General features: G+C 59.7%; 54 protein-coding genes (2 of these 54 only partly in view). 31 read left to right on the forward strand and 23 right to left on the reverse strand.

Annotated features, from left to right (window positions below):
* The 6 genes from B0G69_RS36340 to B0G69_RS36365 all read right to left on the reverse strand — a co-directional run.
* Positions 1–519, reverse strand: the beginning of a protein-coding gene (locus tag B0G69_RS36340; RefSeq protein WP_121324883.1) for a YCF48-related protein. It extends 582 nt beyond the left edge of the window; only the first 519 of its 1,101 coding nucleotides appear in the window; its start codon is at positions 517–519; the stop codon falls past the left edge of the window.
* A gap of 118 nt (positions 520–637) precedes the next feature.
* Positions 638–1,999, reverse strand: coding sequence for a DUF1329 domain-containing protein (locus B0G69_RS36345; RefSeq protein ID WP_121324884.1), 1,362 nt, complete (start codon positions 1,997–1,999; stop codon positions 638–640).
* Positions 2,000–2,016: 17 nt separating this feature from the next.
* On the reverse strand, positions 2,017–3,726 hold the full coding sequence (locus B0G69_RS36350; RefSeq protein WP_121324885.1) for a DUF1302 family protein: 1,710 nt from the start codon (positions 3,724–3,726) through the stop codon (positions 2,017–2,019).
* A 269-nt stretch (positions 3,727–3,995) separates the two neighbouring features.
* A complete protein-coding gene (locus tag B0G69_RS36355) occupies positions 3,996–4,799 on the reverse strand; it encodes a glucose 1-dehydrogenase (protein WP_158609041.1) in 804 nt (267 codons plus the stop codon).
* 76 nt (positions 4,800–4,875) lie between these two features.
* Positions 4,876–5,733: a glucose 1-dehydrogenase gene (locus tag B0G69_RS36360; protein ID WP_241991655.1), complete on the reverse strand. Its 858-nt coding sequence runs from the start codon at positions 5,731–5,733 to the stop codon at positions 4,876–4,878.
* A 140-nt stretch (positions 5,734–5,873) separates the two neighbouring features.
* On the reverse strand, positions 5,874–6,884 hold the full coding sequence (locus B0G69_RS36365; RefSeq protein ID WP_121324888.1) for an NAD(P)-dependent alcohol dehydrogenase: 1,011 nt from the start codon (positions 6,882–6,884) through the stop codon (positions 5,874–5,876).
* Between the two features lie 125 nt (positions 6,885–7,009).
* Here B0G69_RS36365 and B0G69_RS36370 point away from each other — a divergent pair, with 125 nt between their 5' ends.
* The 15 genes from B0G69_RS36370 (at position 7,010) to B0G69_RS36440 (ending at position 22,283) form a co-directional block, all read left to right on the forward strand.
* Complete coding sequence (locus tag B0G69_RS36370) at positions 7,010–7,759, forward strand: electron transfer flavoprotein subunit beta/FixA family protein (protein WP_121324889.1); 750 nt, start codon at positions 7,010–7,012, stop codon at positions 7,757–7,759.
* Positions 7,760–7,761: 2 nt separating this feature from the next.
* Positions 7,762–8,691, forward strand: coding sequence for an FAD-binding protein (locus B0G69_RS36375; RefSeq protein WP_121324890.1), 930 nt, complete (start codon positions 7,762–7,764; stop codon positions 8,689–8,691).
* Between the two features lie 43 nt (positions 8,692–8,734).
* Positions 8,735–10,210 (forward strand): aromatic ring-hydroxylating dioxygenase subunit alpha, encoded by a 1,476-nt coding sequence (locus B0G69_RS36380; RefSeq protein WP_241991656.1) that lies wholly within the window; start codon positions 8,735–8,737, stop codon positions 10,208–10,210.
* Between the two features lie 2 nt (positions 10,211–10,212).
* On the forward strand, positions 10,213–11,919 hold the full coding sequence (locus tag B0G69_RS36385) for an FAD-binding protein (protein ID WP_121324892.1): 1,707 nt from the start codon (positions 10,213–10,215) through the stop codon (positions 11,917–11,919).
* Positions 11,920–11,936: 17 nt separating this feature from the next.
* A complete protein-coding gene (locus B0G69_RS36390; protein WP_121324893.1) occupies positions 11,937–12,923 on the forward strand; it encodes a thiamine pyrophosphate-dependent dehydrogenase E1 component subunit alpha in 987 nt (328 codons plus the stop codon).
* Positions 12,920–13,951 carry an alpha-ketoacid dehydrogenase subunit beta gene (locus tag B0G69_RS36395; RefSeq protein ID WP_121324894.1) on the forward strand — a complete coding sequence of 344 codons (1,032 nt, stop codon included), beginning with the start codon at positions 12,920–12,922 and terminating at the stop codon, positions 13,949–13,951. Before B0G69_RS36390 ends, B0G69_RS36395 begins: the two co-directional genes overlap by 4 nt.
* 11 nt (positions 13,952–13,962) lie before the next feature.
* The gene (locus tag B0G69_RS36400; RefSeq protein WP_106285290.1) at positions 13,963–14,193 is read left to right on the forward strand and encodes a lipoyl domain-containing protein; all 231 of its coding nucleotides are present in this window, start codon (positions 13,963–13,965) and stop codon (positions 14,191–14,193) included.
* Positions 14,194–14,244: 51 nt separating this feature from the next.
* On the forward strand, positions 14,245–15,060 hold the full coding sequence (locus tag B0G69_RS36405; RefSeq protein WP_121324895.1) for a 2-oxo acid dehydrogenase subunit E2: 816 nt from the start codon (positions 14,245–14,247) through the stop codon (positions 15,058–15,060).
* A gap of 35 nt (positions 15,061–15,095) precedes the next feature.
* Positions 15,096–16,628: a long-chain fatty acid--CoA ligase gene (locus tag B0G69_RS36410; RefSeq protein ID WP_121324896.1), complete on the forward strand. Its 1,533-nt coding sequence runs from the start codon at positions 15,096–15,098 to the stop codon at positions 16,626–16,628.
* Between the two features lie 41 nt (positions 16,629–16,669).
* Positions 16,670–17,563, forward strand: coding sequence for a crotonase/enoyl-CoA hydratase family protein (locus B0G69_RS36415; protein ID WP_121324897.1), 894 nt, complete (start codon positions 16,670–16,672; stop codon positions 17,561–17,563).
* 65 nt (positions 17,564–17,628) lie between these two features.
* Positions 17,629–18,408, forward strand: coding sequence for an enoyl-CoA hydratase/isomerase family protein (locus B0G69_RS36420; protein WP_121324898.1), 780 nt, complete (start codon positions 17,629–17,631; stop codon positions 18,406–18,408).
* Between the two features lie 93 nt (positions 18,409–18,501).
* Complete coding sequence (locus B0G69_RS36425) at positions 18,502–19,707, forward strand: acyl-CoA dehydrogenase family protein (protein WP_121324899.1); 1,206 nt, start codon at positions 18,502–18,504, stop codon at positions 19,705–19,707.
* A gap of 5 nt (positions 19,708–19,712) precedes the next feature.
* Positions 19,713–20,837 carry an acyl-CoA dehydrogenase family protein gene (locus B0G69_RS36430; RefSeq protein ID WP_121324900.1) on the forward strand — a complete coding sequence of 375 codons (1,125 nt, stop codon included), beginning with the start codon at positions 19,713–19,715 and terminating at the stop codon, positions 20,835–20,837.
* 34 nt (positions 20,838–20,871) lie between these two features.
* Positions 20,872–21,708, forward strand: coding sequence for an SDR family oxidoreductase (locus B0G69_RS36435; protein WP_121324901.1), 837 nt, complete (start codon positions 20,872–20,874; stop codon positions 21,706–21,708).
* Positions 21,708–22,283, forward strand: a complete 576-nt coding sequence (locus B0G69_RS36440) for a nuclear transport factor 2 family protein (RefSeq protein ID WP_241991657.1) — start codon at positions 21,708–21,710, stop codon at positions 22,281–22,283. Before B0G69_RS36435 ends, B0G69_RS36440 begins: the two co-directional genes overlap by 1 nt.
* A gap of 60 nt (positions 22,284–22,343) precedes the next feature.
* Here B0G69_RS36440 and B0G69_RS36445 read toward each other — a convergent pair whose 3' ends face one another.
* The 3 genes from B0G69_RS36445 to B0G69_RS36455 form a co-directional block, all read right to left on the reverse strand.
* Entirely contained in the window at positions 22,344–22,661 is a 318-nt protein-coding gene (locus B0G69_RS36445; RefSeq protein ID WP_121324903.1) for a 2Fe-2S iron-sulfur cluster-binding protein, read from the reverse strand.
* A gap of 26 nt (positions 22,662–22,687) precedes the next feature.
* Positions 22,688–23,947: an FAD-dependent oxidoreductase gene (locus tag B0G69_RS36450; protein ID WP_121325131.1), complete on the reverse strand. Its 1,260-nt coding sequence runs from the start codon at positions 23,945–23,947 to the stop codon at positions 22,688–22,690.
* 117 nt (positions 23,948–24,064) lie between these two features.
* Positions 24,065–24,925 (reverse strand): TetR/AcrR family transcriptional regulator, encoded by an 861-nt coding sequence (locus B0G69_RS36455; protein WP_121324904.1) that lies wholly within the window; start codon positions 24,923–24,925, stop codon positions 24,065–24,067.
* 82 nt (positions 24,926–25,007) lie between these two features.
* On the opposite strand from B0G69_RS36455, the gene B0G69_RS36460 reads away from it, so the two are divergent.
* From B0G69_RS36460 to B0G69_RS36485, 6 genes are all read left to right on the forward strand, one after another.
* Positions 25,008–26,252, forward strand: a complete 1,245-nt coding sequence (locus B0G69_RS36460) for a cytochrome P450 (protein ID WP_121324905.1) — start codon at positions 25,008–25,010, stop codon at positions 26,250–26,252.
* Positions 26,253–26,385: 133 nt separating this feature from the next.
* A complete protein-coding gene (locus B0G69_RS36465) occupies positions 26,386–27,987 on the forward strand; it encodes a GMC family oxidoreductase N-terminal domain-containing protein (RefSeq protein ID WP_121324906.1) in 1,602 nt (533 codons plus the stop codon).
* Positions 27,984–28,745 carry an enoyl-CoA hydratase/isomerase family protein gene (locus B0G69_RS36470; protein ID WP_121324907.1) on the forward strand — a complete coding sequence of 254 codons (762 nt, stop codon included), beginning with the start codon at positions 27,984–27,986 and terminating at the stop codon, positions 28,743–28,745. Before B0G69_RS36465 ends, B0G69_RS36470 begins: the two co-directional genes overlap by 4 nt.
* A 57-nt stretch (positions 28,746–28,802) precedes the next feature.
* Entirely contained in the window at positions 28,803–29,954 is a 1,152-nt protein-coding gene (locus B0G69_RS36475; RefSeq protein WP_241991703.1) for a serine hydrolase domain-containing protein, read from the forward strand.
* Positions 29,955–29,963: 9 nt separating this feature from the next.
* Positions 29,964–30,821: a MaoC family dehydratase N-terminal domain-containing protein gene (locus tag B0G69_RS36480; protein ID WP_121324909.1), complete on the forward strand. Its 858-nt coding sequence runs from the start codon at positions 29,964–29,966 to the stop codon at positions 30,819–30,821.
* Positions 30,822–30,887: 66 nt separating this feature from the next.
* Positions 30,888–31,703 carry a CoA ester lyase gene (locus B0G69_RS36485; protein ID WP_121324910.1) on the forward strand — a complete coding sequence of 272 codons (816 nt, stop codon included), beginning with the start codon at positions 30,888–30,890 and terminating at the stop codon, positions 31,701–31,703.
* Positions 31,704–31,719: 16 nt separating this feature from the next.
* On the opposite strand, the gene B0G69_RS36490 is transcribed toward B0G69_RS36485, so the two are convergent.
* Both B0G69_RS36490 and B0G69_RS36495 read right to left on the reverse strand, forming a co-directional pair.
* The gene (locus B0G69_RS36490; RefSeq protein ID WP_121324911.1) at positions 31,720–33,075 is read right to left on the reverse strand and encodes an MFS transporter; all 1,356 of its coding nucleotides are present in this window, start codon (positions 33,073–33,075) and stop codon (positions 31,720–31,722) included.
* Positions 33,076–33,208: 133 nt separating this feature from the next.
* A complete protein-coding gene (locus B0G69_RS36495) occupies positions 33,209–34,114 on the reverse strand; it encodes an SDR family NAD(P)-dependent oxidoreductase (RefSeq protein WP_121325132.1) in 906 nt (301 codons plus the stop codon).
* 122 nt (positions 34,115–34,236) lie between these two features.
* On the opposite strand from B0G69_RS36495, the gene B0G69_RS36500 reads away from it, so the two are divergent.
* Genes B0G69_RS36500 through B0G69_RS36510 form a run of 3 tightly spaced genes read left to right on the forward strand, consistent with a single transcriptional unit; the run spans position 34,237 to position 36,527 of the window.
* Positions 34,237–35,439, forward strand: a complete 1,203-nt coding sequence (locus tag B0G69_RS36500; protein ID WP_121324912.1) for a cytochrome P450 — start codon at positions 34,237–34,239, stop codon at positions 35,437–35,439.
* Between the two features lie 30 nt (positions 35,440–35,469).
* Positions 35,470–35,634 carry a rubredoxin gene (locus B0G69_RS36505; protein ID WP_121324913.1) on the forward strand — a complete coding sequence of 55 codons (165 nt, stop codon included), beginning with the start codon at positions 35,470–35,472 and terminating at the stop codon, positions 35,632–35,634.
* Positions 35,635–35,669: 35 nt separating this feature from the next.
* A complete protein-coding gene (locus B0G69_RS36510) occupies positions 35,670–36,527 on the forward strand; it encodes an enoyl-CoA hydratase/isomerase family protein (RefSeq protein ID WP_121324914.1) in 858 nt (285 codons plus the stop codon).
* A gap of 138 nt (positions 36,528–36,665) precedes the next feature.
* Here the strand turns inward: B0G69_RS36510 and B0G69_RS36515 are convergent, their stop codons facing one another.
* The 5 genes from B0G69_RS36515 to B0G69_RS36535 form a co-directional block, all read right to left on the reverse strand.
* Positions 36,666–37,862, reverse strand: a complete 1,197-nt coding sequence (locus B0G69_RS36515) for an acetyl-CoA C-acetyltransferase (RefSeq protein WP_121324915.1) — start codon at positions 37,860–37,862, stop codon at positions 36,666–36,668.
* A 77-nt stretch (positions 37,863–37,939) separates the two neighbouring features.
* Positions 37,940–39,199 (reverse strand): acetyl-CoA hydrolase/transferase C-terminal domain-containing protein, encoded by a 1,260-nt coding sequence (locus B0G69_RS36520; protein ID WP_121324916.1) that lies wholly within the window; start codon positions 39,197–39,199, stop codon positions 37,940–37,942.
* A gap of 4 nt (positions 39,200–39,203) precedes the next feature.
* On the reverse strand, positions 39,204–40,373 hold the full coding sequence (locus tag B0G69_RS36525) for a CaiB/BaiF CoA-transferase family protein (RefSeq protein WP_121324917.1): 1,170 nt from the start codon (positions 40,371–40,373) through the stop codon (positions 39,204–39,206).
* Positions 40,370–41,356 (reverse strand): nitronate monooxygenase, encoded by a 987-nt coding sequence (locus B0G69_RS36530; RefSeq protein ID WP_121324918.1) that lies wholly within the window; start codon positions 41,354–41,356, stop codon positions 40,370–40,372. Before B0G69_RS36530 ends, B0G69_RS36525 begins: the two co-directional genes overlap by 4 nt.
* A 102-nt stretch (positions 41,357–41,458) precedes the next feature.
* Positions 41,459–42,235, reverse strand: coding sequence for an enoyl-CoA hydratase (locus tag B0G69_RS36535; RefSeq protein ID WP_121324919.1), 777 nt, complete (start codon positions 42,233–42,235; stop codon positions 41,459–41,461).
* 237 nt (positions 42,236–42,472) lie between these two features.
* Here B0G69_RS36535 and B0G69_RS36540 point away from each other — a divergent pair, with 237 nt between their 5' ends.
* Together B0G69_RS36540 and B0G69_RS36545 are read left to right on the forward strand one after the other, a co-directional pair.
* Entirely contained in the window at positions 42,473–43,267 is a 795-nt protein-coding gene (locus tag B0G69_RS36540) for a crotonase/enoyl-CoA hydratase family protein (protein WP_121324920.1), read from the forward strand.
* Positions 43,268–43,383: 116 nt separating this feature from the next.
* Positions 43,384–44,625 (forward strand): CaiB/BaiF CoA-transferase family protein, encoded by a 1,242-nt coding sequence (locus B0G69_RS36545; protein ID WP_121325133.1) that lies wholly within the window; start codon positions 43,384–43,386, stop codon positions 44,623–44,625.
* A 305-nt stretch (positions 44,626–44,930) separates the two neighbouring features.
* Here the strand turns inward: B0G69_RS36545 and B0G69_RS36550 are convergent, their stop codons facing one another.
* On the reverse strand, positions 44,931–45,689 hold the full coding sequence (locus B0G69_RS36550; RefSeq protein ID WP_121324921.1) for an SDR family NAD(P)-dependent oxidoreductase: 759 nt from the start codon (positions 45,687–45,689) through the stop codon (positions 44,931–44,933).
* A 245-nt stretch (positions 45,690–45,934) separates the two neighbouring features.
* Here B0G69_RS36550 and B0G69_RS36555 point away from each other — a divergent pair, with 245 nt between their 5' ends.
* Positions 45,935–46,732 (forward strand): IclR family transcriptional regulator, encoded by a 798-nt coding sequence (locus tag B0G69_RS36555; protein WP_121324922.1) that lies wholly within the window; start codon positions 45,935–45,937, stop codon positions 46,730–46,732.
* A 62-nt stretch (positions 46,733–46,794) separates the two neighbouring features.
* On the opposite strand, the gene B0G69_RS36560 is transcribed toward B0G69_RS36555, so the two are convergent.
* On the reverse strand, positions 46,795–48,276 hold the full coding sequence (locus B0G69_RS36560; RefSeq protein WP_241991659.1) for an MFS transporter: 1,482 nt from the start codon (positions 48,274–48,276) through the stop codon (positions 46,795–46,797).
* Positions 48,277–48,517: 241 nt separating this feature from the next.
* Between B0G69_RS36560 and B0G69_RS36565 the strand changes: the two genes are divergently transcribed.
* From B0G69_RS36565 to B0G69_RS36575, 3 genes are all read left to right on the forward strand, one after another.
* Positions 48,518–49,714, forward strand: a complete 1,197-nt coding sequence (locus tag B0G69_RS36565; RefSeq protein WP_121324923.1) for an amidohydrolase family protein — start codon at positions 48,518–48,520, stop codon at positions 49,712–49,714.
* A gap of 139 nt (positions 49,715–49,853) precedes the next feature.
* Positions 49,854–50,648 (forward strand): enoyl-CoA hydratase-related protein, encoded by a 795-nt coding sequence (locus B0G69_RS36570; protein ID WP_121324924.1) that lies wholly within the window; start codon positions 49,854–49,856, stop codon positions 50,646–50,648.
* A gap of 51 nt (positions 50,649–50,699) precedes the next feature.
* A complete protein-coding gene (locus tag B0G69_RS36575) occupies positions 50,700–51,386 on the forward strand; it encodes an SDR family NAD(P)-dependent oxidoreductase (RefSeq protein ID WP_121324925.1) in 687 nt (228 codons plus the stop codon).
* A 194-nt stretch (positions 51,387–51,580) separates the two neighbouring features.
* Here B0G69_RS36575 and B0G69_RS36580 read toward each other — a convergent pair whose 3' ends face one another.
* Entirely contained in the window at positions 51,581–52,732 is a 1,152-nt protein-coding gene (locus B0G69_RS36580) for an NADH:flavin oxidoreductase (protein WP_121324926.1), read from the reverse strand.
* A 123-nt stretch (positions 52,733–52,855) separates the two neighbouring features.
* Here B0G69_RS36580 and B0G69_RS36585 point away from each other — a divergent pair, with 123 nt between their 5' ends.
* Positions 52,856–53,317 carry a PaaI family thioesterase gene (locus B0G69_RS36585; protein WP_121324927.1) on the forward strand — a complete coding sequence of 154 codons (462 nt, stop codon included), beginning with the start codon at positions 52,856–52,858 and terminating at the stop codon, positions 53,315–53,317.
* 14 nt (positions 53,318–53,331) lie between these two features.
* On the opposite strand, the gene B0G69_RS36590 is transcribed toward B0G69_RS36585, so the two are convergent.
* From B0G69_RS36590 to B0G69_RS36605, 4 genes are all read right to left on the reverse strand, one after another.
* Entirely contained in the window at positions 53,332–53,931 is a 600-nt protein-coding gene (locus B0G69_RS36590; RefSeq protein WP_277873618.1) for a TetR/AcrR family transcriptional regulator, read from the reverse strand.
* 186 nt (positions 53,932–54,117) lie between these two features.
* On the reverse strand, positions 54,118–55,641 hold the full coding sequence (locus B0G69_RS36595) for an MDR family MFS transporter (RefSeq protein ID WP_277873609.1): 1,524 nt from the start codon (positions 55,639–55,641) through the stop codon (positions 54,118–54,120).
* A gap of 95 nt (positions 55,642–55,736) precedes the next feature.
* A complete protein-coding gene (locus B0G69_RS36600) occupies positions 55,737–57,101 on the reverse strand; it encodes a hypothetical protein (RefSeq protein ID WP_121324929.1) in 1,365 nt (454 codons plus the stop codon).
* 23 nt (positions 57,102–57,124) lie between these two features.
* Positions 57,125–57,671 carry the 3' portion of an oxidoreductase gene (locus B0G69_RS36605; protein WP_121324930.1) on the reverse strand. Its footprint extends 308 nt past the window's final position, so only the last 547 of its 855 coding nucleotides appear in the window; its start codon lies beyond the right edge, outside the window; the stop codon is at positions 57,125–57,127.

Raw genomic sequence — 57,671 nt, forward strand, 5'->3', positions numbered from 1 at the left:
TACGTCGAGGAATGGTCGGCCTCCCATGTCAGCCAGAAAGCGTGCGGCTTCGTCCTGTGCTGTCTTTAAATCCGGTGAATTGCCCGTCTGGTGGGAGTAGAAGCTCTGCATCAGCTTGGCCGCCTGGATGCCGTCGAGCTGCTTGTGCCACGTGGCTCCGCCGTCTGCACTGTGCAAGACCTGGCCATCGTGTCCCACTGCCCAACCTTGCTGCGGCGTTGCAAACATGACTGAGACCAAATCCGAACTCACCGGGCTTGGCGCCTGCCGCCAATGTGCGGCGTCGTCGTCAGACAGAAGAATCACGCCACGCGGTCCGACGGCAACCAGCCGCTTGCCTGCCAGCGCGACCGACATCATGGGTTCGTGGGCAGCGTTTGGAGCTGCCGCGGCGGGGGTATTGATCGGGTCGTGAAAGGCTGCGTTGGCGTTGCCGGTTACGAGACACGCAGCGGCCACTAGCGCGAGCGTGACGACCGGGATAACCGAGACAAACGCGCGAGCTGTTCTAGGGCTCATTTAATCTCCTTGCACCGTCACGGCAAACAAGGTGCCATGACGGTCTGTCTCATCTTATTTGTTCTGGTGGTGCGCGGTGATGGCGGCCCAATCATCGCGCGCCGTCCATTGCCCTGCCTTAACGGACACCAGTCGACTGCATCCGATCCGGCGTGAAGTAATCCCTGGGGAAGGTCACGTTGAAGAAGATGCCCGGCGACTCCGCAGGATGGCTGCCGAAGATATAGATGCCACTGCCGAAGTCATAGAACCAGTTGCCCAGCGAGTATGGCACTTTGTAATCGTAGGCGGGGACCGTGGTTTCGAATCCGCCGCGGTAGAGCTTGCCGGATTGGTCGTAGGCATCCATCGCACCGCCACCGCCATCTTCATCCATGTACATCATTTTCTTGCTGTACACGTGACGGACATTGGGCTTCAGCTTCAATTCCACGACCCACACCCGGTGCAACTCCCAACGCGTCGTATCGGGATTGACGAACTTTGGCGTGAGAATCTTGCTGGCGGGTGTTTCATACTGCTGCTTGTAGTCGTTGTACGGAATGTACATCTCCTTCTTGCCAACAAGCGTCATATTCCAACGGTCCAGCTTGCCGTAGAACAACTGGATGTCATCCATGGTGATGGCGCCGGAATACCCCGGGTTCGGCGTGTCATAGGCGAGATCCGGTGCGACACGCACGCGACGCTGGCCAGGACTGTACATCCACGACTGCTGGTCATGGTCCGCGGTATCCATGAAGTACCAGAAGAGCGTCGTTTCGCCGATCAGTCGTGCAGGGGCGGCATAGTCGTTGAACACCTGGTACCAGATTGCTTCGCCGCCTTTCTTCTTAAATTCGTCTTCGTTCTTGATGTCGAAGTACGGGTAGCTCAATGAACTCTTGAATTGAGCCGCAAGCGTCGAGTTCCCGGCGGTGTCGACCAGGTAGGTCTTGACCGTATTCCTCTGAAAGGTGCCTACGTAGCGCAGTTCCCAGTCCCAGATTGCTTCCTGACCGGTCTTGGGCACAGGGAACGGTTTGCCGCCGAAAGCTCCGGTGAGAAACAGGCCGTTTTTCTCCAGCTTCGCGGTCGACGCGTTCTTCTCCGAATTTGCCAGATACCAGTCCGGATAAGACGCGCTGCGATGCGTCGGGTAAATGTCCATCCGGTAGGTTGGATAGCGTTTGAAAAGCTCCTGCGCGCTAGCGCTCAGTTTGTCCGCGTACTGCTGATAATTTTGCGCCGTGATTTGCAGTACCGGCTTCTCATCGGGGTAGGGATCGGCCCACTTGCCGCTGTTGGCCTTGAAGCCCGCCGGCATCGTCGTGAGGCCACCGGAATAGGCGGGGATGGTGCCGTCCTTGTTACCCGCAATCTCGGCTCCGAATGGCGTCATACCTGATTCTGCCGCGAGTGCTGTAACGCCAGCGAAGGGAACCGCGCAAAGCGGTACGGCAACTGCGAGTGCCTTGACGAGTCTTGATATACGTTTCACAACTGTCTCCATCTGTTTTAGAACGTAGTCTGGTAGGTAATCCCAAGCCAGGATTTGTCGCTATACGGTGCGCCGACGGCCGTCGCCGCACCGCTGCTCGAGAATCCCTTCTTGTTCGTATAGTACGTGTACGTGATATCTATCTCGTGCTTGTTGTGGATGTTGAAGTCCAGCCCAATCAGGAACGTATTGAAACCCTGCGATTCCCCGGCGTTGTTGATCACCGGTGAGTAGCCCTTCAGGTTCAAGTTGATGAAGAGGGGCATGGTGAGGTCGACACCTGGAAACACCTGGTACCACTGCGGGCTTGCACCGATACCCATACCCATCCAGAATCGCGACGCGCAGTTGTTGTACGGATTGTTGCCACTGCCCGAGCATTGTGCTGACGTATCGTAGCCAGACAATGCGAGATTGCCCGGATTGCTCTGTACAGACATCAATCGATTGAACGCGAACTCACCCTGTATAAACATGTTGTCCCAGAAGGGCGTCTTGCCGACAGACTCCGTCAGGTTGAACAGCCCGTGCAACGTGCGACCCGTCGGGGCATTGTTGATCGTCGTCGTGCTCGTGGGGCTCAGCGGCATATTCCAGCGATAGGAAATTTCAGCCGCATACGCGGCATTGCCAAGAGGACCGTTGATACCGGCGCCGACCAGGTTGACGTTGTTACCGTATTGCGCCTGGATACCGGGCAGCGTGACCGGACCTAGATTCACGCCACGGCCGGGCGCCACCAGCGCGGCCCACGGGAATTTCATGGCGAAATGCCGGAAGGCAACTTCCGCCGTGCTGCCGATCGCGTCGATGCGCCACTTTCCGTCGACGCCTATGTCACCCTGCTGGCCCTTGATCGGGGCAACCCGGTTCAGCGGCACGGGCCCGAGTCCAGGGATCTCTGTATAAGCGGCCACCGGCGGTCCGTACAAAACAGCGTCCGCGCCACCGAAATATGTGCCGCCTTCGGGAATGCGGTCGTAGTCCCACTCGAACGTGTACTGAGCCGCCAAGGTAATGGTGTCGGTCAGCTTGGTCGACACGACAGTTTGAGTGGTTGGCAAAACCACTTCTTTCAGCGACGCGCTGGGGCTAATCGTTGTTTTGTAGAGATCGATCGGTTGCTGGGCGAATGCAATTGAGTTTGTGCCACCGATCGTCGCGAAAGAAGCCTGGCCCCAGGTAATGGCGGTGCGGCCTAGCTTGACGTCGACGGGGTGGTCGCCGAGATTGAACGAGCCAAAGGCAAATGCGTCGCGCAACTCGCCGCTGGGACCCCCGTAGTATTTGTCGATATAGCTCGTGTAGGTATTACCCGGGTAGTTCGGCAGATTGTTGGGCGAAGGCAAGGACGTGTTGTTGCTGACGTGGCTCCTGTAGCTTGGGTCGTACCACGCGGCCGCACTCACGCGGAAACCCCAGTTGTCCTTGTACTTGAAGTCGAACTCGCTGTATAGGTTCAATCGAGCTTGAATCGTGCCGAATTTTGAGGTCGAGAGGTCGCTTTCGTCGTAGGTCGGGCTGTTCGTGTAGAAGCCGTCGCGGCCTTGCAGACGCATGCCGTAATCGCCACGCACGGTGTTGTCCCAGTGCATATCAATGTCTGGGTTCGGCGTAGTGATCTCGAAAGCCAAACCGCTTGTGCTGTAGAGCCCGCACACAGCCGCCAGGCAGGTGGTCCATACGGCAACGCTGATTTTCGTGGGCCGCGGCCGGTAGTGTTTCATGTTGTCTCCTCTACGTTGAATTTTCGGCCTACTGCTCAGATGTCCGTTTAAGCCTGCGGAACTTCGTCCGCTCTTTTTCAACTTTCGATGGAGTGAGGTCCACCGTTGACCGCTGCTTTTGGCTAACTGCGTCGTCTCTGTTTCCGGACATGCCTATCGACTGCCCTGAATCGAAATATGTGAATACTGTTCGTAAATATAAACACGCATTTTGGGGTTGTCAACGTCGTTCATGGCGGTAGTTTCACTACTGCGGGCCATGCGGCTCGTCAGATCAGCAGGTAACCGCCGTCCACGGTGACGAACGCGCCAGTCATGTAATCAGCCAGTCCGGTGCTAAGGAAGTAGACAACTTTTGCGATGTCGTCGGGTTCGGCGTAACGGCCAAGGGTGGATCGAACGGGAACGTCGGCAATGGCTTCGGGGGCGATGCCCAGCACGGCCATGATCCCGGGCGCCGCTTCGTTTGCGCCCGGAGTGGCAACGCCGCCCGGCGCGACCGCATTCACGGTTATGCCGTATTTGCCGAGTTCCTTCGCGAGTGACTTTGTCATCATCGCGACGCCGCCTTTCGCCGAATCGTAGGGAACCAGGCCGCCGACCGGCAGCACTGCATCGACCGAAGAAATATTAATGATCTTGCCGCCACGTCCGGCGGCGATCATCTGGCGAGCCGCTGCCTGCGCCTGAAAGAACACCCCCTTGAGGTCAATATCGAGCACGGAATTCCACAGTTGTTCGTCGATCTCCATGACAGGGCGCGGGGCGACCAGCGCGGCGTTGTTCACGAGGATGTCGAGTGTGCCGAACTGATTGAGTGCGGTGTCGACCGCCATCTGAGTGTCTGCAACGCGGGCGACGTCGGCTTTGACAGCCAACGCCCGCGCGCCCGTATCCCGGATCGACTGCGCGGTCTTTTCTGCAAGGTTGCCGTTGATATCGCAGATGACGACGGCAGCGCCGGCTTCGGCGAGACGTCTTGCAATCGCCTCGCCGATTCCCTGTGCCGCGCCGGTTATGAGGGCGGTTTTGCCATCGAGATCGAGGAGGGAAGTCAACGTCTTTGTATTCATATATGCACTCTCTGAAGTGTGGACGGCGCGCGTTCCGCTGCGTGGCTTCGCAAGCGACATCCGCGCAAAGGAAAGGCTAGACCACTGACATCGGGAAGCAGAGGATCTCCGACACACCGCCGTCGACCATTAGCATTTGGCCGTTCATATAAGAGCTGGCTTCGGACGCGAGGAATACGGCCGCGCCGCCAAGTTCTTCGGGGCGCCCCCACCGTCCAACGGAAATGTGCGAACGCACGATTTCCTTCATTTGAGGGTTCGACGTGACGGGCTCGGCCATATCGGTCATGAAGTAGCCTGGGCAAATGCCGTTGCAGCGAATGCCGTGGCGGCCCAGTTCGGCGCCGAGCGACTTGGTGAGGCCGGCCACTGCGTGCTTGCTTGCCACGTAGGCCTGCAGTTTTTCCCGTCCAAGGACCGAAACGTACGAACCGACATTGATGATGCGCCCGTGTCCGTGCGCGATCATCGCTGGAGATATCTGCTGCGCGAGCAGATAGGCCGCCGTGACATTGGTGTCCATCGTGCGCTGCCACATGGCCGGTGTTGATTGCAGAAAATCGGACCACTCGCAGATACCGGCATTGTTCAGCAGTATGTCTATCCTTCCGTGACGCGCGAGGACGTTCTGTACGGCGGCCGCGATGCCGGCTTGATCGGTGAGATCGAACGGCTCGAAGTCGACTTGTTCGCTACCGGCCCCAGTGGTGCCGTGAATGGACCCGGCGGCAGTTTCCAGGCTGTCGCGGGAGCGGGCGGCAAGCACGACGGTCGCGCCCGCGGACGCGAGTGCGCTCGCCATCGCGAAACCCAGACCACGTGACGCACCGGTGACGAGTGCAACCTGACCATCGAGAGAGAATAGTTTCATTGGCACGTCTTCCCCGGGAACGAGCGCCGATCCGATGGCTGGCTTTGCGTAGGCATCGGTCAACGGGAAATTGGAACATACGAACGATGTTCTACATTATGAACAAAATGGAGCGGTTCGCGAAATGGGGTATACGCGAGGGCAACCGGCTCGGAAGCGCACGATTCGAGCATGGCGATCCGGTTGCAACCGACCGGCAAGCGCTAGGCGTGCTGAATCACGATTTTGCCGAAGTGGCGCTGACTCTCCAGGTGACGTAGAGCGTCGGGCACGTCGGCAAAGGCAAAGGTTGAATCGATCACGGGTTTTAGCCGATGGAAATCGATTGCGCGGTTCATGCTCTCGAAATCCTGGCGGGACCCTACGTGAATCGGGGCGATAGCAAGGCCGCGCATGAAGAAACCATCACCGGGCGAGGGGGCGCCGGTGAGCATTCCCACCACACTGATGCGGCCTCCTTTCCGTGCGGCGGCGACCGATTCGGCGAAGGTCGCCGCGCCCCCAACCTCGACGACGAGGTCGGCGCCATCGCCGTCTGTCTGTTCCAGCACGGCATCCGCCCAGCGTGGCGTGTCGCGGTAATTGATGGTCGCATCGGCGCCCAGTTCCGCAAGCCGTGCGAGCTTCGCGTCGCTCGACGAGGTGGCGATGACTCGTGCGCCGAAAAGCTTGGCGAATTGCAGTGCAAAGAGCGAGACGCCGCCGGTTCCCTGCACCACCACGGTTTGCCCCGGCAGCAGCGGCCCATGCTCGCACAGCGCGTTCCAGGCAGTCAGGGCCGCGCATGGCAGCGTTGCCGCTTCTTCGTCCGAGAGGTGCTTCGGTATTGCAACGAGATCTTCTTCGCCCAGCAGCACCGTGTCGCGCAGCATGCCTTCGACGATTGCACCGCGTCCCAGCGTGTCCGAGTGTTGCGGCAGCGTGCCGCCAACCCAGTTCTCGTAGAAGGTTGCTGCAACCCGGTCTCCGGGCTTCACGCGGCGCACGCCCGGGCCGACGGCGATGACCGTGCCCGCACCGTCAGAGACGGGAATGTAGTTCGGCTGCAGCCAGGCGCCGAGCGCACCACGCATAAAGAGCAGTTCGCGAAAATTGAGCGAACTGGCATTCACTTTCATTATCACCTGATGTGGCCCCGGTGGCGGCAGATCCGGTTCCTCGCAGAATTCCAGCCCCGTAATGCCTTCAATGCGAGCGCAGCGATAAAGCTTCATGGTTGCCTCCATAGCCGTCCATCGCTGCTTGGGATTGCTTCGATGGACCTTTGTTGTCGTTGACAGTAGCGAAAGATGTGGTTCAGAATATAGAACATTGTTCATAAAAGCGTCTGGAGCGTCAATTGAAAATTCTTGTCGCGGTGAAGCGGGTGATCGATTACAACGTGAAGCCCCGTGTCAAAACCGACGGATCTGGCGTTGATCTGGCCAACGTCAAAATGGCCATGAATCCGTTCGATGAAATCGCGGTGGAAGAGGCTGTGCGGCTAAAGGAAACTGGGGTCGCAACCGAGGTCGTTGTGATTTCGGCTGGCACTTCGCAGTCGCAAGACGTCTTGCGCACAGCGCTGGCGATGGGCGCCGATCGGGCAATTCTGGTAGAGACGGCGACGGATCTGCAGCCGCTCGCCGTCGCGAAGCTCATGGCGGGAATCGTCGAACGCGAAGGGCCGCAACTGGTGCTGCTCGGCAAGCAGGCGATCGACAACGACGCCGGCCAAACCGGTCAGAAACTCGCCGGATTGCTTGGCTGGCCGCAAGCCACGTTCGCCTTTAAAACGGAGGTCGCGGACGGCGTGCTGAGCGTGACGCGCGAAATCGACGGCGGGCTCGAGCGCGTCGCTCTCGATCTGCCCGCAGTCGTCACCACGGATTTGCGCTTGAACAGTCCCCGCTATGTGACGTTGCCCAACATCATGAAAGCGAAGAAGAAGCCGCTCGATACGCTGACGCCTGAAGCACTCGGCGTGGACGTGACGCCGCGTCTGACGGTACTGGAAGTGACCGAACCGCCGCCGCGCAAGAGCGGAATCATGGTGTCCGACGTCGAGACGTTGATCGAAAAACTTCGCAATGAAGCCAAGGTGATCTGACCATGTCCATTCTTGTTATTGCAGAACACAACAACGCGTCGCTGCACCGCGCGACGCTCAATGCGGTCGCTGCCGCGACGCAGATCGGCGGCGATGTTCATCTGCTGATTGCCGGCCACGAAGCGACTGGCGCCGCGGCCGACGCTACGAAAGTAAGCGGCGTGACCAAAGTTTTGTACGTGGACGCCGAAGCATATGCGCACGCGTTGCCGGAAAACCTTGCGGCGCTGGTGGTGTCGCTGGCGCAGCCATACAGCCACGTGATCGCCGCATCGACGGCCGTCGGCAAGAATTTCATGCCGCGGGTCGCCGCGCTGCTTGACTGCGCCCAGATCTCTGAAGTCGTTGCCATCAAGGCAGCGGATACCTTTGTGCGGCCAATTTACGCCGGCAACGCGCTCGCCACGGTCAGGTCTGTCGATCAGGTCAAAGTGTTGACCGTCCGCACGACGGCCTTCGACGCCGCTTCGTTGGAGGGCAGCGCGCCGCTCGAATCCGTGCCGGCCGCAGCGCCCTATGAACGCGCGCGTTTTGTCGACCAGGAACTGACTAAATCGAGCAGGCCCGAACTGGCGGCTGCCAATATCGTCGTGTCTGGCGGGCGCGGCATGCAGAACGGCGATAACTTCAAGCTCCTCGACGCGCTCGCCGACAAACTCGGCGCGGCAGTCGGCGCTTCGCGCGCCGCGGTTGATGCGGGATTCGTGCCGAACGACTATCAGGTCGGGCAAACGGGGAAAATCGTCGCGCCTCAGCTTTACATTGCTGTGGGCATCTCCGGGGCGATCCAGCATCTGGCCGGCATGAAGGATTCAAAGGTCATCGTTGCGATCAACAAGGATAACGAGGCGCCGATTTTCCAGGTCGCCGACTACGGCCTTGCGGCCGATCTTTTCGATGCAGTGCCCGCGCTCACGGAGGCGCTGGACTGACGTTGGACCGGATTGACAATGTTCTTCCCGTCGGCCTAGTATTTTGAACGACGTTCATATATACCCACCGCTGCGCGCCGAAGCCTCAATCGGCCGGGGCGCCAGAAACGAAGAATCCAGGATCGGCATGCAAGCCGGCGACACCATGAAGGAGATATCAATGGGTGACACGAGTATCAGTTCGGTTGAGCAAGCTGTCCGCCTCGATTTTGTGCCCAAGGATAGCTACCTCTCGAAGCAGTTCCTCGACGAGGAGACGCGAAATTTGTGGCCGCGCGTGTGGCAGGTAGCCTGTCGGCTTGAAGAGATTCCGGGCATCGGCGACTACGTCACGTTTGACGTAATCGGTGAGTCGATCATCGTGGTGCGCACTGCTGCCGACCAGATCAAGGCCTATTACAACGTCTGTCAGCATCGCGGCCGGCGTCTGACGAACGGCTGCGGCAAGGCGGCGAAGTTTCATTGCAACTACCATGGGTGGCAATGGAACCTTGACGGAAGCGTCGCACGCGTGCTCGATCGCAGCGATTGGGAGGGCTGCCCCGACATGGCCGACGACGATCTGCACTTGCAGGAAGTCCAGGTGGATACATGGGGGGGATTCGTGTTCATCAACATGGATACCAACGCCGAGCCGCTTGCAAAATTCCTTGAGCCGGTTCCGGAAATCACGAACTGCTTCGAGTTCGAAAAAATGCGTTACCGCTGGTACAAGTCGATCCGGCTGCCGTGCAACTGGAAGGTCGCGCTTGAGGCGTTCAACGAGGGCTATCACGTCTCGGCAACGCACCCGCAATTGCTCGACGTCGCCGGCGATGATGTCACCCGCAGTTTTGCCTATGGACGCCACGGAATGTTCGGCTATGCGACAGCGACGCGCTTCATTGGCGCTCCGTCCTCGCGTACCGGCAAACCGATGCCGGAAGACGTGCGGCAAGGGCTGGTCAATTTCTTCAAGGTGATGGAAGACACCCTGAAGGCCATCAATTCCGCGCGTGACTACGAAGCGTCCAAACGTCTGCTGACCGACATGGCGCCCAGTGGCAATCAGTTTGAAGTTCTGGCGAAAGCCATGGAATTCCAGCGCGAGGCCGCCGTCGCGGAAGGTGCGGGTTGGCCCGACATCTCTTTCGAGCAGATGGGGCGAGCGGGTGCCGACTGGCACGTGTTCCCAAATCTTATTTTCCTGCCTTACCCGGACGGTGCGCTGTTCTATCGTGCGCGTCCCGACGGCGACAATCCCGATTCCTGCATTTACGACATCTGGTCGCTGGTTCGCTACGCGCCGGGCGCTGAGCCGCCGCTCAAGCGTGAGTTTTACTACGGGGTCGACGACTGGAAGCAGAACGCGTTGGAGAATTTCGGCCTGATCCTGTGGCAGGACTTCCAGAATATGACGAACGTGCAGCAAGGGATGAAATCGCGTGGCTTCAAAGGATCGCGCACGAATCCGCTGCAGGAGACCTCGGTGTCCAATTTCCACCGCGCGCTGCGGGAATTCATCGCGCAGGGGAATTGAGCATGAGTGCCTGGGATGCAACCTATGACTTCGTCGTTGTCGGCAGCGGCGGCGGCTCGATGTGCGCCGCGCTCGCGTGCAAGACAGCGGGCAAAGAGGCGCTAATCATTGAAAAGCAGTCGAAGGTAGGTGGCTCGACGGGGTATTCCGGCGGTGTCTGGTGGTTGCCGAACAATCATGTGATGCGACGGCACGGCGTGCGTGACTCATACGAGCGCGCGCGGGAATACTTCGATGCGGCAGTCACCTATCAAGGGCCCGGCACATCGCCGGCTCGTCGGGAAGCCTATTTGCGCACGGGTCCGAAGATGGCTGAATTCCTCGAACAGCAGGGCATGCAGTTCGTCTATGCGGACGGATGGTCCGACTACTACGACACATTGCCTGGTGGCGAGCCTCGTGGGCGCTCACTGCTCGCAAAGTTATTCGACGTTAAGGAACTGGGTGAATGGGCGCCGAGGCTTTCGCGCTACAAAGGCGTGTCGATTCCCGCCAATTCGAACGAATTTCCAGAGCTTTTCCTCCTCAAGCGCACATGGGGTGGCAAACGCAAAGCGATGCAGCTCGCGGGCCGCATGCTGTATCAGAAGCTGACCGGTAAAGAGTTGGTTTCGAACGGCGCGGCGATCCAGGGCCGCATGCTGCAAATAGCGCTGCGTGAAAACATTCCTATCTGGACCGAAACACCGGTGCGCGATCTCATCGTAGAGAATGGGCGCGTGGCGGGTGTGATTGCGATGCGCAGCGGACGTGAAATGCGTGTGCGTGCTCGCGAAGGCGTGCTGTTGAATACCGGCGGGTTTTCACACAATGCCGAAATGCGCCGTAAGTATCAGCCGCAGCCGTCATCGAGCGACTGGACAAACGCCAATCCCGGCGACACCGGCGAGGTTCTCGAAGCCGCTGTCGCGATTGGCGGTGCGGTGGATTGCATGGAAGAGGCCTGGTGGGTCGTGACGTCGCTTGGGCCCAACGAAACGCTGCCCGAAGGCGCGCGCGCGCCCGACGGCTCGCCGCTGCCGTTCATGCACCACCTCGATCTTTCGCTGCCGTTCTCCATCATGGTCGACCAGGACGGCCGCCGCTTTTGCGACGAAGCCGGTGCCTATATGGAGATCGGGCAACGCATGTATCAACGTCAGAAGGAAACCGGTAAGGCTGTACCGAGCTGGGTGGTGATGGACAGCCGTCAGCGCAAGTACTACCCCTGGGGCACGGCGATGCAAGGTCAGATCCCGCAGCAATGGCTGGACAGTGGCTACATGATCAAGGCCGGCTCGATTAGCGAGCTGGCGCAGAAGTGCGGTATCGACGCTGCCGGCTTACAGGACACCGTGACGCGCTTCAACGGCTTTTGCAAATCGGGCGTGGACAGCGATTACGGACGCGGTTCACGTGCTTTCGATCGCTGCCACGGCGACCCTACGATCAAGCCGAATCCCAACCTCGGGCCCATCGAGCAGGCGCCCTTTTACGCAGTCCGTATGTATCCGGGCGATGTTGGTACGGCGGGCGGGCTTGTCACGGATGAATATGCTCGCGTGCTGAAAGAAGACGGTTCGCTGATTCCCGGGCTGTATGCGACAGGCAACTGCACTGCGTCCGTTGTCGGCCGTTGTTATCCTGGCGCGGGCAGCAGTATCGGCGCGTCGTTCGTTTTCGGTTACATCGCCGCGCTGCATGCCAGCGGCACACAAACGATCTGGTGATCGAAGGAGACCTTCGCATGAAAGTCCATCAGCCGCCCAGCAGTGAAGTACTGGTCGATATCTATCGGCGTATGACACTTATCAAGCAGAACGACGAGCGGTTTCGCGCAGTCATCAAATCCGGCAAGCTCGTCATGCCGTATTACTCGCCGCGCGGGCAGGAGGCGATTCCATCGGCCGTGTCGGTGTGTCTCACCGACGAGGACTACATCTGCACGATCTATCGCGGCGTGCACGACATGATCGCGAAGGGAGTGCCACTCAAGGATTTGTGGGCCGAGTTCGGTGGCCGCGTCACTGGCACCTGCAAGGGCAAGGGCGGCCCCATGCACGTTACCCATCCGGCTTCCGGCGTGATGGTGACGACGGGAATTGTCGGCAGCTCCATGCCTATTGCGAATGGTCTCGCGCTGGCCGCGCAGATTCGTGGCGAACCACGCGTGGCAGTCGCCTATTTTGGCGACGGCGCCGCCAACATCGGCGCGTTCCACGAGTCGCTGAATATGGCGTCGGTCTGGAAGCTGCCGGTTGTTTTCGTGTGCCAGAACAACGGTTATGCCGAGCATACGAAATACGCGTATGGAACCTCGGTGCCGAACATCGCGCAGCGCGCCGTGGCGTATCAGATGCCGGGCATCACCGTCGATGGTAACGACCCGATCACGATGCATCGCGTGGCGCGCGAGGCGATCGACCGCGCCCGTGAGGGCGGCGGTCCGACGTTGATCGAAGCCAATACATTCCGCTTTCACGGCCACGTGTTTGGCGACCCGGATGCCTATATGGACCAGAATGAAAAGGCGGCGTGGGTGGCAAAAGATCCGGTGCCGCTCTTCCGGGCATGGCTGATCGCCGCGAAACATGCGACCGAAGTCCAACTGGCGGAGATGGAGGCGAACCACAACGCGGAAATCGACGCGGCTGTCGAGTTCGCGCTGGCGAGCGACTATCCGGACGTCGCCGAACTGCGGCGCGATATCTTTAAAGACGAGGTGCTGGCATGAACCAGGCGCAGACTGACATCAATACGATCCAGGCCGTCAATCTTGCGCTTGACGACGCGATGGCCGCCGACGCCAATGTCATCGTGCTCGGCGAAGACGTGGCCGACGGGCAGGAAGGCGGCATTGTCGGCGTGACCAAAGGGCTGTCGACGAAGTACGGCACTTCGCGCGTTCGATCGACGCCAATCTCGGAGCAGGCCATCATCGGCGCGGCGATTGGCGCGTCGATCGTCGGAATGCGTCCAGTCGCCGAAATCATGCTGATGAACTTTACGACGGTCGCGATGGACATGATTGTCAACCACGCCGCCAAGTTGCGCTTCATGTCGGGCGGCCAAACCCATGTGCCGCTCGTGATCCGCACGATGACGGGTGCAGGGTTCGGCACTGGCGGCCAGCACGCCGACTATCTGGAAGCATGGTTCGCGCACGTCGCGGGCATCAAGGTAGTGGCGCCGTCCACGCCCGCCGACGCTTACGGCCTGATGCTTTCGTGCATCGAAGACGACGATCCGTGTCTCTTCATCGAGAACATGCCGACCTATTGGAATCCGGGCAAGGCGCCCGAGCGCGGCGTGCGAATTCCGCTCGGCAAAGCGAACGTGGTCCGCAGTGGCACGGATGTGACCGTCATCACCTATAGCCGCCGCGTGCACGACGTGATGGCTGTGGCCGAACAGCTTGGTGCAGCAGGTATCTCGTGCGAGGTGATCGATTTGCGGACGATTTCGCCGCTCGACACCGAGACTATCCTGACCTCAGTAGCAAAAACGGGCCGCGCCGTCGTTGTGCACGAGGCGGTCAAGCCATTTGGAGTCGGCGCGGAAATCGCGTCGCGCATCTATGAATCGCTGTTTCGTGAACTGAAGGCGCCTGTGCAGCGGGTCGGCTCGCAGTTTTGCCCAGTCCCATTTTCCAAGCCGTTGGAAGATGCCTTCGTGCCAGGGGCCGCTGAGATCGAAGCAGCGATCCGCGCGACACTCGATGACACAGGTTCGAAGTCTCCATCCCGGTTTTCCCAATCTTAAAGAGAGCACTTATGTCCACGCAGGTTTTGCTTCCGAAACTGGGCTTTTCGATGAACGAAGGCACGCTGACTGAATGGCTGTTGGAAGACGGTGCGAGCGTCACTGAAGGGCAGGCGCTCTATGCGCTGGAAAGCGACAAGTCAGTGCAGGAAGTGGAGTCGCCGGCTTCGGGGACGCTGCGGATCGTTGCGCAGATAGGCGAGGTGTATCCGGTCGGTACGGTGCTGGCGGAGATCGTCTGATTCGTCGGTTCTCCTTTACGTTGATTGAACCAGTCTAGCGAGGCATCCGAAATGAGCGTCGAATCCGTTTCCGCCCCACCACCCGTGGCTGCGCCCGCAGTTGTCAATGGTTCGGCGCCGGCCGGTATCGGCGCGAATCTTCCCCCGTGGCCGCAGGTTGACTTCGCCGAGTTTGGCGAAGTCGAGGTCAAGCCGGTCTCACGCATACAGAAACTGACGGGCGCGTTCCTGTCGCGCAACTGGCTGACGATTCCGCACGTCACGCATCACGACGACGCCGATATTACGACGCTTGAGGCCTTCCGCAAGGCGTATAACGATGGCGGACCCGCAATAAAGCTGACACCGCTGGTGTTTCTCATCAAGGCAGCGGTTCGTGCGTTGCAGGAGTTCCCGCAATTCAATGCATCACTGGACGGTGACGGCAAAAACCTCGTGCTGAAAAAGTATTTTCACATTGGGGTCGCGGTGGACACGCGTTTTGGTCTTCTGGTGCCGGTCTTGCGCGACTGTGACAAAAAGAGCGTTCTGGAACTGGCGGCCGAGCTAACGGCGGTGTCGCTCAAGGCGCGTGAGAAAGGCCTTTCGATGGCGGAAATGTCGGGCGGCTGCTTCTCGATCAGCTCACTGGGAGGGTTTGGCGGCACCGGCTTCACGCCGATCATCAACGCCCCTGAAGTTGCCATTCTCGGGGTGACGAAAACCCGGCTGACGCCCCAGCCCTCCGACGACGGCGGTGTCGACTGGCGGAAGATGTTGCCGCTTTCGCTGAGCTACGATCATCGGGTGATCAACGGTGCGGACGCAGCTCGCTTCACGGCGTTCATAGCTGCGATGCTGGCAGATCCGCAGGCGCTTGCGGCCTGACATTCGAGCGTCAAACATACGAAGACAGGATCGAGATGAAAACGATTGGGGAGATGATAGAGCGCAATGCCCGTTTCTACGCGGACAGGGAAGCGCTGGTTTTCGATAGCCGGCGCGTGACTCATGGCGAGATGGCAGAGCGAGCCCGCCGATTCTCGGCTGCGCTTTACCAGCAGGGGCTTCGGCGTCAGGACCGGGTCGCGGTGCTGGCGATGAATTGCGCGGAATACTACGAGACTTACCGGGCATGCGAATGGGCCGGCTTTCTGCTCGCCACAATCAACTTCCGGCTTGCGCCAGCGGAAATTTCGCACATCCTGAAGGATGCAGCGCCGAAAGCCCTTGTCTTCGAAGCGCAATATTCGGAGGTCGTGGACGGTCTGCGCGCGCAGATGCCGGACATCGAACAATATATTTGTATCGGCGACGCACCGTCGTGGGCGATATCTTTCGAGTCCGTCATGGAAGCCGGTTCGCCGGATGGACCGCCGATCCGGTCACAGCCCGACGACTACGCTTATCTCATCTACACCAGCGGCACGACGGGCCGCCCAAAGGGAGTGGTTCGTACTCACCGTGCGATGTGCGCGACCGCGGAGAGCTGTGCGCTCGTGACGGAATTCTCCGGACATTCACGCGTGTTGCAGACCACACCGGCATTTCACGTGGGCGGTATCGGTTACGTGAACGCGGTCGCGTGGATGGGCGGTACGACCGTGTTGCACCGCGGTTTCGAGCCGAAGGCGATGCTCGAGACGATTCAGGCAGAGCGCATCACGTTCACGTTTCTCGTCTCGGCGATGCTTCAGGCGTTGCTCGACGTGCCGGAACTGGCGTCGTACGATCTGTCGAGCATCGAGAACATCACCACGGCGGCCGCGCCGGTTCCTGTACCACTGCTCCAACGGGGTATCAAAGTGCTCGGTCCCGTGTTCGCGGTCCAGTACGGCATGACTGAGAGTAATGCCTGCTGGCTGCCGGCACACGAAGTTCGGCCGCATGGCACGTCTGATGAAATTCGGCGTTTGGCGTCGGTGGGTCATCCGTGTCCGGGCATTGAATTGCGCATCGTCGACGATAACGGGGCGGACCTTCCGCAGGGACAGACCGGCGAAGTGTGGCTGCGCTCGGCCACCCAGTTGACCGGTTACTGGAACAACAGCGTTGCAACGGTCGAAGCGCTGCGGGATGGCTGGTATCGCAGTGGTGACATGGGCTATCAGGACAGTTGTGGTTATGTGTTTCTCGTCGACCGTAAGAAGGACATGATCATCTCGGGCGGTGAAAACATTTACAGCCGCGAAGTCGAAGACGCGTTGCTTCAGCATCCCGCGGTGATCGATGCGGCAGCGATCGGTGTGCCGCACGAGAAATGGGGCGAATGCGTAAAGGCGATTGTCGTGCTGCGCCCAGGCGAAGCGAGGCAGGAGGCCGAACTGATCGCGTTTTGCCGTGAGCTGATCGCAAGCTACAAATGTCCGAAGTCGATCCAGTTCGTCGACGAACTCCCGCGTCTGCCTACTGGGAAAATCAGCAAGGTCGTGTTGCGCCAGCGTTTCAGCCGCTGAACTTTTGGCGCGCGAGTACCTTCTTCGAATGAGAGTGAATCATGGGCAAATGGCTCAAAAGCACGGAATGCATTCAGTTCGATGTGGCTGAACGAGTTGCGCGAATCACGCTGAATCGCCCGGACAAGCGCAATGCGATTAACGGTGTTCTTCTGCGTGAACTGAAAGAGGCGCTGCTCGAAGCCGATGATCTGAAGTCGGTCAATGTGATTGTACTCAGTGGAGCCGGCAAAGATTTTTGCGCCGGTTACGACCTCGTCACGACGTATTCGGACCGTGCGGCTGAACAGACCGATCCGGGCGAATATCGCGGCACGGTACGCAGCTTCGATGACGATTGCTGGTCGATGGAGCGGCAGTCGGAAACCGTCAATCTGATGGCCGAAATTCACAAGCCGATCATTGCTCAGGTGCACGGCAACTGCCTCGCGGGTGGCACGGACCTCGCGTTGGCCTGCGATATGGTGCTGGCGGCGGACAACGCGCGGATCGGTTTTCCGGCGACGCGCGCGAATGGCTCGCCGCCGGCGCACATGTGGTTCTATCACGTTGGGCCGCAGTGGGCGAAGCGCCTTTTGCTGTCGGGCGACTCGCTGACGGGCCGAGATGCCGCGAAAATCGGTCTGGTGATGGATGCTGTGCCCGTCGAGGAACTCGACGCTGAAGTATCGGAATTGGCGCGCCGGTTGTCTTTCGTCGACGCCGACCTGCTTTCGGCCAACAAGCGGATTGTGAACCTCGGTCTTGAACTCGCGGGTGCGCGCACGCTGCAGCGCCTCGCTGTCGAGAACGATGCGCGCGCGCATCAGAGTCAGGGACCGCGCCGAGCGCAGTTCAAGGCCGACATGGAAGCCGTCGGTCTGAAGGATGCGCTTAAGCGTCGCGATGAGCCGTTCGGCAACGGCATGATCAAACTGCGTGCGCGCGGTGAATGATGCTCCCGCGCATGATGCAGGGAGCTTCCGAGCCGTCCGACTCACCCACTGAAGACCGTCAAACCATGGATGTCGAACTTTCACTACAGGGTGCGATTGCTACCCTATCGCTGAACCGGCCCGAGAAGCTCAACGCGTTGACGCCGGACATGCTGACCATGCTGATCGAACATCTCGATCGCATCGAGCGGGATCCTGCAATCCGTGCGGTGATCCTGACGGGCGCAGGGCGTGCATTTTGCGCGGGTGCCGATATCAAGGGCAGCGGCGCAGCGCCGCCGCAGATGAACGTGTCGCACGCGCGCCAGTCGATGGCCGTCTACCAGCAGATTGCATTGCGGCTCTATAACCTCGACAAGCCGGTGATTGCGGCGGTACGAGGCGTGGCGGTTGGCATCGCATGGAGCTATGCGCTTTGTGCCGACTTGCTGCTTGTGTCGGACACAGCCCAGTTCATCCCCGCGTTTCTTATGCGAGCGACGCTGCCCGAAGGCGGCATGGTGCATCTTCTCGCGCGTCACTGCGGCGAATTCCGGGCAAAAGAGATCATGTACCTCAACCGCAACCTGACCGGCCAAGAGGCATTTGAGTGCGGTTTGGCGAATCGCGTCGTCGAAGATGAGAAGCTCATGCAAGTCGCCGAGGATCTCGCTGCCGAACTGGCAGCAATGCCGACCTTCTCGGTCGGACTGACGAAGCAACTGTTCCGTTCGAACGCCGGCACGATGGAAGAGTTTCTCGTCCAGGAGCTGAACGCTGTCGCTCTGGCTGTGAATTCCGAGGATGCGGCCGAGGGACGACTGGCCGCGCGCGAAAAACGCACGCCAGCTTTCAAGGGGCGCTAGTCGATCACCTGATCCGATGCAAGCAGTCGGACAAGCAAGGCAGCGAGCGGTATCGGGTGTTCGCTGGCGGGGAAATTGCAGGAGGAGCCAGACATGCAGTTCGAGTACAGCCCAGAAGACGAAGCGTTTCGCCAAGAAGTGAGACAGTTCTTCACGGAGCAGTTGCCGGCCGGGATCTCCCACCGCTGGACGATTGGCGCTCACCCCCCGGCTAGAGAGGACATCCGTACGTGGCAAGGCATTCTTCATCGGCGCGGGTGGGGTGCGCCGCATTGGCCGGTGGAGCACGGCGGAACGGGGTGGTCCGGCTTTCGCAAGCATATTTTCATGGAAGAACTGTACAACGCTGATGCGATGGACTACGGCTGGCAGGGAACGCACATGGTTGCGCCCGTCATCATCGCGTTCGGCTCGGACTGGCAGAAGCAGCGCTTTCTGCCCGCCATTCTCTCGGGGGACGAGTTCTGGTGTCAGGGCTTCTCTGAGCCGAATGCGGGCTCGGACCTGGCGGGGCTCAGAACTACGGCGGTGCTCGACGGCGACGAATACGTGATCAACGGTCAGAAGATATGGACCAGCGACGCCACGATTGCTGATTGGGGATTCTTTCTCGTCAAGACGGATACGACGGTTAAGCCGCAGCGCGGCATCTCGTTTCTGCTCGTGAAGATGGACACGCCAGGCATCACAGTGCGCCCGATCGTTTCAATCGAAGGTGGAACTGGTCTCAACGAAGTCTTTCTCGAGAACGTCCGCGTGCCGAGCGCGCATCTGGTCGGTGAGGCCGGGATGGGGTGGACCTACGCGAAATATCTGCTGGAAAAGGAGCGCACGGCGAGCGCATTCCTTTACTTCAACAAGCGTGAATTGCAGCGTGCGAAGAGCATCGCCGAGCAGGAAACGATCGACGGAGTTCGTCTGATCGACACCCCGGAATTTGCCAGAAAGGTGGCGGCGGTTGAAGTGGACCTGCTGGCGCTCGAATGGTCGGTATTGAGAATCCTCGCGGAGGAAAAGACCACGCGCAATCTCGATGCGGTGATTTCGGCGCTTAAGATCAGCGGCTCGGAAATGCAGCAACGCGTCACGGAGTTGCAGATCGACGCACTCGGTCCTCGCAGCATGCGCTTCCAGGAGCACGGCGATTGGGATGTCGAGAATCCGTTAGCCGACGAGGCATGGCCTGGCTATGTGGCTGGCCGGACGACCGGTTATCTCTTCGGCCGGGCATCGACCATTTACGGCGGCGCGCGGGAAGTGCAGAAAAATATTATTGCCCGGCTCGCCTTTGGACTTTGACCACCATGGACTTCAATCTTTCCGACGAACAATTGATGCTGAAGGACGGCGTAGAGCGATTCGTCCAGCAGGAATATGGATTCGAAACGCGCCGGGAGATCGCCGCGAGCGAAGAAGGCTTTAGCCGTGCACGCTGGCAGGCCTACGCGGAGCTCGGCTGGCTCGGTCTGACACTACCCGAAGATGTGGGCGGCCTGGCTTGCTCATTTGTCGAGACGGCTGTGGTCATGGAAGCGTTCGGCCGCGGCATGGTGCTCGAGCCCATTGTGCAAACGGCGGTGCTGTGCGCGACGATCATCGATCGCAGTGGTTCGGAGGCGCAGCGGCAGGCTCTCTTGCCCGCCGTCATCGAGGGCCGGCTACTTCTTGCACTGGCCGACAGCGAGGCGGGCTCGCGCTTCAAGCTGGGCTGCCACGCGCATACCAGTGCCCGCAAGATGCAAGGCGGCTATTTGCTGAGCGGCGCCAAGACGCTGGTGATTGCAGGCGGGTCAGCGGACCAGTTACTCGTGACCGCGCGCCTCGAGGACGCGGCGGAAGGTCCCGCGATTTTCGTCGTCGATCGCCTCGCAGCGGGCGTGAGTTGTCGTACGTATCGCCTGCTTGATGGATCCCGTGCCGCGGACATCGAGTTTCGTCACGTCGAACTGGATGAGTCGGCGTTGCTGAGCGCTCCTGAAACTGCGCCAGAATTGCTTGAGACTGCGGCGGGGCTCGCCACGCTCGCGAGCGTGGCCGAGATCCTTGGCGTGATGGAAGGCGTGATGGACATCACGGCCGACTATATCAAGGCACGGGTGCAGTTCGGTCAGCCGATCGGCAAGTTCCAGGCGCTGCAACACCGGATGGCCGAAATGTTTGTTGCCGTAGAGGAGACGCGCTCGATGCTCTATTGCGGCATTGCGCATCTAGATCGGCCGGCAACGGAGCGCAGCCGCGTGCTATCGGCTGCCAAGGCGGTCGCCGGACGCGCGAGCCGTTTCGTCTGCGCGCAAGGCATCCAGTTGCACGGCGGCATGGGGATGACCGAGGAATATCAGGTGGGCCACTATTTCCGCAAAATGACGATGATGGAAAAGATGTTCGGCGACATCGACTTCCACCTCGCGCGTTTTGCCGCCAGGCATTGAATCGCAGCGGCTGCAATCATGGGGAAAATGACATATGTCGCGACTTAAAGGAAAGATTGCCATTGTCACCGGCGCAGCGTCGGGAATTGGCGCAGCCTGTGCCGCGATGCTCGCCGCTCAAGGCGCACAGGTGGTTGTGGCGGACCGCAATGTCGACGGAGCAAAGGCGCAAGTCCAGCGCATTGAGCAGAACGGTGGTCAGGCGATTGCCGCGCAGGTCGATATTGGCGACGAGGCTTCGATCGCTGCGCTGTTCGCGCTGACATACGAAACATGGGGTGGCGTCGACGTGTTGCACAACAACGCGGCGGCAACTTCGATTTCGAGCACCGTCGATGATGTCGTGGAAGCAGTCGATGTTTCCGTCTGGGATGACACCATGCGGATCAACCTGCGCGGCACCATGCTGGCGTCGCGCTACGCGATCCCGTTTATGCGCGCTCGCGGAGGCGGTTCGATCATCAACACGTCGTCGGGCGCGGCGCAGGCTGGTGCGCTTGGTTATAGCGCTTATGGCGTCTGCAAGGCAGGCATCGAAGCATTGACGCGTTACCTTGCTACGCAGCATGGCAAGGAGGGGATTCGCTGCAACGCGATCGCGCCGGGTCTGATCGTGACGCCAGCGACGGTGGGGCACTATGCGGGACCGGCGGGCGAGATGATGCTCAGCCATCATCTGACGCCGCGGCTCGGGCAGCCCGAAGATGTGGCGCATGCCGTGGTGTATCTCGCGTCCGATGAGGCTGCTTTCGTCACAGGGCAAATCATCAACGTGGACGGTGGTCTGCTGTCTCATCAGCCCTATTATGCGGACGAGATCCGGGCTAGAGCTTCGGCCGGTCAGACGGTAGACGCGGGGAGGACAACGTGATGACGGATACCCATCTTGTCGCCCGAATCGAGCGCGTCGAAGCGCAACTGGCGATTCAGCAGTTGCCGGTTCGCTATGCGATTGCTGTCGATTCTCGCGATCTCGATACCCTTGTTGGGCTCTTCACCGACGACGTCAATTGCGGCCGCTGGGGCACCGGCCGGGCAGCCCTAAAAACGTTTTACGGATCCGGGCAGATCCTTCGTTCCTTCTACCGTAGCATTCACCAGATATGTGGACATGCCATCGACCTGGTCGACGAGGACCACGCATCCGGTCAGGTGTATTGTCGCGCGGAGCACGAGGATAACGGCAAATGGGTAGTCATGGCGATCTGCTATTTCGATCACTATGTGCGCCGTGACGGCGCCTGGTATTTTGAGCGCCGCGACGAGCGCCACTGGTATTCGACCGACTGGCTGGAGCGGCCGGGAACGCCGCGCTTTCAGAACTGGCCCGGAAAGTACGAGAGTGATAAATACCAGCCGCGCCTGCCGCACACCTTCCCGACCTGGGCGTCGTTCTGGGAGGCCGGCGAGGCCGCCACGATCGACACGCTCACGCGCTCGCCCTGACTCTCCTCGTGGCGCGACGACTGCGGGAGTGAGTCGCGGGCCGGGGCAGCGTCCATCCTCTTATGACGCACTGGGCAGGCGAATCACCAGTCCGTCGAGTTCTGGCGTGACATTGATCTGGCATGTGAGGCGGCTATTTTCCCGCACATCCATGGCGCAGGTCAGCATGTCGGTCTCGTACGACTCAGCCGGCGGCATGTGGCTAACCCATGCATCATCCACATAGGCATGGCAGGTAGCGCAACTGCAACTGCCGCCGCAGTCTCCCAGGATGCCCGCCACCTGATTGCTGACGGCGGTCTGCATGACAGATTCGCCAAGCTTGGCGGTCGTGACGGTTTCGGTGCCGTCCGGTTGAATGAATCGAATGATAGGCATGATGTCGTTGGATGTGGAAAGGTCAATCAGACTGCAGGAAGTAGGCTTTTAAGCGGGATCGAATCGTCGGCGAGTTCGGTTGCCTTGACGGGAATCTTTTCGCCGACAAAACGCTTCGCCAGCATGAATTCCTGTGGGCGGCTGACCGTGTCGGCGGCGAGCATCACGCCTTCTTTCAGATAGAACGCGGAGAACGAACGGCTTTCCGGCGCACCGCGCAGCACGAGTTCGTCATATCCCTGCGACAAGCCCACCATCTTCAGCTTGAGATCGTATTGGTCGGACCAGAACCATGGCACGCTGTTGTACACCCGTTCCTTGCCGCAAAGAGTGGCCGCTGCCGTGCGCGCCTGTTCCATCGCGTTTGGCACGGACTCGAGCCGCAAGCGCCGGCCGAACAGTCCATTGGGATGATTGGTGCAGTCGCCTATGGCAAAGATGTCGGGGTCGGACGTGCGGGTGTGCTCGTCGACGACGATACCGTTGTCCACGGAGAGCCCCGCTGTCTCTGCGAGTTCGGTGGCCGGTTGCAGGCCGACGCCGACGATGACGAGATCTGCCGGAATGCGTGAACCGTCGGCGCATCTAACCGCTGCAACGGCGTCGCCGGACGCATCGAGTTCGAAGCCGCTAACCGCCGTGCCGGTGCGGACGTCAACGCCAGCCTCCCGATGCACCTGCTCATAGAACGCCGAGAGTTCAGGCGCCGTGACTCTCGCGAGTACACGCGGCAATGCCTCCAGAACGGTGACATGCAGGCCTCGCCTGACAGCGATTGCCGCTACTTCAAGGCCAATATATCCGCCGCCTATGATGACGAGACGCACCCCCGAATGAAACTGTGCACGGATGCGCGTGACGTGATCGAGCGTGCGCAGATAGTGAAAGTTCGGCTGCTTTTCAATCTGTTCGATGCCCGGCAGTTCGAGCCTCCGCGCGTGCCCGCCGGTGGCGATGACAAGCTTCGTATAGCCGGTTTCGCGTCCGTCCGACAGAGTAACCGTGTGGGCGGCGCGGTCGATGCGACCGACCCGGGTATTCGGAATAAATTCGATCTTGGCCTTGTCGTAAGTAGCTTGAGGCTTGAGGTAAAGCTGCTCGGCTGTGAGCTCGCCGGATAGAAAGGCTTTGGATAGCGGCGGCCGCTGATATGGCAGATGTGACTCCTCGCCAATCAACACAATGCGGCCCGCCCAGCCTTGGTCACGAATGCTGGTTGCGCATTCGCCGGCTGCGTGGCCGGCGCCGACGACTAGCACGGTGTCTTGGGGAGCTGCAGCGGTCATGAAGGCAAACTCCTGTCTCGCGTCGCCATTGTGCGTTTCATGACGCAACAACGGCAATCCATATTGTGAATATTGTTCTCAATTGTGAACGTGCTGGTAGGTGACTGTCAATGCTCGCTAATCCGGGGACGAATGGGCCGGCCGGGCAAGTGCATCGATGCCGCCTGTGGCGAAGCGCACGAGGTACGAATGCATGCTTTCAATCTCCACTGACGACAGCTGCGAAGCGCCGGCGGTTGAGCCTGCTTTCGCGGCGCGCGCGTACAGCTCGTTCAGCACCAGATGGAATACCGATTCGACGAAGCTCTGCATCAGCCTGATCGTGTCGGGATCCGCCTTGGGTAGTGCGATCGCGAATGCTTCGCGATAACGCGCCGCGGTCGCCGCATATTGGTCGTAGAAAGGTGCCGTCAGATCGGGCCGTTCGAGCAAACAACTGTTCTGGGTCAGGAGACGAAGGTAGTTGTGCCAGCCTCGGTCGCCGCTTTTCAAGTGTGTGAACGCCGGTGTCGACAGGGCAGTGACGATCGCACCGATGCTGGGCGGCGCGTCACGAGTGCCGTCCAGCAATTCATCGAGCGATTCAGTCACCTGCTGGCTGATGACCGCCGCACGCCGTCCAATCGCTTCGCGGAAAAGGGCATCCTTGCTCCCGAAATGATAGCGCGCAAGACTGAATTCCAGTCCACAGGCTTGCATGATGTCGCGGATCGATGTGCCGAAGTAACCATGTAGTGCGAATAATTCTTCGGCGGTGTCGAGGATGCGCCCGGCTGTCGTACGTCGCGTGATCGCAGCAGGGGCGCTCGCTGCGACAGGCGTGGCCATAGTTGGGGCACATACGGAACTGTTGCTGTGACGCGCCATGACTTGCTTCCCTGTAGCAAAAAAGCGGGGCAGCGATGGTACCCGATGCCGCTGACTCACGCGATCCGCAGGTAAAAATTCTCTCTTGCACAATCGTGCAAATTCGAACATAGTTCACATATTAGCACTCCGGTGGGGCTCTTGCGCGCGAGTTTTTCGTGCCCCTAAAACTTCAATGACAGGAGACAGCATCATGGGCGATCACATGAGACTTCAGGATTTCGACGATCCAGCGTTCAATCCCTTCTTCGAGGATTCGTTGGCCTACGGCGCAGATACCGATCCTTATCCGCGCATTGCCGCATTGCGCGAGCAGGGTTCGGTGCAGAAGGGGGATTATCGTGTGCTCATGGGCACGCATGCCGACCTGACGATGTCCGACGTCGAGCACTATTGTGTGTTTGGTTATGCCGAGGTTGCGCAAGTGTTGGGCGATCCAGCGACCTTTTCGAACCGATCCTACGAACGCAATATCGGGATCAGTTTTGGCCGTAGCATTTCGACGATGGATGCGCCGGAGCATCCGAGGTATCGGCGGATTTTCCAGAAGGCGTTCTTACCCAACACTGTGGCCGCATGGGGCGATACGCTGGTCGACCCGGTAGTGAACGAGCTGATGGAGAAATTTGTCGGTCGCGGCCATGCCGACCTCGTGCAGGAATTCACACTTCATTACCCGTTCAACATCATTTACCGTCAGTTGGCGCTGCCGCCAGAGCACGTCAAGGTATTTCACAAGCTCGCTATCGCACAGACCCTCGTCTCGGTCGATATCGAGCACGGGGTCGAAGCCTCTACCAAGCTCGGCAAGTACTTCTCGCAACTCGTCGCGCAACGTCGGGAGAGCCCTGGCGATGACCTCGTCAGTATGCTGGCGACGGCTGAGGTCGACGGCGAACGCTTGCCCGAAGAGGTCGTCATTTCATTCCTCCGGCAATTGGTGAACGCAGGCGGCGATACGACTTATCGTGCGACGAGCGTATTGTTGCTTGGCTTGTTGCGGAATCCGGATCAACTCGACGCCGTGCGCGCCGACCGCACACTTGTGCCGCGCGCCATTGAAGAGGCGCTGCGTTGGGATGGGCCGGTGCTGATGCAATCGCGCATGGCGGCGCGCGATGTGACACTGGGAAGCGTCGATATTCCCGCAGGGGCGTTCCTCGACGTGGTGGCCGGCGGCGCCAATCGAGATCCCAGCCGTTTCGCAGATCCCGACCGATTCGATATTTTCCGCACCAGCACGCATCGGCATTTCGCTTTCGCGTATGGGCCACACGTCTGCATTGGCCAGCATTTGGCGCGCGTCGAGATGACACGTGCACTCAACTCGATTCTTGACCGGTTGCCTAACCTGCGTCTCGATCCGGCGGCACCTGCTCCGCTGATCAATGGAATCATGATGCGCGTCCCGCATTCGATTCCGGTCGTATTTGACTGAGCACCCAGGGCGTAAGGGGCCAGCAAGCCATTGCTGCCGGGTCTTGACGCTACAGGTACAACAACACGCGGCCCGGAACGTTGGTAGATCGCCCGAAGCGAGACCGTTCGAAAAGCCGTCGGAGACTGAACTGATGACCGAGTTCGACTATATCGTCGTGGGGGCGGGGGCAGCCGGATGCGTGCTGGCCAACCGCTTGTCAGCGAGCGGACGCCATGAAGTTTTGCTGATAGAGGCGGGTCCGGAGGACACCGATCCGTTGATCAGGATGCCAAAAGGGTTCGGAAAGTTGCTTGGTGATCCCGCTCACGCATGGTTCATTCCTGTGCAACCGGACAACGGCAATGGACATAGAAATGAGGTGTGGTTGCGCGGCAAGATGCTCGGCGGTTCAAGCAGTATCAATGGCATGGTCTACATGCGCGGCCATCCAGAAGATTATGACGGTTGGGCGGCGCAAGGAGTTGAAGGCTGGAGCTGGCGAGACGTAGCGCCCTGCTTCAGGCGCATCGAAGATCACGCGCTCGGTGCCGATGAACTGCGCGGCGAAGGCGGTCCGCTGAAGGTGTCGCTGTACGCGCAACGCAACCGTCTCGGCGAAGCGGTCCTCGAGGCCTGTCGGTCGCTTGGCGTGCGACGCGTCGAGGACCTCAACCGGCTCGATCACGAAGGCGTCGCGTACCTGACCTACACGATCCGCAACGGACGGAGGCAGAGTTCGGCCGAAGCGTTTCTCAAGCCCGCGAGGAAGCGCAAGAACCTGACGGTAGTCACAGGTACCGAAGTCAGCCGCATCGTATTCAAGGGCACGCGTGCCGTGGGCGTGCAATGCCAACGCGGTGGTGTCGACACCGCGTACGGGGCACGCCGCGAGGTTGTGCTTTCAGCGGGTGCGCTGGAGTCGCCGCGGCTGTTGCAGCTGTCGGGCGTGGGCGACCCACTGCATTTGCAGTCGCTGGGTATCCGTGTGGTCGCAGAAAGTCCTGGAGTGGGCCGGAACATGCGCGAACACTTGCTGTATATGATTCAAGCGCGTCTCAAGCATTGGCGCGATTCGCAGAACCGGCAGTTCGCTGGCGTGCGTTTGTGGCGCAACGCGCTGCGGTATTTTCTGTTCCACAGCGGCGTACTGGCATTGGGTTCGTATCAAGTGGGCGGTTTCGTCAAAACCGCGCCTGGTGCAACCCGGCCCGACGTGCAACTGATGATGGCACCGTACTCGTTGGATTTCGATGCGGCCGGCTACGGTTTCGAATCGTTCCCCGGCATGCAGCTGTTCAGCTATCCGCTCAGGCCCGAGAGCCAGGGGCACGTGAAAATTGTTTCGGCTGATCGCACTACGCCGCCCGAAGTGACCGGCAACTATCTTGCCGATCCATACGATCAGCGCATGGCGGTCAACGCATTCCGTCTGATGCGCAAAGTCTTTGCCGCAGAGCCCTTGGCGAGCCTGCTGGATGGCGAGACGCGACCTGGTTCCGCCATTCAATCTGACGGCGAAATTCTCGAATTGTACCGGCGCGAAGGCCAGTCGGGTTATCACGCTTGCGGTACTTGCAAGATGGGTACGGACAGCCTGGCTGTACTTGATTCGCGGCTGCGCGTTCGCGGCGTTGACGGTCTTCGCGTGATGGATCTGTCGGTTACGCCGACGATGATTTCCGGCAATACCAACGGCCCGATGATGGCAATGGCGTGGCGGGCTGCCGATCTGATTCTGGAGGACGCACGATGACCAGGTTTGACCAGTATCGCGACCGATATGCAAACATTCGCTTCGACAGACGCGATGGCATTCTTCTGATCCAACTGCATACCGATGGTGGCCCGCTCAAATGGGGGGCGCTAGACGGAAGCATCCATACGCAACTCGGCGAGGCGTTTTACCAGGTTGCGCGCGATCTTGATAACCGGGTCGTCATCCTGACGGGTACGGGCGATGTCTTTTGCGACAGTATGAATTACGCCGAGTTACCGTCAGAGCCGTTGGCGAAGATCTGGCCGCGGCTACAGCGAGAGGGGCTGGACCTCCTTATGCAGCTGCTCGATATTCCGGTTCCTGTGATCGGCGCAATCAACGGCCCGGCGCACATTCACGCGGAATTGCTCGCACTATCGGATATCGTGCTGGCCGCAGGCCATGCAGACATTGCCGATCAGGCGCATTTCGTACATGGCGTCGTGCCGGCAGACGGTGTTCAGATTGTCTGGCCGATGTTGCTCGGTTCCAACCGCGGTCGATATTTTCTGCTTACTGGCCAGCATCTTTCCGCGCAGCAAGCGCTCGAACTTGGTGTCGTCAGCGAAGTGCTTGCTTCCGAGCGCCTACTCGAACGCGCTTGGGAGCTGGCAAGAGAACTGGCTGCGAAGCCCATCGAAACGCTGCGTTACACGCGCACTGTTTTTTCCCAGCCCTTCAAGCGCCGCATGGTCGACGAACTCGGCTATGGACTCGCGCTGGAGGGATTGGCCGGTATCGCGGCAGCGGTTTGAACGTTGCGGCCTGAGGCCACGAAATCTTGATCAAGGAGACACGGCGTGAACAAATCGGTGCAAGAGTCGAACGGCGCAGAGATCGTCCAGCGGGCGCTGGACTATGCGACTCGCGAAGGCGGCGAGATCGGCGTCCAGGTCGCGGCTTATCTGGACGGCAAGCTGGTGATTGACGCCTGGAGCGGCTTGGCCGATCCGGCCACGGGGCGCCTCGTGGACGGCGAGACGCTTTTCAACGTCTATTCGGTCACCAAGGCCGTTGCAGCGACCGCGTTGCACATCTTGGCCGATCGCGGCCACATCGATTACGAAGCACCCGTTGCGCGCTACTGGCCGGAATATGCCGCACGTGGCAAGGCGCGCACGACGGTTCGAGACGTGTTGACGCATCGCGCGTGCGTGCCGCAAATGCCAGAAGACGTGACGCCAGAGCTGATGTGCGACTGGAATTGGATGACAGCCGCGATTGTCGACCTGGAGCCTCTAGCGGAACCGGGTACGAAGACGCTCTATCTGTCGATGACGTTCGGGTGGATCGTCGGTGAGCTGGTCAGACGGGCCGATCCGCAGGGGCGCTCGTTGGGGCGATTCGTGCGCGAAGAAATTGCGCAGCCGTTAGGCATTGCCGACTTGTGGATTGGCATCCCGGATGCAGTCGAGTCGCGCATAGCAAAGCTCACGGACGCGATGTTGCCGGTGCCGCCTGAATATCTACCGCCGCTTTTCCTGGCCTCGATGCCTGAGCAGGTTGCGTTGAACCCAACCGTATTCGAACGGCCCGACGTGCGTCGCGCGGAGGTGGCCGGCGTGGGAGGCATATTCAACGCGCGAAGCGAAGCGCGCTTTTGGGCGATGCTGGCGGGCGGTGGCGAAATCGACGGCGTGCGGTTGCTGTCGAAGGAACTTGTCGCGACCTTGAATACGCCGCGGGCGAACAGCGAGGAACCTGACCCGGTTATGTTCGGATTTCCGATTCCGATCACCATCGGCGGGTTCTGGTTCGGCGGGATGTACCCACCGGTGACCGCCGTTCAGTCGCCGCGCGCGTTGTGTCATCCAGGGCAGGGAAACTCGATCGGCTGGGCCGATCCGGACACCGGCCTTGCCGTCGCGATCTGCCACAACAAACTCTTCAACCCTTCTTCGCCGGACGAAGACCCTTTGCTGCCTATCGCGCAGGCGATACGTCAGGCTTTGAATTTGATTTAGGTTCTTGTCATGCCAATTGATCTCACCTATCTGCGACAATGGATCGGCAGGACCGAGACTGTCTCAGACACGCTTGCGCTCACACCGATGAACGCGCTTGCCGCGGCGCTTGACCACGACAGCCAACCTTTTGCGCCAGGAGATGCGTTGCCGCCTTTGTGGCACTGGCTCTATTTTCTGCCGGTGCACCGACAGTCGCTCGTGGGGCCAGACGGTCATCCTAAACGCGGCGGATTCCTGCCGCCGGTTGAGTTGCCTCGACGGATGTGGGCAGGCAGTCAGCTCCTCTTTTCGCGGCGCTTGCAAGCAGGGGACAAGATCACCCGATTCTCGACGATCGAGGATGTGACCTACAAAAACGGCCGCAGTGGCGATCTCGTATTCGTCAAGGTGCTGCACGAGGTTCATGATGCCGCGGGCTTGGCGATGACGGAGCGCCAGGATATCGTCTATCGGGATCATCCAGCCGCTAGCGAAGTGCCGCCGATACTGCGACCGGCACCGGAGAGTGCGCAATGGAAGCGTGAGATTCATCCAGACCCGGTTCTGCTGTTTCGCTATTCAGCGCTGACATTGAACGGCCATCGCATCCACTACGACCGGCCGTATGCGGTGGAGCAAGAGGGCTACCCGGGACTGGTCGTGCATGGCCCGCTGCTGGCCACGTTGCTGCTCGATCTTTTGCATCGTGAACTGCCAGAAGAGACGGTCAAGGCCTATTCGTTTCGTGCAATGAGCCCGGTAATTGATACGGCTCCGTTCTTCGTTTGCGGGCAAACTGATAGAGACCAAGGGAAGACGGTGAGGTTGTGGATCGCCGGCAACGACGGTACGTTGCGGATGGAAGCCGATGCGGTACTTGCCTAGCCGATCGTTCATACGGCGTTTCACGCTATTACTTTGCCAGGTAACTTTTTACTTTCCCGAGGCGTTATGCGCTCCTTTCTTTTTGTTCCGGCTATCCGGCCTGAGCGTTTCGTCAAGGCGCTTGCTTCTGGCGCCGATGCAGTGATAGTGGATCTCGAAGATGCGGTTAGTGAAGCCGACAAGGAGGAGGCTCGCCGACATGTCGCCGATGCGGTGACAACGTTTGGCGCATCGTCTGCGCGTGTGTTGCTGCGCGTTAATGGTTTCGCTACGCCGTGGTTTGAGGAGGACCTGGCGTTGCTGGCGCGAGACGGTATCGACGGCGTCGTACTGCCGAAGGCGGAAAGCGCCTCGGCCCTCGAAGCCGTCGCGCATATGACCGCGAAACCGATTTTGCCGATCATCGAATCGGCTTTGGGCGTGTGGCAGGTACTCGAGGTGGCGAAGATGCCTGGCGTAGAGCGCCTTGTGTTCGGCTCGGTCGATTTCGAACTCGATCTGGATTGCTTCGGTTCCCGGGAGGCGCTGCTCTATGCGCGTTCGCGGGTCGTCCTTGCAGCGCGGGTCGCGGGTTTGTTGCCGCCGGTGGATGGAGTGACCGTCGCACTCGATGACATGGACCAGCTTGCAAGCGATTCATCGAATGCGCGAGGCCTCGGTTTCGGCGGCAAGCTCTGCATCCATCCGAAGCAGGTCCCACATGTCAACGCGGCTTTCAGCCCAAGTGAAGAAGATCTCGCGCAGGCTCGTGAGGTGGTTGAAGCGTTCGCGCGTGCAGGTGGCGGTGCGGTCTCGGTGAACGGCCGGATGGTGGATTTGCCTGTTCTCCTTAAAGCTCAGCGCCAGTTAGCGATGGTCCGGAACCCACCGGCAGGCAAGTAGAGCGTACACGCCTGATTCAACGACCGTGAGCGCCGCGCAGGACTGCTTCCTTTTCTGACGTGTTATGGCAGCCCTTGATGTAGGCCGCAATAATGGCTAGACCAATCGGTACTGTCAGGGCGAGGAACAATTCACCGAAACTCCACTTAAAGCTGAGAAGTACAGCACCGATGGATACGCCAAAGATCCCACCGAAGCGGCCGATTCCCGTCATCCAGCTCGTGCCTGTCGCCCGCATTTCGGTGCGGTAGTAGGTCGTGGCCATGACCGTCCAGCCCGTGTTCGCCGAGACGATGCAAAAGCCGAGCAGAAAGACGAGCGACATCATTGAGTACAGGCCTTGATCGACGTTCCCCAGCAGAACGGTGAAGACGCCCGCGGCCGCAAGCGCGGCCATCATCGCCTTGTGAGAACTGAACCGGTCCATTGCCCGTCCGATGGCAATGCTGCCGACGGCTCCTCCCACTTGAAACATGGCAATGGCCAGAGCCGCGTTAGCCAGACTGAAGTGGTTGTCTTTCATGATAAGCGGCAACCAACTGTTAAGGAAGTACACCGTCATCAGGTTCATGAACATGCCGACCCAAAGAGAGAACGTCGCGGCGGTGTGCGGCTTGCCGACGACGAGTCGGAGTGCCGCTTTGTTGGTCTGTTGGTGCTCGTGCACGATGAAGACCGTCGACGCGTCGGCTGTGCCCGTGGTAATGGCGTTGACAATGCGGATCAATTTCTTTTTGTCGTCTTGTTTGACCGCGACGAACCTGGCCGATTCCGGTAACAGAAAGAAGAGCAACGCTGCGAAGACAATCGGCACGATGCCGCCGGCGATCAGGATAGAAGTCCAGCCGTAATGCGGGATAAGCCAGTTGGCTAGAAAGCCCGCACTAGCAGCCCCGAGTGTGAATCCGCAGTAGACCACCATCACCGTCAACGACCGGTATTTTTTCGGCGCGTACTCAGCGGCGAGCGTGGCCGCGTTCGGCTGCGACGCCCCCAGACCCAGTCCTGTCAGAAAGCGGAGGATGGAGAGAGTCACGATGTTTGGCGAAAGCGCGGACGCGAGGGTCATTACGCCGAAAAAAAATACTGCGCCCATAATGACTTTGCGACGGCCAAGCTTGTCCGACAGCGGTCCTACGATCAGGGCGCCAACGGCGAGTCCGAGCAGACACATGCCGAAAACCGGGCCCATCGCTGCAGGCGAGATTTTCCATTCATCTACGACTACTGGGGCGATGAAGCCCATTACAACGACGTCGAAACCATCGAAAACGAGGATCGCGAAGCACAACAGCAATATCTTCCAGTGGAAGCCGCCGAAGGGTCGCGAGTCCAGAAACTCCTGTATGTCGAGTTGGTTGCCGCGTTTCAATTTTGTCTCAAAGTTATAGTTGTCAGCTATGCGCGCTCCAGACGATGCTTATAAGTACGCTACGGCCAGCCGCAGGTGCGGCCGGCCGTGGTGATTGCTCCGCCTGGAACGGCCGGGAGCATGAGACTTTAACTTAAACCGGATCCCAAGGCGTAAGTGTGAGCGACGGCACGTTCGGGAAGAAGCTCGATTCGAAGGCAGGCATGACCTGATCGGCGATCGATTCCGGTGTCCAGCCGGCTTCGCGGTGCAGAGAGCGCACCATCCGGATCTGATTGAAGAAATAGATCTCGTTCGCTCGAACACCGAAAATCTGCCCCGATACCTTTGCCGCACGGTCAGACGCCAGGTAGACGGCGAGCGGCGCGACCTTGCGGGACTCCATCTTTTTCATGATCTCGACACGGGCTTTCTGTTCCGGCGTTTCGGACGGAATCGAAGCGGTCATGGCAGTCCACGCCCACGGTGCAATGCAGTTCGATCGCACATTGAATTTCGCCATGTCGAGCGCTATCGACTTCGATAGACCCACGACCCCCATTTTGGCGGCCGAGTAGTTGGCCTGGCCGATATTGCCAATCAGACCGGAGGTGGATGTCATGTGGATGTAGCTGCCGCCGTTCTGCGCCTTGAAGTGCGGCGCGGCAGCTCTTGCCACAAAAAACGAGCCGTTCAGATGTACGTCCACGACGGCCTTCCATTCTTCCGGGCTCATGTTGAAGAACATCCGGTCGCGCACGATACCGGCGTTGTTGACCACGCAATCGATCCGCCCGAAAGTGTTCAGCGCGGCCTGCACGATTTTTTGTGCCGACTCCCATTCGGCGACGCTATCGGTAGCGGCCACGGCCTGCCCACCAGCTTCCTTGATTTCCGCCACGACTCGATCCGCCGCGAACTCGCCGCTCTGCGCGTGCCGCCCCAGATCGTTGACCACCACCTTCGCGCCAGCCGCCGCGAACTGAAGCGCGAAGTCGCGCCCGATGCCGGCTCCGGCTCCCGTCACGACCACAACCTTATCCTTCACGATATCGCTCACCGTCGTCTCCATTCGTTAGGCGTTGATGTAGAAAGTTAGTGCGCCTATAATAACAAAACTGAACATCGTTGCATATTATGAACGTAACGCGACTCGGGTACGAGCCGCAAGGAGACCCGCAAATGAGTTATCCAGAGAGCTGGAGCGTGCCGGACCACGTGCCGCATGAGCTGGTGGTGGATTTTGATTATATGAATCCGGCGGGCGCCACCGATGACGTTCATCTCGCATGGAAGGCTTTGCACCGGGGCCCCGACATAGTCTGGTCTCCCTACTATGGCGGGCACTGGATCGCGACGCGTGGGGAAGACATCGAGGCGATGCAGAAGGACCATACGCATTTCTCGCATCGCAGCGTCAATATTCCGTCTTTGGAGCAGACGCAGCTGGTGCCCCTTGAGCTCGATCCGCCCGAGCATACTGCTTACCGGAATCTGATTTCGCCTTCGTTTCTGCCCAAAGCAATCGCGTCCGTCGAAGAGGACGCACGAAGCCTCGCAGTGGAGTTGATTGAAAAGCTGGCGCCACGTGGTGAATGTGAGTTCGTTTCCGAGTTCGCAAAGATCTTGCCCATCGTGATTTTCCTGCGTCTTGCCGACCTTCCGCTGGGTGACCGCGAACGGCTGCTCGAATGGGCCGAGATGGCGGTGCGTGGCACGGTCGATGAGCGGCTCGAATCGCAGAATCTGCTCGGCGGCTACATCTCGAAGTGGGTGGCTGAACGGCAAGCCAACCCGAGCGCGGATCTGGTCAGTCTGATTGCGAATGGAAAGATCGACGGCGAGCCAATGCGCCCCGAGCGCATGTTCGGCATGTTCATCGTCGTGCTTTTCGGCGGCCTCGATACTGTCGCGTCTCTAATGGGTTTCGTGGCCCGTTTTCTGGCAGAAAGCCCGGGCCACCGGCGGCAACTCATCGAGCATCCTGAACTGATGATTTCATCTGTTGACGAACTGATTCGCCGGTTCGGTGTGGCGAATACGGCGAGGGTCGTCACTGAAGACATCGATTACAAGGGTGTTACGCTGAAGAAGGGCGATCAGATCCAGTTGCCCAACTCGTTGTTCGGCCTGGATGATCGCAAGTTTGCCAATCCGCTCCAGGTCGACCTGACGCGCAAACCGGTGCTGCACGCGGCATTCGGAAATGGGCCGCATCGGTGTCCCGGATCGTTTCTTGCGCGCACTGAGATCAAGGTATTTTTGCAGGAGTGGTTGAAGCGGATTCCCGATTTCAGTATTCGTGACGGTGACAAACCACGGTGTGGCTCGGGCGCGGTGAACGGCATGCTGTATCTGCCGCTGACCTGGAAAGTCGGAACCTGAGTCTCCTCAATCAATAGCAGATCGACAACTATGAAACAGTGGCAATGTATCTTCTGTGGCTTTTTCTATGACGAAGCGGTCGGGCTCCCTGCTGAAGGTTTTCCGGCTGGTACGCGCTGGGCTGACATTCCAGACGACTGGGCTTGCCCGGAATGCGGTGCGGGGAAGGGCGACTTCATCATGATCGAGGTTTGATTCGGGGCCGCGGCTAACACCAGATGCAGCCCTTAATGGCCGATATCGACACCGGTCCCGTGCGCTACGCTTGTGTCGACGGCGTTGCAACGATCACGATCGACTCTCCGCCAGTTAATGCGTTAAGCGTTGCGGTGCGATCGGATTTGTTGCGAGCCTTCACACAGGCTCGAGCGGATGAAAATGCGCGAGCTGTCATCTTTACCGGCCGTGGCAAAGGCTTTTGCGCGGGAGGCGATATCCGCGAATTTGGGACGCCTGCGGCGGCCGCACCGCCCGGACTGTCGATGCATGTTCACCCGATGATCGAGTCGATGAACAAACCTGTCATTGCCGCCATACACGGCATGGCGGTGGGTGGCGGGCTGGAGACGGCGCTGGTATGTCACTATCGCGTCGTCGAGGCCGACGCCAGGGTTGGTCTGCCAGAAGTCGGACTTGGCACCATTCCGCTGTCGGGCACGCAACGCATGCCGCGAGCGTTGGACCTCCGGCGCGCCATCGAGATGATTCTGTCGGCTCGCATGGAACCGGCGTCGGCATTTGCGGGAACCGCCTTGTTCGATCGGATCGTCGGACACGGTCAGGCTTTGACCTCGGCTGTGCAGCTGGCGCATGCGCTGGTCGAGTGCAATGACATTTCGCTACCGCTGATCCGCCATCTCCCGGTCGTTACAAACCAGACTGCAAAGGTGCTTGAAGAGGCACGCGCGTATCTCATCGGGCAAGGGGTTGGAAGCGCCGTGCATGCGCAGGCACTTGCGGCGATCGGCGCTGCCGTAGAAGGTGTCGACTTCGAAGCGGGGATGAAAACGGCGCGGGCCATTTACGACGCGTTAATGGCTTCGGATGAAGTGCGCATTCAACGCGAGCGCTTTCTCAATCGAAGGTGAGGCGCGCCCGTCAGGCGCCGTCAGAAAGAAATCACGCCAAACTTGGCTGACGCAGCAGCATCGAAGCGTAATGCGGACCCAGTCCGATGGATCGATCCGCATTACGGTAACCGGTGCAAGCCTATCGGCGAGCGCAGCTCAGGCCCGCTCGAACAGAGCGGCCAAACCCTGGCCACCACCGATGCACATCGCCTCGAGACCATAGCGGCCTTTGCGACGTTGCAACTCGAAGAGCAGAGTGGTCATCATCCGAACACCTGTCGCGCCGATCGGATGGCCCAGCGAGATGCCAGACCCATTGACGTTCAACCGGTCCGGATCGTTCCATTCCCATCCCTTGAGCACGGCAAGCACCTGGCAGGCGAATGCTTCATTCAGTTCGACCAGATCCATCTGATCGATCGACAACCCGGTCCGCGTCATCAGTTTCTGAACGGCGGCCACTGGACCAATGCCCATACGTGACGGCTCGCAACCCGCTGCGGCCCAGCCGTTGAACCAGGCCATCGGCTCCAGACCCAGTGCTTCGAGCTTGTCTTCGCTGACCACAAGACAGGCGGCTGCCGCATCGTTCTGCTGGCTGGAATTACCCGCTGTGACGGTGCCTCCGGGTATTAGCGTGCGCAGCTTGCCGAGGCTGTCCATGCTCGCGTCTTCGCGGAATCCTTCGTCTTTGTCGAAGAGCTGGGGGGCGCCTTTTTTTTGCGGGACCAAGACCGGTACGATTTCATCGGCCATGCAACCCGACGCCCACGCTTGGGCCGCGCGCCGATGGCTGCGCACCGCGTATTCGTCCGCCTGCTCTCGGCTGATGTGATAGTCGTTGGCGAGATTCTCGGCCGTTTCGATCATGCCCGAGATGTGACCGAAACGCTCCTCTGGCTGTGAGCGTTCGCGACCGCGCGCGAGCCGATCGTGAAACTGCACCGAACCCGCGCGTGCGCCCCAACGCATGTCGGTGCTGTAGTACTCGATATTGCTCATACTCTCTACCCCGCCTGCGAGCACAACGTCGGCGGCACCTGTCTGGACCATCATCGCTGCCGTAGCGAGCGCCTGGAGTCCGCCGCCGCATCGGCGGTCGAGTTGCATGCCGGGCACCTGCACCGGCAAGCCTGCCTGCAATGCGATCCAGCGCCCGACGCACGGCGTTTCGCTGTTGGCGTAAGACTGCGCGAACACTACGTCATCGATGCGAGCGGGATCGAGCCCGCTACGCTTCAAGACCTCTTTGGTAACCAGAGCGCCGAGCTCTTCGACCGCCACGCTGCGCAAACTGCCGCCGAAAGTGCCGACCGGCGTTCGTACTGGAGAGACAATCGCTGCGCGTTTCATAGGATTCTCTTCAAATGGGATGGAAGCCGCTGGCTGGCATCACGTCTGGCCGGTGGCTGCGGGTTGGACGATGGAAGTCAGCCGGACCCGCTGGTGGCATGTTCAAGGGTGGCCCGGTAGTCAGGATGAGCAATCGCCAGAAGGCGCTCGCGTCGCTGTTTCAGACTGAGTCCCCGCAAGTCGGCTACGCCATATTCGGTCACGATGATGCCGGCGTCGCTTCGCGGCGTGCTGACCGGCCCACTGAGTGCCGACACAATCCGGCTTGCGCCTTTGGCTGCCGTCGAAGGCAGGGCGATCACCGGCAGTCCGCCGTTGGCGAGCCGTGCTCCGCGCAGGAAGTCGAGCGCGCCGCCGACGGCGCCAACGTACCTGCCGCCGGCGACTTCCGCATTGATCTGCCCGCTCAGGTCAACTTCCAGTGCAGAATTGATCGCAACAAAGCGGTCGATGCGGGCTAGCACGTCGACATCGTGCGTATAGCTCGTCGAGCGAAATTGCACCTTGCGGTTGCGATGCGAAAAATCGTGAATGCGGCGGCTGCCCATCATGACGCCTGCAACCGTGACGCCTCTGTCCACGTCTTTTAGCGCATTATTGATAACGCCAGCCTCCATCAGATCGGCAACCTTGTCGCCTATCGTGCCGGAGTGGACACCCAGATTTCGGCGGTCCGACAGATGCCCCAGAACGGCTTCGGGAATCGCGCCGAGACCGAACTGAAGCGTTGAGCCGTCTTCAATCCAGCCGGCGATATGGCCGGCTATTGCCCGTTCGATGTCGCCCGCTTTGGCTGGTGCATTTTCGAGTGGCGCGCGCGAGGTCGGCAGGATGAAGTCGAGGTCGTCGTCGCGAAGATAACGCTCGCCGTACGTCCATGGTGCCTGTTCGTTGATCTCGGCGACGATCACACGGGCGGTATCGAGTGCCGGGATCAGATACTCATGCGCGATCGACAGACTATATCGGCCCTCGGCGTCGGGCGGCGCGAGTTGCAACAGCAGCACGTCTACCTTGAGCGCGCCCGAGCGGATCATTTGCGGAAACTGCGAGTAGTGGCACGGCAGCACATCGAGTGCGTCCGCGTGCGCCAGTGCCCGGTTCGCGCCGGCTCCGCAGTACGAAACGAAGTCGATGCAGTCGGCGTGGACCGGCTGGCAGGTGTCGGTGGTGCTCGCCCCCAGGAACACGCGGAAACGACCGATTTGCCGCCGCTGGGCGATGAGAGCCTGCGTCAACGGCACCGGTTCGGCGTTTGCCTGGCCCCACATGACGGTGTCGCCAGGGCGAACGATGGACGCGAAATCGATCGTGTCCGGTTGCAGGAGCGAGGGCATGACGTTACGCCTTGGTTCTTGGGTTCTGCGTGCGGACAGCACCGGCATGATCCAGCGCGGCGATGTATTCGGCGCTGTAACCCAGGGCCCCGAGAATCTCTGCCGTATGCTCACCGATGGCCGGGATCGACAGGGAGGGTTTTGCCGGATCGCGTTGGAATCGAATCGCGCTTGCGATGTGCTGGCGGCCCGCCGCGTCCATTCTCACCATCTGACGAGCGCGAGCCTGTGGATGGGAGAGCGCCTCACGCAGCGACAGCACCGGTGCGAAACTGACGCGACGTCCTTGTAACCACTCGAGCCATTCGTTCAACGTGCGCGTCAGGAAAACCTCGGTGAGGAACGCGCGCAGGCCGGCCTGCGCTTCGCCTGTCGGCCCGACTGCGACGGGGATCAGGTCGGGCCGGCCGAGGGGCGTCAGCAGGTTGGTTGCAAAGTCGAGTTCGCGCCCGCCTAGGCAAAGCCATTGCGAATCGGCTGTCCGGTACGCCGCAAGCAGTGCGATCGCATTGTCGCCATGCGCAGCCTCGACATCGTGTCCGTCGACAGGGTTGAGCGCGTGGCCAGTCAGGTGGGGTTGTGCCGTCAGCGCCGCGTCGTAGAGCGATATATCCACGAAGTCCCCACGACCCGTTTCGCGCGCATGTAACAACGCCATCAGCACTGCGGACAAGGCCGTCAATGAACCTGCCAGAGCGGCGAGCGATGCGCCCGACGTGACGGGCGCGCCGCGTTCGTCGCGCGGCAGCGTTCCCGCAATGGCCTGTATGACGGGGTCGTGCGCCGGTACCCGCGAAAGCGGGCCGGTTTGACCGAAAGCGGTCAAGGAGCAATAAACAAGGCGGGGATTTGTGCGGCAAACGGTGTCGTAGTCGATGCCAAGACGCGCCGCGACTCCGGGCCGCGACGATTCGATCACGATGTCGGCCTTGTCGATCAGTTTCAGCGCGATAGCGAGTCCGTCGGCATGTTTCAGATCCAGCGCGATGCTCCGCTTGCCGCGATTGAGCGCGACAAAAAACTCGCTGTCCGACTCTAACGAACCGCGCGCCGCATCTCCATTCAGCGGTTCTATCTTGATAACGTCGGCGCCATGATCGGCAAGGTTTGATGCGAGCATGGGCCCGGGCATGAATTGCGAGAGATCGACGACGCGAACCCCGGCAAGCTTCATGCTGCAGGCACCTCGAAGGGGAAGTTACGCTGCGCGATGTCAGCCGCCTGCCGCATGATTCTCGCGATCAGTTCGGCACAGGTCGGCAAATCGTGGATCAGGCCAGTCACCATCCCGGCCGGAAACGCGCCGCCTTCGATGTCGCCGCTTGCAAAGGCATCCATCCAACGGTTCGCACCGGTCAGTGCATACAGATCGGCGTGAGTGATACCACCGGCCCGCTCCAGTTCAACCGCAGCGAGGCTGACGCTGTTTTTTATCACGCGGCTCGAGTCGCCGAGCGTGCGTCCGACCAGCAAGGTGTCGCGCTCGGTCGCTTCCAGCAGGCGCTGCTTGATTGCCGCGTGGACATGCGATTCCTGCGTGAGCATAAAGCGTGTGCCCATGTTGATGCCGTCCGCGCCGAGCGCGAGCGCAGCCATCAGACCTCGGCCGTCGGCGAATCCACCCGACGCGAGCAAGGGAATCTTCAACTTGTCGGCAGCGGCGGGGATCAGGATCAGTCCGGGAATATCATCTTCCCCTGGATGCCCCGCACATTCGAAGCCGTCGATACTGACCGCGTCCGCGCCGAGCGACTCGGCTTTCAGTGCGTGCCGCACGGTGACGCACTTGTGGATCACCTTGACACCGCTAGCCTTGAACATGGCGATGTACTTCGCGGGGTTACTGCCAGCGGTTTCGACGACTGACACACCTCGCTCGACGATCGTGCGCACATAGCCGTCGTAGTCGAGCCCGGCGTTGCTGCCGAGCACGGTCAGATTCACGCCGAACGGCTTGTCGCTGAGTGCTCGCACCTGGTCGATTTCTCGAGCCAGTGCATCCGCGTTCGCATGCGTGTGGGCGGAAATGAAGCCGAGCCCGCCGGCATTGCCGACCGCCGCCGCGAGTTCCGCACGAGCTACCCAACGCATGCCACCCTGGATGATCGGGTAATCGATGCCAAGCAATTCGGTGATACGATTTTTCTGAGAGTTCATGGCGGCGAGCCGGGTTGGCGAATGACTGGTTAAGAACGAATCGATCGAAGCATGAGCCTCAGCCGACCCGCGCAAGGGCACTTTCAAACACGCGCATAGTTTTCAGCGATGGGTGAACACAGGCTTGCGTTTTTCCGCGAATGCGGCCATGCCTTCCTTGCGGTCTTCGGTTGCGAAGGTTGCATATGCCATGCGTCGTTCGAACAGGATGCCTTCGGCGAGACTCGATTCATACGCGCGATTGACGCATTCCTTCGCCATCGCAACCACGGGTTGCGAAAATCGGCTGATCGTTTCCGCCGTTTTCAACGCTTCGTCGAGCAACTCGTCGAGAGGCACAACGCGACTGACGAGGCCACAGCGTTCGGCTTCGATGGCGTCCATCTTGCGGCCCGTCAGTATCATCTCCATGGCCTTCGATTTACCGAGTGCGCGGGTGAGACGTTGTGTTCCGCCTGCGCCCGGAATGGTCGCTAGCGTAATTTCCGGCAACGCGAAGCGGGCATTGTCGGCAGCGAGAATGAAGTCGCACATCATGGCCAATTCGCAACCGCCGCCTAATGCGAGGCCGGCCACCGCGGCGATAACCGGCTTCCGGCAGCGCGCAGTGCGCTCCCAGTTGGACGTGATGAACTGTCTTTTGAATACGTCCATGTAAGTCCAGTCGCTCATCATCTTGATATCGGCGCCCGCGGCAAACGCCTTCTCGTTGCCGGTCAGCACGATCGCACCGATCGCTTCGTCAGCTTCGAATCCATCGAGTGCGGTGGTCAATTCGTCCATCAGGAGGTTGTTCAGCGCGTTGTACGCCTGCGGTCGGTTAAGCGTGATGAAGCCGACTGCGCCGCGCGTTTCGACGATGATAGTTTCGTAGCCCATAAGTCTTCCTTGCACGAATACAAACGAACACATACGCCGTCCGGTGACTGCCGGGCCACGGCGCGGTGGCTTTGCGCACCAGCTTGTGCGGCTGCATCGCCGTACCGAACTGTCGGCGCCGAGGTGAATCAGGCTTGTCCGTAAATTGAACGGTGTTTATAATTGTGAATGCGCGGCGAGGCTTTGTCAATTGAGCTTCGGGTCGGCGCTCCATCAAAAGACGCAAGGAGGCACAGAATGACCACACGCCATGAAGACGGGCAAATTCGCGTGGAGCAGCGCGGCCATGTTCTGTTGATCGGCATTGACCGTCCGGAAAAGCGCAATGGCTTTACCCCCAAGATGTTCGAGGAACTGGCCAAGGCGTACACGCTTCTCGAGACGAGTCCCGACATTTTCTGTGGACTGGTCTATGCCGAGGGCGATCATTTCACTGCCGGCCTCGATATGCCGAAGATCGCGCCGCTACGCCGCGAGGGTAAACCGCTACTTCCCATCGGCGAAGTCGACCCGTTCAATCTGCGCGAACCACTGCGCAAGAAGCCCGTCGTGATTGCGCTGAAGGGAATCTGCTTCACGGTGGCCGTTGAGCTGATGCTAGCATCTGAAGTGGCCGTGGCAGCAGACAACTGCCGCTTTTCGCAGCTCGAAGTCAAGCGCGGCATCATGGCTGGCTGCGGCGCGACGATACGGATGGTGGATCGCGCGGGGTGGGGCAACGCGATGAAAATCCTGCTTACGGGTGACGAATTTACGGCACAGGAAGCTTATCGTATGAACTTCGTTCAGGAAGTGGTGCCGGCGGGCGAAGAATTTAAGCAGGCGCTGGAGATCGCGGAACGCATTGCCGCGCAGGCACCGTTGGCCGTGCAGGCGACCATGGCAAATGCTCGGCTATCGCTAGGCTCGGGCTGGCAAGACGCCTATTCCACGATCCAGGTGACCCAGCAATTTCTTTACAACACGCAGGATGCTAAAGAGGGTGTCCAGTCGTTTGTCGAAAAGCGCGCTGCCAAATTCAGCGGGTGCTAGCGAAACGACCTGCGCGATACATGGCGCGCGATGGACCGGGCTTTCATGCGCCACGAGTTCTATAGGTAGCTACTCCCGGCGTCGCGTTTGGAATGAATTCAATGGAACGATTCGATATGAAGCAAGGTGCGTTGTCGGGGATTCGCGTGCTCGATCTGAGCCGCATCCTCGCAGGGCCATGGGGCGCGCAGATGCTGGCGGACTTGGGAGCAGATGTGATCAAGGTCGAACGACCGGGCAAGGGCGATGACTCACGCCAGTTCGGTCCTCCGTTCCTGAAGGACCGCGACGGTAACGACACGCGTGAATCGACTTTCTTTATCAGCGCGAACCGAGGTAAGAAGTCCATCACCTGCGACATTGCGACGCCCGAAGGGCAGGCGCTGATCCGGTCGCTTGCGGCAAAATGCGATGTGCTACTGGAGAACTACAAGGTTGGGGACCTGAAACGATATGGCCTCGATTATGAGAGTCTCAAGCCTGTCAATCCGCGCCTCGTCTACTGTTCGATCACGGGCTTTGGCCAGACGGGGCCCTACAGCCCGCGTCCGGGCTACGATTCGATTTTCCAGGCAATGGGCGGCCTGATGAGCATCACGGGTAATGGCGACGACGTGCCGGGTGGTGGCCCGATGAAGACGGGCCCAAGTCTCGCGGATATCATTTGCGGGCAATACGCAGCGTCAGCGATTGTGGCGGCGCTCTATCGGCGCGACGCCGGTGGCGCGCCAAGTGGAGAAGGGCAATACATCGACCTCTCCTTGCTGGATTCGATGATCGCCGCGACCTCGCACTATGCCAGCCAGTATCTGGTATCCGGCGAAATCCCGATCCGGCGCGGAACTGAAGGTAACGGCGGCATGCCCTCACGCATGTTTCGATGCGCGGACCGCGACATCATGATTGTCGCCGGCAATAACGAACAGTATGCGCGGCTATGCCAGGTGTTGGGTCGTCCGGAACTCGCTACAGATGCGCGTTTTGGCGAAATCGCGCTACGGGTGAGGAACCGCCGGGCACTCGGAGAGGTATTCGAGCCGCTGATCGCGCAGTGGCAGAGCGACGAGTTGCTGGTTGCGCTGGACGCCGCAGGCGTCCCGGCAGGCCCAATCAACAACCTGCAGCAGGTCTTCGCCGATCCGCACGTTCAGGCGCGAGGCATGTGCGTGGAAGCCACGCATCCGCTGTCGGACGACGCGGTGAGGATGGTCGCTAATCCGGTGAAGATGTCAGGTACGCCGATTGATTCTTATACCGCTCCTCCTACGCTCGGCCAGCATACCGATTCCGTGCTGAGCGAGCTGTTGGAGATGTCGCCTGCGGATATCGGCACATTGCGTGAGCGCAAGATCATTTAAGCCCAATGCCTGACGCTGCCATCAAGCGCTGGTGGCGGCTCTGAGCAGCTCAAAAAATGGCCCTGACTTCTTGCGGGAAGTCAGGGCCAAACTCATCGCACTCTCGCGAAGTTCGATGGAGGAGAACGCGGTGTCCTGATTGTGCGCTCATTCACGGCAGCGGCCTGGGACAAGCCGCGAATGCCTTCTTGGCCGCAGCTATGGCGCAAACCCCTGCGTGCCTTCGATACCGATGCGCCACGCAAAATCAACGATCCTTGCACTTTGCCGCTGCTTCATGTGTGGCAAGACAGCTTGCAGCGCATCTAAAGCATCGACTGCCCGCCATCGACATTGATGGTCTGACCCGTGACATAACCGGCACTCTCGCTGCATAGAAATGCAACTACACGTCCAATATCTTTCTCGGGATCGCCGAAACGACCCACTGCAATCTCCGACAGATAGCGCGCGCACTCAGTGGGGTTCGCCTCCAGATATGCACTCGCAGCGGGGGTCAGCGCGGCGGGGCACACCACGTTGATCGTGATGCCATGAACGCCCCATTCGCGGGCAGCGACCCGCGACAAGCCGCGAATGCCTTCTTTGGCCGCGGCGTATGGCGCAAACCCCTGCGTGCCTTCGATACCCGTGCGCGACGCGAAGTTGACGATCCTGCCACTTCGCTGCTGCTTCATGTGTGGCAAGACAGCCTGCATGAAGTACAGCGTGCCATAAAGGCCGGATTCGAGCGTCTCGCGCCAGTTTTCATCGGTGACTTCTTCCAGAGGCACGCCCGGAGTGCTGCTTTGCGCATTATTGACAAGCGCGTCGATACGCCCGAAATGCTTGATGGCAAGGGCGACTGTATTTTCTGCGTCAGCGCGTCTGCGCGTATCGCCAGGCACCACGAGCACCCCCACGCCAAGTGCCTCCAGTGTGCTTTGCGCGTCTCGAAGCTTCGTTTCGGTGCGCCCGGTCAGAACAAGGTTCGTGCTGTCCATTGCCAACGCACGCGCTATGCCGAGCCCTAACCCTTGTCCGCCGCCCGTTACGATGGCAACCCGGTCCTGTATTCCACTCATGAACGAACTCCTTGGTCTCGTATCGATTGAAAATGCGCTCACGGTGCGGATCGACCCGGCTAACCAGTCGCAGCATTGGTAAAACATGTTTGTGAACGTCGTTCAATTATATAATAAGTAGAGACAAGGCTTGCCAAAATTATTTCGGATCGTGGAAGAATAAACTGTGCTAAACCGGCGTCCGACGTGAGACTATGTGAATGGTTCATTTATAATGGACTCAAATTAAATGGAAGGGGAGTGATATGTCGAAAGAAATCCTGGCGCCAGCAGACAGAGATGTCACCGGACCGCGTTCGCTGACTCGCCTGCTTGGACTGTTCGACGTACTAGCGAAAGCGCCAGACGGGATGTCGCTGGCTGAACTGAACGTTGCGTTGGAGTCGCCGAAAAGCAGCTTGCTGAACTTGCTGCGCCCTCTTGTCGCCGAGGGGTTTCTGATGCACGACGTGGGCCGTTACCGGCTGGGACCGTCCATTTTCCGGCTTTCCGCGAACGTGATGGCGGTATGGAATTTTTCGAAAATGCTGCGTCCGTTTCTTGTCGAGTTGTCGGAGCGCACTCAGGAAACGGTCTATATCGGCGTGCTCGATGCGGAGCAAAAGGTCATAACGTATGTCGATGTCATTGAAAGTGCACAGTCTGTTCGGTATTCGATGATCGTCGGGATGCGTCGCCCGCTGTATTGCACGGCCGCCGGGCGCGTTCTGCTGGCCTACCAGTCCGAGGAGTTCCTTGCCGAGTATCTTCGGACGGTCAAGCTCGAGCGGCACACGGAACAAACGACAGTCAACAAGAAGGTTTTGCGCGAGGAGCTGCAAAGCATCGTTGAGACGGGATTGTCGGTCAGCCGCGGCGAACTGCTGCCTGACTCGGCAGGGTTGTCGGCACCGATTTTTGGACCCAACGGCAATGTGATTGCGGCAATGGCGGTCGGCGCGCCTCTGGAGCGGTTCGACCGGCAACGAAAGAGCCTGGAGGAACATATGCTCGCCGTTGCGCAACGCGCCTCGGCATTGAGCGGAGCGAACGAGGACGAGTAACCAGGCTCGCGCGAGACGTCTTTGGCGGATTCCTGTTGCGGCCGCCAATTTCAGTCAAGCATTTACCGAACGCGTGCCGGGCCACTCACCCCTGCGCCGTCAAGGGCGCGGGACCGACGGCCCGGTCCGCGACGGCGCGGCAACACGTAAGCAATGGCGAGTCCCGCCAGCGCACTGCCTGCGACGTACCCAAACACTGCAACGTAGCTTTGCGCAGTTGGAAACGACGCACCGCCTTCGTTCACGGATGCGCCCTGCAGCAGCGTGAATACAGCTTGGGCACCGACCGCGAAAAAACACGAAAAGAATACGTAGAGCAGACCAGTCGCCTCGCCGGTCTGTTCGGCTGGAGCTGCTTCAATAATCAGGTTGTAGACAGCGGTGTGCGCGAAGGCCAGGCCAAACGAGCACAGCATTGCGCCGGGAACGAACAGCAATAGATTGCTGCGAAGCAGGATCAGGCTGGTCCAGGTAATCACTAGCATGGTCATGCCGATCAATGCAGCACGACGGGCTTCGTGGTGAGCGGCGATGCGTCCACTCCACGGGCTGGCAATCATCGCGCCAGAGTTGATGGTGAACATCAGTAGTCCCGCCTGGGTTGCGGTCAGCCCGAAGCCAGCATGCGTCCAGGCTGGTTGCTGTAATAGCATGGAGAAGACTTGACCCAGTTGCATCGCTCCGATGGCGATGCACATCATGCAGACGTTTGCGAGAATCACCTGGCGTTTCGCCAAAATGCGGATATTGATAAGTGGATTCGTCACCCTGCGCTGGTCTCTCGCCCAAAGCCACAGCACCACCAGGCTTGCTATCAGGATGCCCCAGATACGCGGATCCATGATTCCCCATACGTGGACCTGCTGAACGGCGAACAGAATCGCGCATAACGCCGGTGCGAAGGCAAGGCCTCGCACGAAATTGATTCTTTCGCTGACCCTGCGCGACGATTCTGGCACCCATAGACGTACCGCTGCGATCGTGATCGCACACAAAGCCACTTTGAGCCAGAAGCCACCCTGCCACGAGTAGTGATCGACCACAATGCCGGCACAAATATAGACCAATCCGGCCGACACCATACCTGCCGCGCTGATCAACCCAACGGCAGACGGTATTTGTCGGGAAGGCAGGTTTTCTCGGACGAGTCCCATAGAAAGCGGCGTGATGCCGGATGCGATCGACTGCATGACGCAGCCCGCGATCAACACGGCGATGCTTTTTTGCGCGCACGCCGCCACCAAGCCCCCTGCGGCCGCGACAACCAGCACGATGAGCAGAACGCGCCGGTAGCCGAGCAGGTCGCCAAGCCGCCCACAGATCGCCGCGAAGACCGCCGCGCCGAGCCAGTAGGCTGTGACGGTCCAGCCCACCGAGGCCGACCCGGGAAAAACCCTGTAGAGAGTGACGAGCATCGTGTAGATCACCGTGATGCCGGACGATGCCGCGACTGCCGACATCAGCACTGCAACCATGAACCGGCGCCGCGTGCCCTCGGTAAGGGGCGCGCGCGGGAACGATTGCGGCGTTGTATCGGCGTGCATAAGGCGTCTCCCTGCGATCGAGTTTCACGTATCATCTCATAGTTGAACGGTGTGCGTATAATTGTTATTGCGGCGGATGGTCGAGCCGCCTTTGCGCTGCTACGGATTGTTTTTTGCCGATATCGATCCGGTATCACGATTTCTCGTTTCGATATGGAGGTTTGTGTGTCGATTGCGTGCGCCGATACTTCATTCAACGGCGCGGCTCTCATCGCTCGTTCCATAAACAGGAGACTTCTTCATGCAGACTTATCAAGGAAAGATCTACGACGCCGATACACACTTCTATGAAGTGGAGGATGCGTTCAGCCGCTATCTGCCGGAAAAATTCAAGAAAGAATGGGGATTCACAAGCCGTGTTACCCCCGAAGGCAATCGCTGCATGTACGTCGGCGATCGCAAGGTCGAGATCAGCGAAGGCTACACTTCGGCCGAAGGACTTGTACCGCCTCCGGGGAAGCTCCACGAATGGCTGCGAGCCATGAAGGACGGTAAGGATAACGTTGAAATGCGGGTTCAGCCCACGCCCGACATGTTCAATCGCGACGCGCGTCTGCAAAAGATGGATGAGTTCGGCGTTGAGGCCTGCACGATGTATGTCGGAGAAATGGTTGCATGCATCTCGTACCTGAGCGAACCGGTGGCAGCCAATGCCGTCTTGCACGCATACAACCGCTGGATGCTCGACGATTGGGGCTTCAGCTATAAAGAGCGCATCTACAGCACCCCGATCGTCACGCTCGACGATCTCGACGCGGCTGTTGCCGAGGCGAAATGGCTCGTGGCGAACGGCGTGCGCGTGATCCTGATGCCGATGGGGCCGTTCGGCGGACGCGCACCCGCCGATCCCTATTTTGATCCGTACTGGGCGATTCTTAACGAAGCAGGCGTGCGCGTCACGTTCCACGTTTCCGAAGCGATTTACATGAAGGACCACATGGCTGTGTGGGGCGAGCCGGTGCAGCAATCGCGTCAGCGCCAGACTGCATTCGTGTGGATGCACGGTTATGGTGAGCGCCCTGTAGTGGAAACGCTGTCGTCGTTCATCTTCTACAATTTCTTCGAGCGCTTTCCTAACGTAAAGCTGTGCAGTGCGGAAAATGGCGCTGAATGGGTGCCGTCGATGCTGGTGAAGATGGACAAATGCCGCGGAATGTCGAAAAACGGTTACTGGCCTTGCGGTCAACTGAAGAGCCGGCCGAGCCAGATATTCAAGGAGAACGTCTTCGTGGTAGCGTATCCGGAAGATGATCTTGCGCAGATCGTCGCGCAAACGGGGTCGGCGGACTATCTGCTGATGGGTTCCGACTATCCGCATGCAGAAGGCGTGCCCGAACCGAAGGATTTCGCGCGTGAGGCTTGCGAGCCGTTGTCCGCAACGGACACTCAAAAAATCATGTATGACAACGGACGCCGGTTCATCCCGGCCCGGGCCTAACCGTCCGGATGTTTCAGTAGTGAAGAGGCGCGTATCAGACGCGCCTCGAGCGGTTTTTTGTTCGACCCGTAACGACAGACGCGACAGCGGGTGAGCTTGCGACATCCCGCGCGTGCACGTCACTCTGGACAGGCTAGCCATGAACTTACTGGATTATCAGGCGTTGCTGCTCGAGCGCGATGGTGGGATTCTCACCGTCACGCTCAACCGGCCCGACACTTTGAACGCCTTCGACGAACAGATGGATATCGAAATGTCGCGGCTCTTCGGGGATGTTGCGGACGATCCGCAAACGCGGGTGGTCGTGCTCACCGGCGCGGGCCGCGCATTCAGTGCGGGCGGCGATATCGAACACATGCAGCAAGTCATTGACGATCAGTCGTTGTTTCTCGCCGGCATGCAGCGCGCCAAGAAAATCATCTTTTCGATGCTCGACTGCCCGAAACCGGTGATCGCGAAGATCAATGGCCATGCAGTTGGACTCGGGGCGACCATCGCGCTGTTCGCTGATCTGAGTTATGCAGCGAACCACGCGAAAATCGGCGATCCGCATGTGAAGGTCGGTTTCGTTGCCGGAGACGGCGGCGCTGTAATCTGGCCGCAACTGATCGGCTACGCGAAGGCCAAGGAGTACCTGCTGACCGGCGATCTGCTCGGAGCTGAAGAGGCGGCTCGTCTCGGATTGATCAATCGTGCCGTTCCCGCAGACGAGCTCGACGCGGTCGTCGATGCAATGGCGAAGCGCCTGGCGACGGGTGCGTCGCAAGCCATTCAGTGGACTAAGACATCGATCAATATCGGTCTGAAACAGCTTGCACATTCGATACTCGACGCGTCGATCGCATACGAGGCCTTGTCGAATCAGACCGAAGACCACCAGGAAGCGGTGAACGCGTTTCGCGAAAAGCGTGATCCGGTATTCAAGGGCCGCTAAGTCGTGTTCGCCCGGCTGTCGCGCACAGCCTGTTGAAAGAGGAGTGCTTAGATGCAACGCGTAGTTGTGGTTAGTGGAGGGTTCGGAACGCTCGGTCGGGCCGTCGGCAACGCATTTGCAGCCAACGGCTGGAGTGTCGCCCTGCTGGATCGGGCGCCGGCGCCTGACGCATTCACCCAGGACGGGCAATGGCTGCTCGGCGATGTCGATCTGACCGATCTGGGCAGTGCGCAAAAGGCCATGTTGTCGGTGGTCGAGCGTGTCGGACCTTTGAACGCATTGATCAACGTGGCCGGCGGTTTTCGCTGGGAAACATTGGCGGATAGCAACCTGGAGACATGGGATGTGATGTATCAGATGAATGTGCGTACGTCTGTGACCGCGTCCAGAGCGGCTTTAGAGCATTTCGCGAATGGAGCGCAAGGCGCACGCATCGTCAATATTGGTGCCGGCGCTGCACTGCGGGCCGGCACGGGCACGGGTGCCTATGCGGCGTCGAAGGCCGGCGTGCTGCGCTTCACCGAGGCACTCGCCGACGAAGTCAAGGATCGCGGTATGACTGTCAATGCAGTCCTTCCGGGTGTCATCGATACGCCGCAAAATCGTAAGGACATGCCCGATGCGGATTTCTCGCGCTGGGTGCAGCCGGCCGATATCGCAGCCGTCATTCTCTTCCTCACATCACCTGACGCATCCGCTGTGACTGGCGCATCGATTCCGGTTACCGGGCGTTTGTAAGTGAGTCGCCGCTGAACCGCCTTTACTATGGCATGTCTTGTCGTTGCAGCAAAGGCGCGTTCTATCGTCATCCGCCAGTGACTACCCCGACACATTCGACGGGCTGCGGCCTCGCGAGACAGGCAGTCAACCAGGCGCACTGCCGGAGTCTTCTGGACGCCGGCAGATTCGCGTCGGAGAGAGCACTGCTCGGATCAGGTCAGGTGGCCCAGTGAATCCGTGCTGAACCCGAGGAAGGGTTCGCCCAGACGTGCGCGACGGGCCCAGTTAGCATCGTGCAGCAATGACCGCCCCACGCCGACCAGATCGAACTCGTTGCGCATGAAGCGATCGAGCAATGGCGTAAGGTCGGGCTGCGCTACCGTTTCCGCGCCGGCCATGGAGTCATAGTAGCCCTTATTGATCCCAATGCCGCCTACGGTCATCGAGAGCTTGCCAGTCACCTTCTTTGCCCAGCCGGCAAGATTCATATCAGAGCCTTCGAACTCTGCGCGATTGAAATACCGTGTGCTCGCTTCGAAAATATCGACGCCGGCCTCGGCGAGCGGCGTGAGAATCCGTTCGAGTTCTTCGGGCGTGCTAGCGAGACGTGCCTTGAAATCCTGCTGTTTCCACTGTGAAAAGCGGAAACTTATAGGCATTGTTTCGCCGAGCTCCGCGCGGATTTCGCGGACGACCTCTGCAGCGAAGCGGCTCCTCGCGACCAGGTCCTTACCCCACGCATCTGCGCGTCTATTGGTCTCGCTCCACAGGAACGAATCGATCAGGTAACCGTGACCGCCATGAAGGGCAATTCCGTCGAATCCGGCGGTTTTTGCATACGACGCGCTTCGGCGATAGGCGGCAATGACGTCGGCGATCTCCTCATCAGTCATTGGGCGGGTGGCGGGCTGCACTCGATCGAGATAGCCAGCGTCGAGTGACGTCAGGCCTCCCCGTGGTCCCCATAGGCCGGACGGCCGCATTGGGGCAGCAGAGGGGACGGGGCCGGTATGAGCTTCTTTCATCGGACCCATGTGCCACAGTTGGGGAAAAATCACACCGCCGCACGCGTGAACCGCATCGGTCACAAGCCGCCATGCGTCGACCGATTCGGGCCCCGTCAGCGTGGGAATTGAATTCTCGCCGAGTCCGGCTTCGCCAAGCGCCGACGGATGATCGATCCCGACACCTTCAGTAATGATGAGTCCCGTCTCGCCCTCAGCGCGCCTCTGATAGTACGAAGCGACATCGGGCCCTGGCAGTCCGTCAGGAGAAAAGCCGCGTGTCATCGGTGACATGACGACGCGATTTGCCAGCGTGATTCCGCGGACCGACAGTGGCGCAAATAGTGGTGCTGTGATCACCTTTGTCTCCGTGCGTATAGTTGACTTGCATGCGGATAATGATACGCTACATTTTTATGGTGAAACAGCGTCTCGTGCCATGCACAAGACATGAAAAGACGACGCATATAGAGGACTATATCAATGCAAACCCACGTCACTGCGGTTGCCCAACTTGAGCAGGATGACGACGATCAGATTCCCGAGGGGTTCCAACTGATGCCGATGTTCGGCCCGTTCCATGAACTCGTCGGCGCGATCTGGTACAAGAAAAGCGAGCGTGGGCACGTCGTCGGGATGCGCATGCGCGAGAAACATCGCAACCTTGGGCAGATGATGCATGGCGGGATGGTCTGCATGTTGGCGGACACCGCCATCACATGGGCGAGCAAATATTCGCGCCAACCCCCACTCAAGGTGTTGACGACCAATCTGACGGTCAATTTTTTGGGTGGCGCTCAGCCCGGCGACTGGGTCGAAGCGCATGTGGATGTGCTTCGGTCCGGTAAGCGCGTGGTCTTTTCAGACTGTCTGATCTGGGCGAACGGTCAGCGTATCGCTCAGGCCTCAGCACAATTCCAGGTAATGGAGCAGATGGATGGGTAGAGCGGCTTCAGTCTCTAGGCCCGTGGCTGGTGGGCCTCGCCGGGCCCTGTGTACCTCCAGGCAGACAGCAGCAGCCGCTGGATGTGTGCGGCGCGCTGCTCGCGGTGTGCGCGCGTAGTCGGAATGCCCATCAACACTTCCGTGCTGCCGGCCACTAGCGTAAGCAGGTCACGGGCAGCAGCGGGTGCGTCCTGGACGCTGATCGTGCCACAGCGGGCGGCGCAGGCGAGGAAGTCCGCGACCGGTTCGAGCATCTCGTTCACGTATCGAACGAACCCATTCGCCACGTCCGGAAAGCGATTCGATTCTCCGACTACGACACGAGTGATTTCAATCGTGTCCGTGGTCGCCATATGCTCAGTCAATGTGCGCAAAAGGAGCGACAACGTCTTCTCGAACTCACGAGACGGTTTCAGCAACTGCTCGATCCTGCCGCGTAAATCCTCCATACCATGCGAGATCGCGGCGCGAAACAGATCCTCTTTCGTGCCGAATTGCCGGTAGACCGTTGTTTTGCTGATTCCCGCCCGAGCGGCTATTTCTTCCACTCTGGCTGCACCAAATCCTTCTGCGCGAAAAATCTGCGTCGCTGCGCTCAGCAGTCTTTCGCGCAGTTCGGCGGCGGCGTCCTGGGTAGGCCGGCCTGCAGCCCGTGGAGTGGCTGTAGCAGTCGCGGCGTCGACTGAAGGTGCGGGTGCAGCGTGGAGTGCCGGAGATTTAGCCATGGGCAGCTAGCGACCAGGGAGAAAGTGAAAGTGTACTCACCTCCCTGCCAGTTCGCCAGTAGGGCCGACCTAAGGCTATTCGAGCGCGACGTGCGGCATCTCCCCGGAAATGCGACGGTGCGTCGGGCGAATCAGGACAAGCAGCGGAATGACAGCCAGCGTGGCCCATAGCATCAGCTTGAACGCATCGATGTGCGCGATCATCGAAGCCTGTTGCGTGATGATTGCATCAAGCGTCGCCATCGAGGCTTGGGAAGAAACGTCGAACTGTTGCCGCAGCACCGGATTAAATGCCGTCACTTGTTCCGCAAGTGCAGCATGAGAAACTTGAGTATTGCGAGTCACGACCGACTGCACAAGGGAGATGCCGATGCTGCTGCCGAGGTTGCGCATCAGGCTGTAAATTGCCGTGCCGTCAGCACGGAGTTGCGGCGCCAATGTCGAGAACGATGCCGCACTCAGCGGCACAAACACCAAACCCAAACCGAAGCCTTGAATCAGCCCGGGCCAGACAATATCGGAGCGTGCCAGCACGATGGTGTATTGCGTCATCTGCCATAGCGAAAACGCGGATACGGCGAAGCCACATAGCAATGAAAGCCGCAGATCGACTTTGCCGACGAGGCGTCCGGCGATGAGCATCGCGATCATCGTACCGAAACCGCCTGGCGCGGTGACGAGACCGGTCGTCGCGACAGGATAGTTCATGAGATTTTGCAGCATGGGCGGAATCAGCGCACGGGTGGCGTAGAGCACCGCACCGATTACGAAGATGAAGCCGATGCCGGTGGCAAAGTTGCGATCCCACAGCAATTGGTAGCGAAAGAACGATCGCGGACCAGCGGTTGCAGTGTGCACGATGAAAAACGCAAATGCGATCGCTGCAATCAGGGCTTCGATGCGAATTTCCAGCGAGCCGAACCAGTCGAGCTGACCGCCGCGATCGAGCATTGCCTGGAAAGCGCCAATCGCCACCCCCAGCGTGATGAAACCGACGAAATCGAAGCTGCGCTTCTGGCGATCATCGCGAGCCGGGAGCGAGACCAGGATGCCGGCTAGAGCGAGTAAGCCAACGGGCAGGTTGATGAAGAATACCCAGCGCCAGTTATAGCTGTCCGTGAGCCATCCGCCGAGAGTCGGGCCGATGATTGGGCCGATCATTACGCCCATGCCCCACACAGACATCGCCTGACCCTGCTTTTCGCGTGGATTGATATCGAGCAGGATCGATTGCGCGAGGGGCACCAGCGCAGCCCCAAACACGCCTTGCAGCACGCGTGACAGGACGATCTGCTGAAGTGAAGCGGAGATGCCGCACAGTCCTGAGGCGATCGTGAACCCGGCAATGGAAACGACGAGCAGATGCTTCAAACCAAGGCGGTCGGTGAACCAGCCGGTGAGCGGCGTGGCGATCGCCGCCGCGACAATGTACGACGTAAGAACCCAGACGATCTCGTCCTGCGACGCCGCCAGTGCACCCTGCATGTGCGGCAGGGCGACGTTGGCAATCGTGCTGTCGAGCGTTTGCAGCAGCGTGGCCAGCATGATCGACACCGTGATAATGCGACGATTCTTTACGGGTCCTTTTTCAACGTTCACGGTGTCTGCTGGTATCGCGTCTACCGAAGGGTTGTGCATTGATCGTGGCGCGGCCGGTGCTGAGATAGGTGAGTGAATTTGCACTGGCTGAACCGTCAGACCTCGATCATGCCGCGAACGTATGATTCCATCGTGCCGGCACACGAAAGTTTGTCCTCACCTTCTTCGAGATCCGCGTAACGGCCGACCTGCCTGATGAGCGGTCCTCGCAAACCGTCTGTGTCGCCTTGGGGGGAGAAGTCGACTGTCACCTTGTCGCCCGTGATGAATCCGCCCCAGTACCCTTCGGCAAGCAGATCGAAGAACGCAAAGCGGCCTTCGACAACTCCAGTTCCATCGGCGGGATTGAGTAATTTTTCGCCTGCCTTATCGAGCACGAACGGAACGATCCACGGACAGATCGCGAAGCCTTGCGCCACGTCCGACCATGGGCCGGTGCCGATCATTTCCGACATGCCATAGCTGTTCTGGACGTTCTCCGACTTGATGCCGTAAAAGTCGATGATCTGCTGGCGGAAATCCGCAGGCGCTTGTGTGCCTTTCAATCCGCCGCCTGTGGTGATGACCGTTTCCGGATGACAGATGCCGTGCGCAACGCCACGCCGGCGCGCGAAATCGACCAGCGTCCAGTGCAGCGACCAGTTGCCCTGCACAAGCACAGGTGCATCGCGGTGAGCGAGCAGTTTGTCCAGAAAGCGGTCGATCATCGCGCCTGTGTGTCGCTGACGCTGTGCAGCCTGCTCCTGAAACGCCGCGATCGCACTCGGCTTCGCGCTGCCATCTGCGAGCGCGCGACGCATGCGGCCCATCTCGATCGTCGAGGATGCCAGCACCGGATCGTCAAACATCAACGTACTTTCACTGCCGAGTTGTGTAGCCGCGCTCAGGACTGGACCGATATGACGATGAGCACCACTTGGCGGCATCATCAGAAACACCGGACGCTTGCCAAAGTCCCGCTCGATCAGCTTGTTGCCGTACAAGCCAAGCTTCACGCACGTCGCCGTCACGCGGTCCATGTCCGCGCGGGTCTGGCTGATAAAACTGCATTTGCCGGAGGTGCCGCTAGAGCTGAACACATAGTGGCCGGCGCCGCGCAGACGTTCCATCCAGCTATCGACGTTGTCGACGCCATCCACATCGACGTCGACCACGGGGCGGCTCGTCAGTGTTTGCAGCCACGTATTCAAGTGTTTCCATCGGCCGCTCTCAACGAACTGCTCCGGGTAGCTCTTGTAAATCTGGTGCGCGAACAGCAGCGGGACCATATCCGCCTCAGTGCGGACGTCATCGATGCCCATGTCGGCTGCTCGACGGTTCAGAAGCTTGATCTGTTGCCGGCGCTCGGCAAAGCGCTCGCGCATGGCCGCCAGTTGAAGCGCTCGCAGATTGTCGGGGTGGTGGCGAAACGGATCGACATGCTGTTCAAGAAGGTCGTAAAAGCGGTCGACGGTAGACATGGCGTTTCCTAAGTGACGTGGCGCTATTGGGCGAAATCCGTGGCGGTCGAGACGTCGAGCCAAGCGTCGAGGTTTTCCTGCAGCGCCGCAAGTTTGTTGCGCACGACGCCGACCGCGTCGGGTCCAAGAGGCAACCTCAACGGCGGCTCGTCGGCATAGACCGCCTGGATGATCGCCGCAGCCGCCTTGGTCGGATCGCCCGACTGTGTGCCGTGATAGTGCGTCATCTGCTCACGCATTTTGCCGACTGTTTCCGCATAGGCGGGTGCCGCGACTTCGCTCCATCGCAGCGAGCTACCTGCAAAATTCGTACGGAAACCGCCGGGTTCGACCAGCGTGACGCGTACGCCGAACGGCTTGAGTTCTCGCGAAAGAGACTCGGACAAGCCCTCGACTGCGTGCTTGGAAGCGCAATAGAAGCTGCAGCCAGTGATGCCGATCAACCCTGCGACCGACGACAGGTTGACGATGTGTCCGCAGCCGCGCTGGCGCAAGTGCGGCAACACTGCCCGGATGGTGTTCACGGTGCCGAAGAAATTGGTGTCGAACAGTTGCCTGGCTTCGGCGTCG

The organism is Paraburkholderia sp. RAU2J (assembly GCF_003634845.1).
Lineage (GTDB): Bacteria > Pseudomonadota > Gammaproteobacteria > Burkholderiales > Burkholderiaceae > Paraburkholderia > Paraburkholderia fynbosensis.

Coding starts and splice junctions, on each gene's coding strand:
- B0G69_RS36535 (WP_121324919.1), bottom strand. CDS start 42,235: ATGGGCTACGAAACTATCATCGTCGAAACGCGCGGCGCAGTCGGCTTC.
- B0G69_RS36525 (WP_121324917.1), bottom strand. CDS start 40,373: ATGAAGCTTGCCGGGGTTCGCGTCGTCGATCTCTCGCAATTCATGCCC.
- B0G69_RS36600 (WP_121324929.1), bottom strand. CDS start 57,101: ATGTCTACCGTCGACCGCTTTTACGACCTTCTTGAACAGCATGTCGAT.
- B0G69_RS36470 (WP_121324907.1), top strand. CDS start 27,984: ATGACCAGGTTTGACCAGTATCGCGACCGATATGCAAACATTCGCTTC.
- B0G69_RS36420 (WP_121324898.1), top strand. CDS start 17,629: ATGGATGTCGAACTTTCACTACAGGGTGCGATTGCTACCCTATCGCTG.
- B0G69_RS36375 (WP_121324890.1), top strand. CDS start 7,762: ATGTCCATTCTTGTTATTGCAGAACACAACAACGCGTCGCTGCACCGC.
- B0G69_RS36560 (WP_241991659.1), bottom strand. CDS start 48,276: ATGCACGCCGATACAACGCCGCAATCGTTCCCGCGCGCGCCCCTTACC.
- B0G69_RS36575 (WP_121324925.1), top strand. CDS start 50,700: ATGCAACGCGTAGTTGTGGTTAGTGGAGGGTTCGGAACGCTCGGTCGG.
- B0G69_RS36510 (WP_121324914.1), top strand. CDS start 35,670: ATGGCCGATATCGACACCGGTCCCGTGCGCTACGCTTGTGTCGACGGC.
- B0G69_RS36505 (WP_121324913.1), top strand. CDS start 35,470: ATGAAACAGTGGCAATGTATCTTCTGTGGCTTTTTCTATGACGAAGCG.
- B0G69_RS36365 (WP_121324888.1), bottom strand. CDS start 6,884: ATGAAGCTTTATCGCTGCGCTCGCATTGAAGGCATTACGGGGCTGGAA.
- B0G69_RS36555 (WP_121324922.1), top strand. CDS start 45,935: ATGTCGAAAGAAATCCTGGCGCCAGCAGACAGAGATGTCACCGGACCG.
- B0G69_RS36565 (WP_121324923.1), top strand. CDS start 48,518: ATGCAGACTTATCAAGGAAAGATCTACGACGCCGATACACACTTCTAT.
- B0G69_RS36485 (WP_121324910.1), top strand. CDS start 30,888: ATGCGCTCCTTTCTTTTTGTTCCGGCTATCCGGCCTGAGCGTTTCGTC.
- B0G69_RS36480 (WP_121324909.1), top strand. CDS start 29,964: ATGCCAATTGATCTCACCTATCTGCGACAATGGATCGGCAGGACCGAG.
- B0G69_RS36410 (WP_121324896.1), top strand. CDS start 15,096: ATGAAAACGATTGGGGAGATGATAGAGCGCAATGCCCGTTTCTACGCG.
- B0G69_RS36430 (WP_121324900.1), top strand. CDS start 19,713: ATGGACTTCAATCTTTCCGACGAACAATTGATGCTGAAGGACGGCGTA.
- B0G69_RS36500 (WP_121324912.1), top strand. CDS start 34,237: ATGAGTTATCCAGAGAGCTGGAGCGTGCCGGACCACGTGCCGCATGAG.
- B0G69_RS36425 (WP_121324899.1), top strand. CDS start 18,502: ATGCAGTTCGAGTACAGCCCAGAAGACGAAGCGTTTCGCCAAGAAGTG.
- B0G69_RS36355 (WP_158609041.1), bottom strand. CDS start 4,799: ATGAATACAAAGACGTTGACTTCCCTCCTCGATCTCGATGGCAAAACC.
- B0G69_RS36385 (WP_121324892.1), top strand. CDS start 10,213: ATGAGTGCCTGGGATGCAACCTATGACTTCGTCGTTGTCGGCAGCGGC.
- B0G69_RS36440 (WP_241991657.1), top strand. CDS start 21,708: ATGACGGATACCCATCTTGTCGCCCGAATCGAGCGCGTCGAAGCGCAA.
- B0G69_RS36530 (WP_121324918.1), bottom strand. CDS start 41,356: ATGAACTCTCAGAAAAATCGTATCACCGAATTGCTTGGCATCGATTAC.
- B0G69_RS36450 (WP_121325131.1), bottom strand. CDS start 23,947: ATGACCGCTGCAGCTCCCCAAGACACCGTGCTAGTCGTCGGCGCCGGC.
- B0G69_RS36540 (WP_121324920.1), top strand. CDS start 42,473: ATGACCACACGCCATGAAGACGGGCAAATTCGCGTGGAGCAGCGCGGC.
- B0G69_RS36435 (WP_121324901.1), top strand. CDS start 20,872: ATGTCGCGACTTAAAGGAAAGATTGCCATTGTCACCGGCGCAGCGTCG.
- B0G69_RS36445 (WP_121324903.1), bottom strand. CDS start 22,661: ATGCCTATCATTCGATTCATTCAACCGGACGGCACCGAAACCGTCACG.
- B0G69_RS36415 (WP_121324897.1), top strand. CDS start 16,670: ATGGGCAAATGGCTCAAAAGCACGGAATGCATTCAGTTCGATGTGGCT.
- B0G69_RS36585 (WP_121324927.1), top strand. CDS start 52,856: ATGCAAACCCACGTCACTGCGGTTGCCCAACTTGAGCAGGATGACGAC.
- B0G69_RS36455 (WP_121324904.1), bottom strand. CDS start 24,925: ATGTTCGAATTTGCACGATTGTGCAAGAGAGAATTTTTACCTGCGGAT.
- B0G69_RS36550 (WP_121324921.1), bottom strand. CDS start 45,689: ATGAGTGGAATACAGGACCGGGTTGCCATCGTAACGGGCGGCGGACAA.
- B0G69_RS36400 (WP_106285290.1), top strand. CDS start 13,963: ATGTCCACGCAGGTTTTGCTTCCGAAACTGGGCTTTTCGATGAACGAA.
- B0G69_RS36545 (WP_121325133.1), top strand. CDS start 43,384: ATGAAGCAAGGTGCGTTGTCGGGGATTCGCGTGCTCGATCTGAGCCGC.
- B0G69_RS36570 (WP_121324924.1), top strand. CDS start 49,854: ATGAACTTACTGGATTATCAGGCGTTGCTGCTCGAGCGCGATGGTGGG.
- B0G69_RS36460 (WP_121324905.1), top strand. CDS start 25,008: ATGGGCGATCACATGAGACTTCAGGATTTCGACGATCCAGCGTTCAAT.
- B0G69_RS36390 (WP_121324893.1), top strand. CDS start 11,937: ATGAAAGTCCATCAGCCGCCCAGCAGTGAAGTACTGGTCGATATCTAT.
- B0G69_RS36350 (WP_121324885.1), bottom strand. CDS start 3,726: ATGAAACACTACCGGCCGCGGCCCACGAAAATCAGCGTTGCCGTATGG.
- B0G69_RS36405 (WP_121324895.1), top strand. CDS start 14,245: ATGAGCGTCGAATCCGTTTCCGCCCCACCACCCGTGGCTGCGCCCGCA.
- B0G69_RS36465 (WP_121324906.1), top strand. CDS start 26,386: ATGACCGAGTTCGACTATATCGTCGTGGGGGCGGGGGCAGCCGGATGC.
- B0G69_RS36395 (WP_121324894.1), top strand. CDS start 12,920: ATGAACCAGGCGCAGACTGACATCAATACGATCCAGGCCGTCAATCTT.
- B0G69_RS36515 (WP_121324915.1), bottom strand. CDS start 37,862: ATGAAACGCGCAGCGATTGTCTCTCCAGTACGAACGCCGGTCGGCACT.
- B0G69_RS36520 (WP_121324916.1), bottom strand. CDS start 39,199: ATGCCCTCGCTCCTGCAACCGGACACGATCGATTTCGCGTCCATCGTT.